Source organism: Reichenbachiella sp. MALMAid0571, from assembly GCF_040151475.1.
Classification (GTDB): domain Bacteria; phylum Bacteroidota; class Bacteroidia; order Cytophagales; family Cyclobacteriaceae; genus CAXBNB01.
Genome location: NZ_JBDKWG010000111.1, coordinates 57,672 through 106,221, shown reverse-complemented (window position 1 = coordinate 106,221; position 48,550 = coordinate 57,672). Strand labels below are relative to the sequence as shown.

Annotated in this window: 39 protein-coding genes (1 of these 39 running past the window's edge); 27 read left to right on the top strand and 12 right to left on the bottom strand. The window is 37.9% G+C overall.

Features of this window, described 5'->3' with window-relative positions:
• The 16 genes from AAOP42_RS06620 to AAOP42_RS06545 all read left to right on the top strand — a co-directional run.
• Nucleotides 1-232 (top strand): FG-GAP-like repeat-containing protein (locus tag AAOP42_RS06620; RefSeq protein ID WP_349527689.1); only part of this gene is annotated, 232 nt, incomplete at its 5' end.
• Between the two features lie 26 nt (nucleotides 233-258).
• Entirely contained in the window at nucleotides 259-828 is a 570-nt protein-coding gene (locus AAOP42_RS06615; RefSeq protein ID WP_349527688.1) for a gluconate 2-dehydrogenase subunit 3 family protein, read from the top strand.
• A 10-nt stretch (nucleotides 829-838) separates the two neighbouring features.
• Nucleotides 839-2,530 carry a GMC oxidoreductase gene (locus AAOP42_RS06610; protein ID WP_349527687.1) on the top strand — a complete coding sequence of 564 codons (1,692 nt, stop codon included), beginning with the start codon at nucleotides 839-841 and terminating at the stop codon, nucleotides 2,528-2,530.
• Nucleotides 2,531-2,585: 55 nt separating this feature from the next.
• Complete coding sequence (locus tag AAOP42_RS06605) at nucleotides 2,586-4,064, top strand: sulfatase family protein (protein ID WP_349527686.1); 1,479 nt, start codon at nucleotides 2,586-2,588, stop codon at nucleotides 4,062-4,064.
• Nucleotides 4,065-4,171: 107 nt separating this feature from the next.
• Nucleotides 4,172-5,368, top strand: a complete 1,197-nt coding sequence (locus AAOP42_RS06600) for a M14 family zinc carboxypeptidase (RefSeq protein WP_349527685.1) — start codon at nucleotides 4,172-4,174, stop codon at nucleotides 5,366-5,368.
• The gene (locus AAOP42_RS06595) at nucleotides 5,355-6,833 is read left to right on the top strand and encodes a sulfatase family protein (protein WP_349527684.1); all 1,479 of its coding nucleotides are present in this window, start codon (nucleotides 5,355-5,357) and stop codon (nucleotides 6,831-6,833) included. Before AAOP42_RS06600 ends, AAOP42_RS06595 begins: the two co-directional genes overlap by 14 nt.
• A gap of 37 nt (nucleotides 6,834-6,870) precedes the next feature.
• Entirely contained in the window at nucleotides 6,871-9,381 is a 2,511-nt protein-coding gene (locus AAOP42_RS06590; protein ID WP_349527683.1) for a DUF4962 domain-containing protein, read from the top strand.
• Nucleotides 9,382-9,390: 9 nt separating this feature from the next.
• A complete protein-coding gene (locus AAOP42_RS06585) occupies nucleotides 9,391-10,551 on the top strand; it encodes a sialidase (protein WP_349527682.1) in 1,161 nt (386 codons plus the stop codon).
• A 313-nt stretch (nucleotides 10,552-10,864) separates the two neighbouring features.
• Nucleotides 10,865-11,932 carry a substrate-binding domain-containing protein gene (locus AAOP42_RS06580; protein WP_349527681.1) on the top strand — a complete coding sequence of 356 codons (1,068 nt, stop codon included), beginning with the start codon at nucleotides 10,865-10,867 and terminating at the stop codon, nucleotides 11,930-11,932.
• A gap of 36 nt (nucleotides 11,933-11,968) precedes the next feature.
• Entirely contained in the window at nucleotides 11,969-13,321 is a 1,353-nt protein-coding gene (locus AAOP42_RS06575) for a Gfo/Idh/MocA family oxidoreductase (RefSeq protein WP_349527680.1), read from the top strand.
• A 16-nt stretch (nucleotides 13,322-13,337) separates the two neighbouring features.
• A complete protein-coding gene (locus AAOP42_RS06570) occupies nucleotides 13,338-14,324 on the top strand; it encodes a Gfo/Idh/MocA family protein (protein ID WP_349527679.1) in 987 nt (328 codons plus the stop codon).
• Complete coding sequence (locus AAOP42_RS06565) at nucleotides 14,303-15,139, top strand: 3-keto-disaccharide hydrolase (RefSeq protein ID WP_349527678.1); 837 nt, start codon at nucleotides 14,303-14,305, stop codon at nucleotides 15,137-15,139. Before AAOP42_RS06570 ends, AAOP42_RS06565 begins: the two co-directional genes overlap by 22 nt.
• A 33-nt stretch (nucleotides 15,140-15,172) precedes the next feature.
• Nucleotides 15,173-16,390, top strand: coding sequence for an N-acetylglucosamine-6-phosphate deacetylase (locus AAOP42_RS06560; RefSeq protein ID WP_349527677.1), 1,218 nt, complete (start codon nucleotides 15,173-15,175; stop codon nucleotides 16,388-16,390).
• A 13-nt stretch (nucleotides 16,391-16,403) separates the two neighbouring features.
• Entirely contained in the window at nucleotides 16,404-17,642 is a 1,239-nt protein-coding gene (locus AAOP42_RS06555) for an Nramp family divalent metal transporter (RefSeq protein ID WP_349527676.1), read from the top strand.
• Between the two features lie 12 nt (nucleotides 17,643-17,654).
• Nucleotides 17,655-18,419, top strand: a complete 765-nt coding sequence (locus AAOP42_RS06550) for a glucosamine-6-phosphate deaminase (RefSeq protein WP_349527675.1) — start codon at nucleotides 17,655-17,657, stop codon at nucleotides 18,417-18,419.
• 27 nt (nucleotides 18,420-18,446) lie between these two features.
• Nucleotides 18,447-19,853: a Gfo/Idh/MocA family protein gene (locus AAOP42_RS06545; RefSeq protein ID WP_349527674.1), complete on the top strand. Its 1,407-nt coding sequence runs from the start codon at nucleotides 18,447-18,449 to the stop codon at nucleotides 19,851-19,853.
• 108 nt (nucleotides 19,854-19,961) lie between these two features.
• Here the strand turns inward: AAOP42_RS06545 and AAOP42_RS06540 are convergent, their stop codons facing one another.
• The 5 genes from AAOP42_RS06540 to AAOP42_RS06520 form a co-directional block, all read right to left on the bottom strand.
• Complete coding sequence (locus tag AAOP42_RS06540) at nucleotides 19,962-20,648, bottom strand: hypothetical protein (RefSeq protein ID WP_349527673.1); 687 nt, start codon at nucleotides 20,646-20,648, stop codon at nucleotides 19,962-19,964.
• Nucleotides 20,648-21,793, bottom strand: a complete 1,146-nt coding sequence (locus tag AAOP42_RS06535; protein ID WP_349527672.1) for an AAA family ATPase — start codon at nucleotides 21,791-21,793, stop codon at nucleotides 20,648-20,650. The genes AAOP42_RS06540 and AAOP42_RS06535 overlap by 1 nt, the downstream gene beginning before the upstream one ends.
• A gap of 23 nt (nucleotides 21,794-21,816) precedes the next feature.
• Nucleotides 21,817-22,134, bottom strand: coding sequence for a nucleotidyltransferase domain-containing protein (locus AAOP42_RS06530; protein ID WP_349527671.1), 318 nt, complete (start codon nucleotides 22,132-22,134; stop codon nucleotides 21,817-21,819).
• Complete coding sequence (locus AAOP42_RS06525) at nucleotides 22,135-22,536, bottom strand: nucleotidyltransferase substrate binding protein (RefSeq protein WP_349527670.1); 402 nt, start codon at nucleotides 22,534-22,536, stop codon at nucleotides 22,135-22,137.
• A gap of 161 nt (nucleotides 22,537-22,697) precedes the next feature.
• Nucleotides 22,698-26,033 carry a ThuA domain-containing protein gene (locus tag AAOP42_RS06520; RefSeq protein ID WP_349527669.1) on the bottom strand — a complete coding sequence of 1,112 codons (3,336 nt, stop codon included), beginning with the start codon at nucleotides 26,031-26,033 and terminating at the stop codon, nucleotides 22,698-22,700.
• A gap of 293 nt (nucleotides 26,034-26,326) precedes the next feature.
• Between AAOP42_RS06520 and AAOP42_RS06515 the strand changes: the two genes are divergently transcribed.
• Nucleotides 26,327-27,325: a Gfo/Idh/MocA family protein gene (locus tag AAOP42_RS06515; protein WP_349527668.1), complete on the top strand. Its 999-nt coding sequence runs from the start codon at nucleotides 26,327-26,329 to the stop codon at nucleotides 27,323-27,325.
• A gap of 117 nt (nucleotides 27,326-27,442) precedes the next feature.
• Here the strand turns inward: AAOP42_RS06515 and AAOP42_RS06510 are convergent, their stop codons facing one another.
• Complete coding sequence (locus AAOP42_RS06510; protein ID WP_349527667.1) at nucleotides 27,443-28,336, bottom strand: ATP-grasp fold amidoligase family protein; 894 nt, start codon at nucleotides 28,334-28,336, stop codon at nucleotides 27,443-27,445.
• Nucleotides 28,337-28,533: 197 nt separating this feature from the next.
• Here AAOP42_RS06510 and AAOP42_RS06505 point away from each other — a divergent pair, with 197 nt between their 5' ends.
• The gene (locus tag AAOP42_RS06505) at nucleotides 28,534-30,327 is read left to right on the top strand and encodes an acyl-CoA dehydrogenase family protein (protein ID WP_349527666.1); all 1,794 of its coding nucleotides are present in this window, start codon (nucleotides 28,534-28,536) and stop codon (nucleotides 30,325-30,327) included.
• 15 nt (nucleotides 30,328-30,342) lie between these two features.
• On the opposite strand, the gene AAOP42_RS06500 is transcribed toward AAOP42_RS06505, so the two are convergent.
• Both AAOP42_RS06500 and moaC read right to left on the bottom strand, forming a co-directional pair.
• Nucleotides 30,343-31,482 carry an NTP transferase domain-containing protein gene (locus AAOP42_RS06500; protein ID WP_349527664.1) on the bottom strand — a complete coding sequence of 380 codons (1,140 nt, stop codon included), beginning with the start codon at nucleotides 31,480-31,482 and terminating at the stop codon, nucleotides 30,343-30,345.
• 28 nt (nucleotides 31,483-31,510) lie between these two features.
• Nucleotides 31,511-32,002: a cyclic pyranopterin monophosphate synthase MoaC gene (moaC, locus tag AAOP42_RS06495; RefSeq protein ID WP_349527663.1), complete on the bottom strand. Its 492-nt coding sequence runs from the start codon at nucleotides 32,000-32,002 to the stop codon at nucleotides 31,511-31,513.
• Nucleotides 32,003-32,082: 80 nt separating this feature from the next.
• Between moaC and AAOP42_RS06490 the strand changes: the two genes are divergently transcribed.
• Entirely contained in the window at nucleotides 32,083-33,297 is a 1,215-nt protein-coding gene (locus AAOP42_RS06490; protein WP_349527662.1) for a molybdopterin molybdotransferase MoeA, read from the top strand.
• 473 nt (nucleotides 33,298-33,770) lie between these two features.
• On the opposite strand, the gene AAOP42_RS06485 is transcribed toward AAOP42_RS06490, so the two are convergent.
• Nucleotides 33,771-35,291, bottom strand: a complete 1,521-nt coding sequence (locus AAOP42_RS06485; protein ID WP_349527661.1) for an FMN-binding glutamate synthase family protein — start codon at nucleotides 35,289-35,291, stop codon at nucleotides 33,771-33,773.
• A gap of 174 nt (nucleotides 35,292-35,465) precedes the next feature.
• On the opposite strand from AAOP42_RS06485, the gene AAOP42_RS06480 reads away from it, so the two are divergent.
• The 4 genes from AAOP42_RS06480 to AAOP42_RS06465 all read left to right on the top strand — a co-directional run bounded on the left by AAOP42_RS06480 (nucleotide 35,466) and on the right by AAOP42_RS06465 (nucleotide 39,087).
• Nucleotides 35,466-36,020 carry an RNA polymerase sigma factor gene (locus tag AAOP42_RS06480; protein ID WP_349527660.1) on the top strand — a complete coding sequence of 185 codons (555 nt, stop codon included), beginning with the start codon at nucleotides 35,466-35,468 and terminating at the stop codon, nucleotides 36,018-36,020.
• A complete protein-coding gene (locus AAOP42_RS06475) occupies nucleotides 36,010-36,540 on the top strand; it encodes a hypothetical protein (RefSeq protein WP_349527659.1) in 531 nt (176 codons plus the stop codon). The genes AAOP42_RS06480 and AAOP42_RS06475 overlap by 11 nt, the downstream gene beginning before the upstream one ends.
• On the top strand, nucleotides 36,521-37,582 hold the full coding sequence (locus AAOP42_RS06470; RefSeq protein WP_349527658.1) for a DUF4097 family beta strand repeat-containing protein: 1,062 nt from the start codon (nucleotides 36,521-36,523) through the stop codon (nucleotides 37,580-37,582). The genes AAOP42_RS06475 and AAOP42_RS06470 overlap by 20 nt, the downstream gene beginning before the upstream one ends.
• Before the next feature lie 113 nt (nucleotides 37,583-37,695).
• Nucleotides 37,696-39,087: a sodium-dependent transporter gene (locus AAOP42_RS06465; protein ID WP_349527657.1), complete on the top strand. Its 1,392-nt coding sequence runs from the start codon at nucleotides 37,696-37,698 to the stop codon at nucleotides 39,085-39,087.
• Nucleotides 39,088-39,094: 7 nt separating this feature from the next.
• Here the strand turns inward: AAOP42_RS06465 and AAOP42_RS06460 are convergent, their stop codons facing one another.
• Together AAOP42_RS06460 and AAOP42_RS06455 are read right to left on the bottom strand one after the other, a co-directional pair.
• Nucleotides 39,095-39,868 (bottom strand): hypothetical protein, encoded by a 774-nt coding sequence (locus AAOP42_RS06460; protein WP_349527656.1) that lies wholly within the window; start codon nucleotides 39,866-39,868, stop codon nucleotides 39,095-39,097.
• Nucleotides 39,869-39,947: 79 nt separating this feature from the next.
• Nucleotides 39,948-41,186: an ABC transporter permease gene (locus tag AAOP42_RS06455; protein WP_349527655.1), complete on the bottom strand. Its 1,239-nt coding sequence runs from the start codon at nucleotides 41,184-41,186 to the stop codon at nucleotides 39,948-39,950.
• A 175-nt stretch (nucleotides 41,187-41,361) separates the two neighbouring features.
• Between AAOP42_RS06455 and AAOP42_RS06450 the strand changes: the two genes are divergently transcribed.
• Nucleotides 41,362-42,618 carry an asparagine synthetase B gene (locus AAOP42_RS06450; RefSeq protein ID WP_349527654.1) on the top strand — a complete coding sequence of 419 codons (1,257 nt, stop codon included), beginning with the start codon at nucleotides 41,362-41,364 and terminating at the stop codon, nucleotides 42,616-42,618.
• A gap of 7 nt (nucleotides 42,619-42,625) precedes the next feature.
• On the opposite strand, the gene AAOP42_RS06445 is transcribed toward AAOP42_RS06450, so the two are convergent.
• Nucleotides 42,626-44,044, bottom strand: coding sequence for a TonB-dependent receptor (locus tag AAOP42_RS06445; RefSeq protein WP_349527653.1), 1,419 nt, complete (start codon nucleotides 44,042-44,044; stop codon nucleotides 42,626-42,628).
• 402 nt (nucleotides 44,045-44,446) lie between these two features.
• Between AAOP42_RS06445 and AAOP42_RS06440 the strand changes: the two genes are divergently transcribed.
• The 3 genes from AAOP42_RS06440 to AAOP42_RS06430 form a co-directional block, all read left to right on the top strand.
• A complete protein-coding gene (locus tag AAOP42_RS06440; protein ID WP_349527652.1) occupies nucleotides 44,447-44,983 on the top strand; it encodes an RNA polymerase sigma factor in 537 nt (178 codons plus the stop codon).
• Between the two features lie 91 nt (nucleotides 44,984-45,074).
• Complete coding sequence (locus AAOP42_RS06435; protein ID WP_349527651.1) at nucleotides 45,075-46,043, top strand: FecR family protein; 969 nt, start codon at nucleotides 45,075-45,077, stop codon at nucleotides 46,041-46,043.
• Nucleotides 46,044-46,224: 181 nt separating this feature from the next.
• Nucleotides 46,225-48,550 carry the 5' portion of a SusC/RagA family TonB-linked outer membrane protein gene (locus tag AAOP42_RS06430; RefSeq protein WP_349527650.1) on the top strand. It continues 1,016 nt past the right edge of the window, so only the first 2,326 of its 3,342 coding nucleotides appear in the window; the start codon lies at nucleotides 46,225-46,227; its stop codon lies off the right edge, out of view.

Sequence of the window (48,550 nt, the reverse complement as noted above, 5' to 3'; positions counted from 1 at the left end):
GGAAGGAGCCTTTCCCCGCTGGTATATTTGGGAAAATGTAAGTTTTGGCTCAGAAGTTAAATTTATAGAAAAGGTCATCTACGATGGCAAGTTGGGTGGTCATGATGCACTTGTAGGGGATGTGGACGGAGATGGAGATTTAGATATCTATTCCAAAGTATGGAACCTCTGGCCAGATAATGCCAACGAAGGAAGAGAACATGGCGATTTTTTTGAAAACAAAACTAATTAATAGATCGAATAAATAGCGTTAGTGTAATGAATAGAAGAGCAGCACTAGAAAAAACGACGTGGATGTTGACATCCGCCATTTTTGCACCAAGTATATTGAGTGCTTTACAATCTTGTAAGCAAAAGACACAAGGAGTAAAAGATTTACTGGTGCTGTCAGCAGATCAAAACAACCTTGTTGTAGCCATTGCAGATACTATTATACCAAGAACAGAAACTGTGAGTGCATCGGATGTTCAGGTGAATGAATTTATTGATCTTTTGCTACAAGACGTTTTTGATGAACAAGTGAAGCAAGCATTTTTGAATGGGTTGTCAGAATTTGATAACGAGAGTAAAAATGTTACAGGGAAATCATTTGTGCAACTTAGTGGGAAAGATCGTCATAATTACCTTAAAAAAGTCGATGAAGGAATAATGGGTAAAGTGTATCAGGATAAAGTACCCTTTTATTACACATTCAAACAATTGACACTTAAAACTTATTTCTCATCGGAGAAGGGTGTCAAACAAAATTTGGAATATGTGCCCATACCTGGGTCTTATCAAGCTGATATTGACTTAAGAGAAGGAAGTAAAAGGATGGTGGGCAATTAATGATTATCAAATGAAAGATAATAATACATACGATGCAATAGTAGTAGGTTCTGGAATTACGGGAGGATGGGCGGCAAAAGAACTTACAGAGAAGGGATTGAAAACGCTTGTGCTTGAACGTGGGCGTGATGTAAAGCATGTGGAAGGTTATCCTACTACATTCAAAGCTCCATGGGATTATAAACACCGTCTGTATATTACTCAGGAAGAAAAGGAACAGTATTATGTTCAACAAAAGGTATATAATTTTAGCCCTGCCAATAAACATTTTTTTGTCAATGACAAAGAGCATCCTTATTTACATTCAAAAGAAAAGCCTTATAGGTGGTTCAGAGGATATCAAACAGGTGGACGTTCATTGATCTGGGGACGGGGAGCCTATAGGTTCAGTGATCTGGAGTTTGAAGCCAATCTCAAAGATGGAATTGGAGTGGATTGGCCTATCCGATATAAGGATTTGGCGCCATGGTATGATTATGTTGAAAAATTCATAGGTGTATGTGGTTCAATAGAGAATATATTTCAATTTCCAGATGGACATTTTCTTCCCCCATTTGAACTGAATCATGCCGAAAAAGTAATTAAACAGAGATTGGAATCTCATTATCCCGATCGCAAGCTAGTACCTAACAGGGCAGCTCACCTTACTCAAGTAGCACCAGGGCAGTTCAAGGGAAGGTCTCAATGTCAAACCCGAAATGTATGTAATACGGGATGTCCTTTCGGGGCTTACTTTAGCAGCAATAGTTCTACACTTCCAGCAGCATACGATACAGGTCACTTAACACTGAAGTCTTATGCTATTGTTGAATCTGTGATTTATGATGAGCAGAAAGACAAAGCCACCGGTGTAAGGGTAATTGATGCAAATACTAATGAAACAACAGAATACTTTGCAAGAGTAATTTTCCTTTGTGCTTCAACATTGGCTTCAACAGGTCTTTTATTAAACTCTAAAACTCCCAGATTTTCAGATGGGCTTGGTAATTCAAGTGGGGTTTTGGGACATTATTTAATGGATCATCACCAAGATATTTCTTCTAAAGGTACTTTGGAAGGGTATGAAGACAAAATATATAAAGGATTTAGGCCAACTTCGGTAGCAATACCTCGATTTAGAAATGTAAATGGGCAGGAAATGGATTTTTTGAGGGGGTATGGAGTATGGGGTTCTGCCTCTCGCAAAGGAATAGATACATCTAAAATTGGAATAGGAAATGACTTTAAAGAATCTTTAACTGTACCTGGTCCATGGAAGGTGAAATTAACTGCCTACGGAGAATGTCTTCCAAACTATAACAATAAAGTTGAATTAGATATTAAGCGTACTGATAAGTGGGGGATACCATTATTAAAAATTGATGCTGAATTTGGAGAGAACGAAATAGAAATGAGAAAAGACATGAAAGAGCAGTTAGGAGAAATGTTAGAAGTAATCGGTCTCAAAGATATAAAGGTTTATGAAGATACACCTTTGCAAGGAAGTTCCATACATGAAATGGGGACTGCAAGGATGGGACTAGACTCTAAAACATCAGTGCTTAACAGGTATAACCAATGCCATGATATTCCAAATCTTTTTGTGACAGACGGTGCATGTATGACGTCTTCAGGCAATATGAGCCCATCATTAACTTACATGGCTTTGACAGCAAGGGCATGTGATTATGCCGTGAAACAAATGAGAAAAGGAGTAATATGACAGTTTCCTATTTCAAAGAAAACAATATTTTTTATCATTATAAGAGTATATAATCATGAAAATTAGAATTTTAGATATTTGTTTGGTTCTATTGTTTTTTGCAATAAGGCCAGGAATTGCTCAAAAAAAAGATAAAAACCTAAGGCGCAATGTAATTTTCATCCTTAGTGACGATCATCGGTACGATTATATGGGATTTACAGGTAAAATACCGTGGTTAGAAACACCTAATATGGATAAAATGGCGGAAGAAGGTGCTTATTTTAAAAATGCTTTTGTTACAACTTCGCTTTGCTCACCTAGTCGAGCAACAATATTAACAGGCATGTACTCACATATACACAATGTAGTTGACAACCATGCACCTGTACCTGAAAATCTCACTTATTTTCCGGAATATTTACAGGATAATGGATACCAGACAGCATTTCTTGGAAAATGGCATATGGGTTCAAATTCTGACAGTCCCCGTCCTGGTTTTGACCATTGGGAAAGTTTTAAGGGGCAGGGAGATTATTATAATCCTACATTAAATATCAATGGACAGAGAGTAGAATATAATGATTCCACCTATATAACTGATTTGTTGACAGAGCATGCTATTGACTGGCTTGCAGAACGGGATAAGAAAAAACCATTTTTTTTGTACCTCTCTCATAAAGCCGTACATGGCTCGTTTCACCCTGCTAAACGTCATATAGGAAGGTATGCCGGAAAGAAGTTTTCTTTTCCAGACACCTATTCTCAAACAAAAACAGAAGAATGGAGGTCACTTGATTGGCCTGATTGGGTCAAAGAGCAACGTGTAAGTTGGCATGGAGTTGATTACTTTTTGCATGACAAATTATCAGATGGTATTGAACCAGTAGTTCAAGCATATTGTGAGACTTTACTTGGAGTAGATGAGAGTATCGGATCAGTTCTCAATTACTTAGAAGAAGAAGGAATTGATGACTCTACTTTAGTTATTTATATGGGCGATAACGGTTGGTCATTTGGAGAACATGGCTTGATGGACAAACGCCATTTCTATGAAGAATCAGGAAAAGTGCCACTTTTGGTTAGATGTCCTGAGGTTTTCGAAGGTGGGAGAGTTGTAGATAAATTGGTGCAAAATATTGATATCGCTCCTACAATTCTGGAAGTGGCTGGAATCTCAAAGCCAGAGCACATGAATGGGCTATCGTTTATCCCATTACTTAAAGGGAATATGGAAGGATGGCGTGATAAGATTTTTTATGAATACTTCTGGGAATATGATTATCCAATGACACCAACGATGTTTGGACTCAGGACAGATACAACAAAATATATCATGTATTATGGCATCTGGGATCAAAATGAATTTTTTAGTATAAAAGATGATCCCAATGAAATGTATAATCTAATTACTAAAGAAGAATTGCAGCCCCTGATAAAACAACACTTAATAGAACTATATGATTGGTTGGAAGAAACAGGGGGAATGAAGATACCACTTAAAGAGACGATAAAGCACAAAGGAACAGACTATAAACACTATGGTCAATATTAGATTATATATCTGACAACAATATTACATACAATGAACAAAAAAAGGTGTACAGATATACTTGTAAAAAAACAAGATGATAAAGCCAATAATTAATTTATATAGTCAAAATGAAAAAGGTATTTTTAGTCCTTAGCTTGATTGGGAATTTTGCTTTCGGACAAGAAATTAAAATTGAATCAGATTTCCCAGGAGGCAATATTATTATATCAAAAATAACTCAGGATACCGCTTATATTAAACCAGACCTATCCTTAAATGAACGGGAATGGTTTCATTGGTATTTCAAAACACTAAATATTTCAGGTAAGCGAGTCACCTTCAAATTTGAACAAAATAATGTGTTTACCAAATATGGACCTGCTTATAGCATTAATAATGACAGGACTTGGAAATGGTATGGTGAAAGCAGAATAACAAATAATAGCTTTACTTATAGTTTTAACGAAGAAGATACAATAGCCTATTTCAGTGTTTCTATTCCTTATACCGAGAAAAATTTCAATGAGTTTTTGAGTAATGTTAAGAATCCTGATCTGATCGAAAAAAGTACACTTTGTTTGACTGATGAAGGTAGAAAAGTAGAAAAAATTCTTATTTCTCCTTCAGGAGATGAGCCAAAACAGCGGGTAGTTATTACTGCTCGTCATCACGCCTGTGAATCTAGTGCCAGCTTTGTTTTAGAGGGTATAATTGAGAGTGTTCTCAATGAGAAGAATCTTGAATACCTACGTGAAAATGTGGAGTTCCTTATTCTTCCTTTCATGGACAAGGATGGAGTTGAAAATGGAGAACAGGGAAAATACCGTGCTCCTCGTGATCATAACCGGGACTATGATTCTGTCTCATTGTATCAAACCACTGCTACTATTCGAAATCAAATTCCTGAGTGGGGAGATGGTAAAATAGTTATGACATTGGATATACATAGCCCCTGGGTGCTGGGTGGGGATAATGAGACCATTTACATGGTTGGAGTAGAGTATTCACAATTCGAAAAGGAACAAATGAAATTTTCTCATCTCCTGGAAAAGAATGCATGGGAAGATTTAAAATATTATCATAAAAATTTTATGCCATTTGGTGTATCATGGAATACAAATAAAAACTATTCGCAAGGTCTTTCATTTATGGAATGGGGATTGACTCTTAATGGGGTTTTAATGTCCACCACCCTTGAAATACCATTCGCTAATGTATCAGGAGCAACTTTTTCCGCTGATGGTGGCAGGGGATTTGGTAAAACTGTGGCTTATTCTATCAAGGAATACCTTCAATCTATTTCAGCTAAAAATGAATTTGATTAAAACTTGTATTCTTTACGGCTTTCTTCTTTGTATTTTCAGTGGATGTGAAAATCACATAAATACTAAAAATCAACAGCCAAATATTCTTTTAATTATAGTCGATCAACTATCTGCAGAGGTGATGGGCAACTCTGGTTGCTCATGGGTAAAAACGCCAGCTATGGATCAATTGGCTACTGACGGAGTGAAGTTTATCAATGCATATACTTCATTTCCTTTATGTAGTCCAACGAGAGCATCCTTCCTCACAGGGCAATATCCCTTCAAAAGTTATGACCAGGTGACCAGATACAAATCCTTGGGTACTATTCTGAAAGATAAGGGGTATCAGACTGAATATATTGGTAAATGGCATGTTGGGAATACCCGTATAGTTAAAAATAAAGAAGTTTTGGAATGGAGTGGGTTTGATAATTATCAGAATGGTGATGATGGATTGCTGGAAAATCAAACTATTGAGTTTTTAAAAAGGAATCATGAATATCCATTTTTTTTAATAGCATCTTTCATGAACCCACATGATTGTTGTGAACTAGCCCGAAAAATAGGAGGATGGGAAACAAGAAATACCTTCGAAAAAGGTAAGTGTACACCTGATTTTGTTGTTCCAGATAATAAAAATATACCTTATCCGAGCTCACTAGTTGATCCTAATATACTCCCTGAAGTAATGGAGAATCAAAAACCATTGCCAGGAAAAAATTACGTATCCATTCGTCCTACAGGTAGCTGGTCGTCCGAAGATTGGAAGACCTATAGATATGGTTATTCCCAACTGGTTCAGTGCGTAGATAATAGAATTGGTAATATTCTAAAAACTTTGAAAGACCAACAGTTAGATGATAATACTGTAGTAATTTTCACTTCGGATCACGGAGATGGAATAGGTGAGCATGGGTGGAACCAAAAACTGGCTTTTTATGATGAGATCATCCGTGTTCCTTTCATCATAAAAGCCCCAGGTGGGGTTAAAGGGAAGTTATGCGATGGATTAGTCAATGTAGGGATTGATTTGTTGCCTACGGTATTGGATTATGCCGGAATTGAGGATGAATCATATCCGGGAGAAAGTTTGAAAGCTCCAACAACTGATTTGGATAAAACTACAGCGAGGAAATATTTGGTTAGCGAACTAGACCTCAGTTTACAAGGGCTGGGTACAGATGAAGTTCCTGAAGGTGCGGACTTAGATAGATTGTTAAAGTATGAATCAGCAAAGGCAAGAATGATTACGGATGGAAGATATAAGTATATAGCTTACAATATGGGTAAGAATCCTGAAATACTATTTGACCTTCAAGCTGACCCTAACGAAACTAAAAACTTAATCCACCAAAACAATAATAGAGCTGAACTCAACAGGTTGAAGTTAAAACTAAAGGAATACCTATTAAAGGTTGGAGATGATTTTCATGAAATAGAATCAACCAGAAGGAATAAGGCATATATCCCAAATTTGCATTAAACAAAATGAACCTTTTTAACACTAAGAACTAATATCAATGAAAACTTCACTATCTATCTTATCAACCTGTTTGGTGTTTACGATTCTGTGCAGTTGCTCGGAAGATCAGAGCCTTACTTACCTTTCTTTAGAGGTAACCGAAACAGAACCTGAAGGTCAGTTTTTATGGTACTATCCTGAAGATGAAATGCAACTTCAGGTGAACCCTCCGGGATTCACATGGACAAAACATCAAAAAGCGACAAGTTATGACTTTGTACTATTTGAAGGAAAAGGAAATAAAACCATACAAACTAAATATGAAGGACTGACAAATACAGTTACTGCCTTGCCTGATGTACTCAATTCGGGTTTGTACAGCTGGCTTGTAGTGTATAAAGATTCGATTGGCAATGCCGTGGGGCGTTCCAAACTAAGAACATTTAACCTGAAAAAAGGCCTTCCAACTTTACCAATGCCTGACATGGCAGACCTTTCCAAACAAGTAGAAGGAATCCATCCAAGACTTTTTCTCACACCCCAAGTCCTTACTGATCTGAAAGAAACCGTTATGAATGATAAAGCTCCGTTATGGGAGTTGTGTCGTTCTCTTGCCGACTCATCTATGTCCCTTTCTTTGCCTCCGGAACCGGCCCCCTATAAGGATAGTGTATTTGAAGTGTCTGAATGGCGTAGAATATATAGGCCAGCTAAAATAGGAACGGCTAATATGGTGAGAATGGGATTGATATGGAGCATCACCAAGGAGCAAAAGTACCTCGAAGGTGCAAAGCAATGGTTGATGCATTTTGCCAGTTGGAACCCTGATGGAATTACTTCCTTCAGAGTACCCCAGGCAAGTGGTTTTGTTGGAAATACAGAGGCAAGCATGCCAATGCTGGAACGAATGGCTATGGTCTATGATTGGATAGGAGAAGAGTTGAGCAAAGATGAAAAAGAGGTAGTGCTATCAAGTATTCGTGCCAGAGGCAATCAAATGTTGAAACGATACGAGGAACATAATTTCCTGTCAGAACCCTGGGATAACCATACTGTAAGGTCACTTGCTTTTACGGGGTTAGCAGGACTTGCGACTTTGGGTGATTTACCGGATGCCGAAAAATGGCTGGAATATGTAATAAAGTGCTACATAACGTCTTTTCCAACATGGGGAGGAGATGATGGAGGATGGTCACAAGGGCTTGCCTACTCTAGCACTTACAACCTGTACCAAACAAATTTTGTTGAAGCACTGAGCCTGTGCACCAATGTCAATTTATACAACAAGCCCTTTTTCAGAAACAATGGCTATTTTGGAGTTTATTGCCACCCACCCTACGCCAAACGAGGTGGGTTTGGGGACGGAGGAGAAGACTCACACAGCCCCAAAGACATATTGTTGACAAGGAGGTATGCAGAAGCCTACGAAGACCCTGTATTGTTGTGGTATGCCGAGAATATCAACTCCAATAAAAATAAAAAAGACCAAAACGCACCAGTTTTCTCAAAAGCACATTTGTGGCAAGGATATTATATGGAAGATGTAGTAAGCTTGCTTACGCCAAATTCCGGAGATCTTAAGCCAACAAACCCCTCGATATTGCCACCATCCAGGCTTTTTAAAGATATTGGTTGGGTAGCTATGCACTCAGACATGGGAAATGCCGATAACGATGTGTGGATGCTTTTTAAATCCAGTCCCTATGGTTCTTTCAGTCACAGCCATGCTGATCAAAATAGCTTTCAACTCAATGCTTATGGTGAATCCCTTTTTATTGATTCAGGGTATTATCCGTGGTATGGCAGCCCGCATCATTTTTTATGGAGCCGTCAAACAAAAGCACACAATGCCATATTAGTCAATGGCAAAGGACAACATGTCCAGTCCATGGAGGCAGGTGGTACTATCGAGAAATACGAATATGCAGATGGGCTTACCATTGTAACCGGAGAGTGCGCCAAGGGATATAATCTACCTATCAGCGATAAGGTAATCGGTTTGTGGAAAGAAAATATGGACGGGCCTTTGCCAGATTCCAACACAAAAACCCATCTGATGCGTAGGACAGTTGTGTTCAATCATACCAAGGAAAAACCGTGGATTGTTATACAGGATTATATCAAGACAGGATCCCCAGCTACGTTTGACTATTTGCTACACTCCCTGGAAAAGATGAAAATGGATACCATCAACCAACGGTTGTTAGTCCAAAAAGGCAATGCGGCTTTGGATGTGTACCTAATATCATCGGAAGCCTTGGATTTTAATCAAACTGATAAGTTCACAGTAGATCCGGGTGAAAGTGATACCGGGAAACCTAAACAATGGCATTTTTCAGGAACCAATATAGGTGAAAGGGAGGAAATACATTTTTTGACCCTGATTGTTCCCAGGCGGGCCAACGAAGCACCCCGTCAGGTAAAGCGACTTGATTATGATACAGCTCGAGGTTTTCAGATAGGGGACAAAAAAGTATTGGCATGGTTTGGTGAAGGAGAGAAGGGAGGTATTACCAGAGCTGATGGAAAAGAAGAAAGCACCAAATTAATTATTGAACATGTTGATTAAATTTAATGTATGAAAATTTATACTCTTGCCGGATTTTTGCTCATATTTATACTTTTTTTATTTTGTGCTAAAAGGAGAGAGAACACCAATTATCCAAACCAAAATAGAATTGAAGAATGGGGAAAAATTGCTCCTTTTTTTTCTCCACCAGAAAAATTCAGTAATGATTATTCCGATAATCGTTCTCCATTATTATTTTATAATGGAGACTCTGTAGGAACGGTTGAAGACTGGCAAAAAAGGCGTAAAGAGATTCTAACCCGTTGGAATGGCATGATGGGTAATTGGCCGGAAGTGCTTACGGAACAAACATTTGAATTTTTAGACACCATTCATCGAGATAACTTTATCCAGCATCGGGTAAAATTCTATTGGACGCCAGACGAAAAAACGGAAGGCTATTTATTGATTCCTGATAAAAAGGGAGTTAGTCCAGCTGTTATGACGCTATTTTATGAGCCGGAAACTGCTATCGGAATCGGAGGAAAGCCATATCGGGATTTCGCATATCAACTTGCCAAACGAGGTTTTGTTACATTGTCTGTTGGTACAACTGAAGCTACAAAGCAAAAGAACTATTCTTTATTTTATCCTAGTATTGATAGTGTGGCTGTTCAACCACTATCAATGTTAGCATATGCTGCTGCTAATGCATGGAATGCATTATCTAAAGTTAAAAATGTTGATTCAACACGAATTGGTATTGTGGGGCATTCGTTTGGTGGAAAATGGGCAATGTTCTCTTCCTGCTTGTATGAAAAATTTGCGTGTGCTGTTTGGTCCGACCCTGGGATTGTGTTCGATGAATCCCGTCCATCAGTAAATTACTGGGAACCTTGGTATCTAGGTTATCATCCCAAGCCCTGGAGAGAGAGGGGTATGATCACCGAAAGTAATCCTGCAAATGGGTTATACCCGGAATTGGTGAAAATGGAGTATGACTTAACCGATTTGCATGCGTTAATGGCACCAAGACCATTTTTGGTTTCAGGAGGTTCTGAAGATCCACCTGAACGATGGAGAGCATTGAATCACAGTATTGATGTCAATAAATTGCTTGGATTCGATAATCGAGTAGGTATGACAAACCGTCCTTTGCATGGACCAACTGAAGAATCCAATGAGCAGATTTATCAGTTTTTTTCTTACTTTTTAAAACTTGATTTATGAAAAGGTTATACGTTTTAGTATAGCCTGAATTCTGTCTTTTAATTAGGAGGTTTTTTTTAATTTATTTTTCACAAAAAGAACGTTAAGTAATTATTTATATAATAATACTTAATATATCTGATTTAAAGTTGTTTAAATATTTTTTGTCTTATGTAATTACCATTTTGTGTACCCACACATAATAATTTAATTTGTGACGATAACCTGTCTTTTACTTATCAATTATATTCTTTTTTGATTGTTTTAACAGATATATATTATACATTTGTGTGCCCACACATTTTAATGTGCTTTAAAATTTGGGGTTGTGAAGATGAGTAATAGAAAAAAAACTACCATACAAGACATTGCCAATTATGCCAACGTTTCAGTTGGTACGATAGACAGGGTAATACACAACAGGGGTAAGGTTTCTCCTCTGAAAAAGAAGAAAATAGAGGAGGCAATAAAGCTTCTGGATTTCAATCCAAACCTACTCGCAAGGACTTTGGCTTTGGGAAAACAGTTTAGGGTTTGTAGTCTTTTTCCTGAAGCTAAAAATAGTGGGAATTACTGGAACCTTCCAAAAAAAGGGATCGAACAAGTAGCCAATACTTATCGGGACTTTGGGATTGTTTTGGATTCTCATGAATACAGCTTGTTCGATGAGTCCAGCTTTGTGGCGCATGCTCAGGTGATTGCTGATAAGAATCCTGACGGAGTAATCTTGGCTCCCCTTTTCGAAAAAGAAAGTAAGGTCTTTGTTGAAATATTGGAGGAGAAAAATATCCCATATATTTTCATTGATGCTAAAATTCCAGACAAGAAACCTCTAAGTTATATAGGGCCGGATTCTAAACGTAGCGGATTTATTGCTGGTAAGTTGTTGCACTCACTTCTCCGAGAGAAAGACGATATCCTTATTGTGAATATGGCCAAGGGAGTAAAGAACAGTGCTCATATTGGAATTGTAGAAGAAGGGTTTCGTGATTTTTTTGAGTCACAGGATGATAACGTTGATTGGAATATAAATTCCCTTACAATTCCTTCAACAGAAGAAGTAGATGTCATAAAGGAGTTAACGAAGTATTACATTAAAAATACTGTAGTGAAAGGAGTGTTTGTAACCAATTCAAGAGCGCACCTCATTTCTGAATTTCATAAAACACATGAGTTGGATATCAAGCTGGTAGGCTTTGATTTGGTTGAAAAGAACATAACAGAAATGAAAAGTGGAGGGATCGATTTTCTCATTTCACAGAGCCCTGTTTTTCAGGGTACAAGGGCTGTTCAAAGCTTGTTTGATTACTTTGTTTATAAAAAACCACCTGCTGAGATCCAGTTTGTGCCTCTGGATATTATTATCAAAGAAAATATTGATTTCTATCTCAATTCACAATAGTCAACTATAAATTATCAGAAAATAAAAACGTATAAAATGAAGGTCAATACGAAAACCAGAAGAGATTTTATAAAAAAAACAGCAGCCGGATCTGCTCTGCTGGTAGCAGGGGGTATATTACCCCGGTTTTCTCCAAAGAGTTATGCCCGTATTTTGGGAGCAAATGACAAATTGAAAGTATCCATGATGGGAGTGAATAGTCGTGGTAAAGCTTTGGCACAGAACTTCGCTCAGCAACATAATTGCGATGTGATTCATGTGTGCGATGTTGACAGCCGTGCAATTGTAAACTGCCTGGAAGCTATCAAGGATAGACAAACTATAACGGCTGAAAGTTTTGTTGACTTTCGGAAGTCTTTAGAGAGTAAAGATGTAGATGCCATGGTGATAGCTGCACCGGATCATTGGCACGCTCCGGCTTCATTGCTGGCACTAGAGGCTGGTAAACATGTATATGTAGAGAAACCCTGTAGTCATAATCCTAAAGAAGGAGAAATCTTGGTTGAAGCCGCTAAAAAATATGGTAAGGTAGTTCAAATGGGAAACCAGAGGCGTTCCTGGCCAAACGTAGTTGAAGGAATTAATGCCCTGAAGAGTGGTGAAATAGGTAGAGTGTATTTTGGTAAAGGGTGGTATTCTAACAACAGGCAATCCATAGGTATAGGGAAAAACACAGCAGCTCCCGATTGGTTGAATTGGGACTTGTGGCAGGGGCCTGCACCCAGAAAAGATTTCAAAGACAACCTGATTCATTACAACTGGCATTGGCACTGGCATTGGGGGACGGGTGAGGCATTGAACAACGGTACACACATGATAGACCTATTGAGGTGGGGCATGGAGGTGGACTACCCATCAAAGGTCAGTTCCAATGGTGGCCGTTTCCGCTATCAGGACGATTGGGAAACACCCGATACACAAGTCATCAATCTGGATTTTGATAAAGGAGTGTCTATGTCGTGGGAAGGAAGAAGTTGTAATGGAAAACCTATTGAAGGCAGTGCAGTAGGTGTGGTTTTTTATGGGGAAAACGGAAGTATGCTGATTCCGGGAGGTAACAGTTACACCATTTTTGACCTGAAAGGAAAAGTGGTGAAAGAAGTGAAAGATGATATAAAAATCGACCCGAGAAATGCTACCAATCCTGCCGAGCAGTTGGACGCATTGCATATCCAAAACATGCTTGATGGCATTTACAATGGCAAATCTCTCAATTCAGATGTGGATTCTGGTCACAAGAGTACTTTACTGGTACAACTAGGAAATATCTCCCAAAGGGTAGGCAGGTCATTGAATATAGATTCGAAAAACGGACACATCCTTCAGGATAAAGATGCCCAGAAATACTGGAGCCGTGCCTATGAAAAAGGTTGGGAAATGAAATTATAAATGTCAAATGAAAAGCATGAATTCCAGAAGAAAATTTATAGAAAAAGTCTCAAAGGGTGCGGCACTGTCAACTATTGCGTTGGCAGCTCCTTCCAGTTTGTTTTCTAATACCATGAATATGAAAAAGGATAAACCTAAAATTATTGGAATCATTGGAGCGGAAAATTCGCATACTGTTGGTTTCGGACGCATGTTTAATGTGGATAAAAAATTTCCAGGCTTTGAGGTAAAGTATGTTTGGGGTGAAACTGAAGAATTTGCTAAAAAGGCCATGGAAAAGGGAAGCATACCTAATATGGTGAAAGACCCAAAAGAGATGATGGGAAAAATAGATGCGCTCATTGTGGATCATAGGCGAGGAGATCAGCATTTGGAAGCAGCAAAACCATTTGTTGAGGCTGGTATCCCAACGTTCATAGACAAGCCATTTTGTTTTAGTAGTAAGGAAGCAAAGGAGTTTTTGGCTATGGCCAGAAAAGTGGGAACACCTGTTACTTCCTTTAGTTCCATCGCTCACAGTTATGATACTTTTGATGTCAGGGAACAGTTGAATGGAATAGATGGCATCAGTCAGGTAGTATGCTATGGCAGAGTGGATATCAATTCTGAATACGGTGGAGTGTATTTCTATGGGCCACACCTGGTAGAACCACTAGTGTATTTATTTGATGAAAAAGTGATTTCGGCAAGAATCAATAAAAACGTGAAGGAAAATAAAAACAGCAGTGCAAGCCTGGTCTATGAAAATGGAATGCTTGTGACACTCATTTTCACCTATAAAAAATACGGCTGGCAAACCTTCGTAGAAACTGATGAAGGAGTGGTAGAAATGAAATCAAGAGTAGAGAAAAAAGATCCAGGTAAAAACTATGTTGACATGGTAGAGATGTTTAAGACAGGTGTAGAACCCAGAAGCCATGAAAGCATTATTGCCGGAATTGCGATTTTGGAAGCACTTTACAACTCAGCAATCAGCGATAAATGGGAGAACGTATTTTATTGATTATGATGAATGATTTCAAAAATATGAATGGGATTTTCCTTTCAGCAATACTTGCAATACTGCTGTTGACTGCTTGCAACACTGCTGAAAAGAAAGAGGTCAACGAGCAAGAACAAGTAAAGGACAATATGCTGTCTGAATCCGAAAAGAAGGCAGGTTGGAAGCTGCTATTCGATGGTAAAACATTTGACGGATGGCGTGGACTCGGCAGAGAAACTGTGCCAAAGGAACATTGGAAAATAGAAGAAGGTACTATCAGAAAGTTGAACAGCGGATTGGTGCCTTCTTTGCCGGATGGTCAACCCATAGAAGGAGGAGACCTTATGACCATTCAGACATTTGACAATTACGAATTGTATTTTGAATGGAAATTGACCCAAGCTGGAAACACAGGGCTCAAGTACAATGTGTCGGAAGAAATGTCAATGGCCAGTGGTTCACAATATTCAGCTCTGGGGTTCGAATACCAGTTGTTGGATGATAAGGACACTACTTATGTCGGTAAGATCAAACCGACTCAATTTACGGGTTGTTTGTATGATATGATTGCTCCCGAAGGGGCGGTCGTCAGGCCACTTGGTGAATACAACTCCAGTAGAATTTTGGTAGATGGCAATCATGTGGAACATTGGTTGAACGGTAAGAAGGTCGTCGAATATGAATTTGGCTCAGAACGTCTGGATTCTCTGTTTAAGTTGAGTAAATACAAGGATACTCCTGATTTTCACAAAAAAAGAAAAGGTCATATCGTATTGCAAAATCACAAAGACGATGCATGGTTTAGAAATATTAAAATTCGTGAGATCAACTCATAAGAATACTTTTTAGAACAAATACACTAATTCCTTATGAAATATACACTGACGGCAGTTATCATTTTAACACTATTTATCGGGTTTGATATGAGCCAATCAAAAAAGTCGGACACAGTAGAAGGCATACTTTATTCAGACGGTAGTGCTGTTTCCTTGGATATGGACAATGGCAATATTGTGGAGATAAAACGCATTGAATCTGTGGGAAATACCAAACAAATATTTGTAGCTCCCGGTTTGATTGATGTACAAATCAACGGTTATATGGGTGTGGATTTTTCCGGCCCTGGATTGACTGTAGAAGGAGTAAGAAAAGCAACAAAGGCTTTGTGGAAAGCGGGAGTTACTACTTACTTTCCTACAGTCATCACCAGCGATATCGCTTTGACCAAGAAAAACTTTACGGTGTTGGCAGAGGCAATGAAAGATCCTGAAATCGGTAAGTCCATCCCTGGCTTTCATCTGGAAGGGCCGTACATTTCTCCAGTAAAAGGATTCAGAGGTGCTCATTTGGAAAAATTCATCAAAACTCCTGATTGGAAGGAGTTTCAGGAAATTCAGAAAGCTGCCAACAATGGCATCAAGCTCATCACTCTGGCACCTGAGTTGGAAGGAGCCATTCCTTTTATTCGAAATTGTGTGAACAGCGGAGTAGTGGTAGCACTTGGTCATCACAATGGCTCAGCGATTGATGTGCAAAATGCAGTGGATGCAGGAGCTAAAATGGCTACCCATCTGGGAAATGGCTGTGCCAATGAGATCAACCGACACCACAATCCTATCTGGCCTCAGCTATCCAACGATCAGATTACACCGAGCATTATTGCCGACGGGTTTCATCTGACGAGAGAAGAGGTGAGGAGTTTTTACAAAGCCAAAGGAGCAGAAAAAACCATTTTGGTGTCTGATGCTTTGGACTTGGCTGGTCTTCCTCCGGGAGAGTATGTGAGGGGAGAACGTACCTTGTTGTTGACTCCCAATGTAGTGAAGCTACCCAAGGAGAATGTATTAGCAGGGGCAGCATCTCCCATCAGCAAATGTGTAGGAGTGGTGATGGATTTTACCCAGTGCAGCCTTTCTGATGCTATCCGAATGGCCAGTACCAATCCAGCGGAAATGATGTCGTTGACCCAACTTGGGACGGTAGAGTATGGCAAACGTGCGGATTTGGTAGTTTTCACCATGGAAGACGGATCAATGGTGATTCAGAAAACTTATGTAGCGGGGCAGTTGGTTTATACACAGAACTAAAACAAAAGATATTTTGGAAAATACATTTACCAAAAAGGTACTTATTGCTATAAGTGCAGTAGGCCCAGGGCTATTCCTGATCGGATACAACATAGGTACCGGTAGTGTAACCACAATGGCAAAAACCGGAGCGGAGCATGGAATGGGATTGTTCTGGGCATTGATGTTGTCTTGCATTTTTACTTTTGTGTTGATGCTGGCCTATGGCAAAGTAACCCTGGTCTCAGGACATACAGCACTTTTCAATTTCAAAAATTGGTTCAAAGGAGGATGGGTATTGTCTCTATACATCATTATCGCTTTGATTATTGGTGAACTGTTGGCACTAATGGGAGTGATGGGCATTGTGGCTGATCTAATTCAGGAAGGAATCAAACTGGCTTTTAACGGACTTCAGGTAAACACCTTTTGGATCATTCTCTTTTTCATCATCATATTATATGCACTGCTTTGGTATGGTCGCTATCAGGTTTTTGAAAAAGTGTTGACCGCTCTGGTGGTACTTATGGGGTTGTCATTTGTGGTGGTATTTGTGATGGTCAAGCCTAGCATGTCTTCCCTTATGGAAGGAATGATACCAAGCATTCCAAATACTCCCGGAGCATTGGGGTTGATTGCAGCCATCACAGGTACTACTTGCTCTGCCGCAGTATTTATCATGCGAAGTACTGTTGTGGCAGAAAAAGGCTGGACAGTAAAGGATCTTAAAACAGAAAAAAGAGACTCTTTTGTTTCCGCTTTTATGATGCTTTTTCTAAGTGGTGTGATCATGGCGGTAGCTGCCGGTACGCTCCATGTAATGGGGTTGAAGCTTGAAAATACTGTCGATATGATTCATTTGTTTGAACCAATAGGAGGAAAGGCAGCAGCTTTTATCCTGATCATCGGTATCGCAGGAGCGGGCTTGTCCACCATTTTTCCAATAGTATTGATAGCACCATGGTTGGTGGCGGACTACAGAGGAACACCACGAAATATTCATTCGGCTAATTCCAGAATACTCATTTTTGTCGCATTGATTTTTGCTTTTGGAACGGTGTTTTTAGAAGAACGCCCTCCGGCATTGATGGTGTTTTCACAAGCCTTTCAGGCCTGTATATTGCCGGCTGTGGCCATCCCTGTTTTTATATTAATCAACAACAAGAGCCTGATGAAAGAACATAAAGCAGGCACTATTTTAAACATAAGCATTATTGCAGTGATCTTGTTTTCACTGGTGACTACATGGTTTGCAATAGCTGATTTTTTTTAACCAAAAACACGAATGAAAAAAAACTTTAAAGTTGACAATTTGCAGGTATCTATTTTTGAAGAAACCAAAGAGATGGGAGATGCCGCTGCAAATTTCGTTGCGGAAAAGCTCAACGCTGCAATACAATCCAATGGAAAAGCTAATCTGATTCTGGCCACTGGTGCTTCGCAGTTTCCTTTTTTAGAAGCATTGAAAAACAAAGAAATTGATTGGAAAAAAATCACTGTATTTCACCTGGACGAGTACAAAGGGATATCAGATTCCCATCCTGCCAGTTTTAGAAAATATTTGAAAGAAAGAATTCTGGATGACGTTGCTCCCAAGCAAATTTTTTACCTGAATGGAGATGCGGAAGATGTAGATCAGGAAGTGAATCGATATGCTGAAGAGTTGAAAAAATACCCCATAGATATAGCCTGTATTGGTATAGGAGAAAACGGACACATTGCGTTCAACGATCCTCCGGTGGCTGATTTTAATGACCCTAAGTTGGTGAAAGTAGTGGAATTGGATACAGCCTGTCGCAATCAGCAGTTGGGTGAAGGATGGTTTCCGACTTTTGACGATGTGCCAAAAGAAGCACTTACGCTTACCATCACAGCTATTATGAATTGCAAGGCTATCAGTTGTGTAGTTCCTGATGCCAGAAAAGCAGAGGCGGTGTACAATTCATTGTACAGTGAAATAAGCACTGAATGTCCGGGAACTATTTTAAGGAATCATCCGGAAACTGTTTTGTTTTTGGATGAAGGATCGGCTTCTAAAATCGACAAATAAGAAGCATTACCTAATATCAAAACATCAATGGAAAAGAAAAATATTGACCGCAGGCATTTTCTAAAAGCTTCGGCATTGACAGGTGTATTTTTAGGATTGACTCCAGGTTCTTTGAAATCCAATGACAGGGAATGGGTGAAAGAAGAACTGGAGAGAATGTCTGCACCAAAGAAAGCATTAGGCAAGTCAGTAATGGGATTGACTGTTGATCCTATAGACCAATTGAAGGTGGCATTCATTGGTGTTGGAAACAGGGGGAGTAGCCATGTGGAAAGAATGCAGGCATTGTATCCCAAGGCAAAAGTTACTGCTATATGTGATATAAGGGAAGAGCGGGCCAAAGAATCTGCCGATTTCCTCAAAAAGAATGGACAAAAAGTAGCGGTCTATACGGGCAAGGAAGAGGCTTGGAAAGAGATGGTCAAGCGAGATGATATTGACTTGGTATTGATAGCCACTCCGTGGAAAGACCATACGCCGATGGCAGTATATTCCATGCAACAAGGCAAGCATGTGGCAGTCGAGGTGCCTCTGGCCTATACTCTGGAAGACTGCTGGAAACTGATCAATACAGCGGAGGAAACCCAGAGGAATTGCATGATGCTGGAAAACGTGTGTTATGGAGACGAGGAACTCTGGATACTGAATATGGTGAATGAAGGTGTATTTGGCACACTGACTTATGCTGAGGCTGCCTACATTCACAATTTGAAAGCAGGACTATTCAATGACAAGTACTACCAAAAGTGGCGTATGACACATCACTTGGCTACAGACGGCAATTTGTATCCTACGCATGGCCTGGGGCCTGTGGCACAATACATGGGAATAGGAAGGGGAGACCGTTTCGATCATCTGGTGTCCATGAGTTCATTGCAGGTGGGGCTTACTGAGCTATCAAAAACTGTGGATTCCGATAACGAGTACTACAACCGTACAGACTTTGCTCATGGCGACATGAACAACTCCCTGATCAAAACCAATAATGGAAGATCGATCTTATTGCAACACGATGTGGTTACTCCCAGACCTTACAGCAGAATCAATGCTCTGGCAGGAACTAAAGGGTACCATGAAGGCTACCCAAGCCGGTTGGCTTTGAAAGAAATAGATGATGGGCATGAATGGGTTTCTGAATCGAAATACAATGAAATGCGTGAGCGGTTCAAGCATCCGATATGGGAAAAGCTCAAAGAAGAAATAGCCAAAAACAATGGTCATGGAGGAATGGATTTTGTGATGACCTACCGCCTTGTGGATGCCTTCAACAAGGGTATAGCATTGGATATGGATGTGTATGATGGAGTAGATTGGTCTGTGATAACTCCCCTGAGTGCAACTTCCGTACAACTCGGAAGTATAGCTGTAAAATTCCCTGACTTCACCAGAAACAACTGGAAAAACAAGAGAGAACTGGGGATGCTAAAGAAGTAAGCGAGTTGGTTTGCAAAGAAAATGAAGGTGCAGTTTCACTGATAGAGGAGTTGTTTTATTCGTGGCTGAATAAAACTATTGCACTTTGCAGGTAGAGTTTTTTGGCTATCAAGCTTGCATTTCTGTTTTTACTTTAGAGCAGAAATCCAAGAAAATTCTAAAAGAACTTAAGTGAGATGTTTCCTGTTCTCTTTCAATTATGTTATTCAAATAGTCTAATTCAACAACTCCGTTTGGTTTGTTTTTGGAATATCGTATATTTCTTTCTCTAAGAAATTCCTTACAATATTCAGCATGAAATTGAGAATGAGTATTAAAACTAGGAAATTTTTCCATTATTTCAGGGTCATCTTCTTTTACGTTATAAAACTTTACGTATTGTAATAATTCAGAACTTTGGGGATTGGATTTATATATTTTTCTATTACCCAAAAACCAAGTCTCAATGCATTTGTTTTGAGGAATTATTACAAGTTCAGAATTGATTAGTTTTATGTTGTTGCTATCTACAAAATTATTAACTTCTATTATTCTTTCATCCACAGTGGATTCATCTACGTCTAGGACAATAACTAGATAGTCGTAATTTCCATGTTCATTTACTTCCTCAATCGAGTTTTTTAAATGGTTATGGAGTAAAGCTGGAAATCCATTTCCATTAAATAGATAATAGTTATCATTTTCTGATTCAAATGCCCACTCAACTCTTGATAAATTTGGCAATAGATGGTTTAACCAAGCAGCATAAACTTTTTTTTCGGTTCTTCTACCTTCAACGATAAAATAGATGTTCATTATTCTAATCCAGTTTGATATTGATCCAATTGAATCAGTTGCATAAAAGCATCGTGTTTAGATTTACCAATCTTGTATTCATCCGGATTGTGGGTATTAACAACTCCTTTTGTGCGTGTTACCAATTTCCAGTTTGAATAACCTATGTTATTTATAATATAGGGATGATGACTAGTTAATATAAATTGAATTTGTCTTTGAGAAGATAAAATGTCATTTGTTAATTCATTTATACAATTAATCCCCAAGCTGTTTTCAAATTCATCAATTAAAAACACACTACCCTCGCTGCATAAATATATTTCACTAATATGCATTAAACTAATAAACATTCCAGACGAAATATTTCCTTGCTTTATCCACTTGTCAACACCAAATTCTTTTATTTGTATAAATGGATACTCTTTGAAAAAAAAAGGTATATTATCTTCGTCTTCATAATCCATAGGTTCTACTTTGACATCTTCAACTTGAGGGAAAATGTCAATATATCGCTCCTTAATCGTAGCAAAGGTTTTTGGCGTGTTTTTGTAAGCCAAAAATAGCTTTATCCTAATGTCCTCTTTACTTTCTTGAATTGATTTGAGTGACTTATTTGTTTTTAAAAGTTTTTGAGTGTCAGAAAATTTTATACGGTAAGCTTCTCCTGTAGAGTCAGTTTGATCACTATATATTATTTTCCCGAATCCCTCAAAAGCAGGTTTAATCAAATCCTCCTCTTTTAGTAGGTGTATAATACTTTGTTGGTTAGGTAGTTTTACTGTTTTTGCATTGTTAAATATTATTGAGTCTTTATTTCTTATAACAATTATGTTGCCGTCAATCTTTAAATTTTCGGATACTATTGAGGGTTTATTTCTTTTTAAATCATCATCATCGTCATCAGAAAAATCGATATCTCCTTTATTTTCAAATTCTCCGTCCCATTCAAATTTTTGCCCGCTTAGGGTTTCAAATACTATGTTCCATTTTATACCACTAATTGATTTTCCATCAGCAATTGATTTTAATCTCATAATAGATTTCAATATCTGAGTCTTTCCTACACCAGATGCACCTACTAACAGGGTTAAGTTATCAAAATTTGCACTCTTTAAACTCCATTTAAGAGCATTATCTTGATAAGTAAGATTTAATATTTTCATTTTTTTTATGCTTTCGGTCAAATTTAATGAATTTTAACTTTAGTCTGATAAAGTAACTTTCCAACACGATCGATATGAGCTGCCAAATCTTTATTGTTAAGGTCGGTATAGCTCAATACATCGAAGTGGTAAGGCATGGTGGTGTCTTCGTTGAGAATGCCAGCTATGGTCAAAGCAATATTGAAATCCGCTTCCTGTCCTTTAATGGCTATGTCAACATCACTTCCATTCCTATGGTTTCCTTTGGCACGGCTGCCAAAGATCAGTGCTTGCTCTACTTCTTGAAAACCATCCAAAATAGAAACAATTTCTGCTATGTCTTTGTCTTTTAGGCCAAACATCTACATTTCAGGTTTTAGTCTTTGGTACAGTTGCTTCAGCAAAGGATAGTAATTTCTTATAATCAAATCTACTACTTTGTCTGCAAGTGCTTCATCGTAAGTATGCGAAGTTAGGTTACGGTTTTTTAGGGCTTCAAGCCAACTGTGTCCATCTGTAATTATACCTGTTTCAAATGCTTTCTTTATGCTGTCTCTAGGAAAGTGTACATCCGAAAGTCCCTGTTCTGCCAAATAATCCTTGAGTACATTCCACGACAGTTCAAAACTGATTTCAAAAAATTGAATCAATCCTGCCTTTTGAGTGAAATCGAGGTTTGGTATTTGTATCGTTTGCTCCAAAAAGTGTAACGACTTCTCGAAATTTGAGAATCGTTGCTTCCACCTAATATCTTGTTCACTCATATGGCTTAACCGATTATAAATCACTTACAAACGAGATGTATCATCATAATCCTGAGATGGAAAAGTAAATCAGGATAATTATACTACCCTAAATTAAACGATTTTTAACTGAACTGAAACTTTTGATTTCAGTATCAATAGATATTTGAGATTCCTATTTCCTAATAATTCAAATAGATGTTGTTTGCATTGGCGATAAATTGCTCTTTGTTTGAGTCGTTCACAAATACGAAATACAGGTCACTTTTTTCCTTACTTGCTTTCACAGGAATGGAATATGTTTTATGGCTTTCCTTTTTCAAGTCATAATAGCCAACTTTCATTTCCCCTATTACATCACCGTCTTTACTGCCTTTTTTCACGAGTACCTTTCCTTTGTAATCATAATTGCGGCTATAATAGACTGACAAATCAACAGATTTAAGCCCTGTGAGTTGTACTTCTTTAAATCCAAAGTATCTGCCATTGGTGATATTGCCCAGTAGCCGCTGGCCTCCTGCATCCCAGGTAGAAACATCAGGGCCTTTTATGTCTGCATCTTCCGCTTCCCGATAGAGCGACTTAAATATTTTCTGATCCTGTGCCGTGATAGAAGTGATGTTGCCATTTCCTTTGTCGGTATAGGTTGCAGTCAGGATATACACGCCATAGTTGTCTCCTTTTTTATGTTGATCAAACGTTAAATTGCCCTCTAAAGGTAGAGACGGTGAATCGTCTTTTTTCAGAGAAAGAATATAGCTTACCATTTCTTCCACATCTTCTTTTTTGAGCGTGGGATGTGCTGCCATTGGTGCATCTCCCCATACGCCGGAACCGCCTGCCATTACTTTGGCAGTTAAGTAGTCCTTATCCTTTTCTGTGTATTTTTTCGCCACATCCATCAAACTTGGCCCACTTATTTTTTCATTGATAGCGTGGCAAGCCTTGCAGTCAGAGCCCTCCATCAGGGTTTTTCCTTTGGAAGAGAGTGTAGGTTGGTGTCCTTTTGTCTCTACTATAAAGTCTTTGCCTTCTGGTAAGTAGGTTAGCGTCACTTTTACATCTTTGGAATTGATATCACCAGATTCTGAACTGCCATCTTCTTTATCTTCTACTACTACTTTATATTTTAACTTGATATTTTTAGAGAAAGTCAGGTTGTCAGACTCTATGTTTATTTTAACAGAAGGAGGGGCATTGCCTGCTATTATTTCATGGGAAGTACTGGAACTTTCCCCTTTGTTGTCTTTTACCGTAAGTTTTACCTTGTAAACACCAGGTTTGTTGAAAGTAAACGAAGCATTTTCTTCAGTAGATTGTACTTGTTGGCTGTCAAACATCCATTCGTATGTGATGGGGTCTTTTTCCAGATCTTCTGAACTTTTTGCCGAAAAACTTATTGTTAACGGTACAGCACCTACTATTTTGTCTGATTCTATTCTTGCGATCGGTGCACGATTGCCCCTGATGTATTTTATTTTATTCAACCTTGCATCCAAATTTTTTGCCACCCATTTTTCGCCATATTCTAAAATGTACAATTCACCATTTTTGCCATACACCATGTCTATCGGATTGTTGAATCTTGAATTAGGCATAAAGGGTTCTGCTTTCTTGAAGTTGTGATTCTCATCGAAAGTGATCACATAGATCCAGTCTCTGATCCAATCGTAGAAAAGCAGTTTTCCATTGAAATAATCTGGAAATCCTTTTTCGTTTACTTTATACATATCTGAGTAAAAAACCGGGCCAGCCATTGGATTTTTTCCACCAGTTCCTACCCATGGAAATTCTTCTGATTTGTCATAAGAATACCAGATAAATGACTTTTGAGCAGGAGGCAGGTTTTCCAGACCAGTATTATTGGGAGAAGTATTTTTTAGATTATTTGGATCGAAAGGATACAATGACTCTTCTTTTTCAAAGTCATATTTGAAATAAGGCTTATTGTCGCCTCTGGTGTATGGCCATCCCCAGTTGCCGGCATGTCTGGCCTGATTCAATTCATCCAGACCTTTTGACCCACGTTTTGGGTTGTTTTTTCCTGCATCCGGCCCCACATCTCCCCAATATAGAAAGCCCGTTTTTTGATCAATGGAAATCCTGAACGGATTCCTTAGACCCATGGTGTAGATTTCAGGACGTGTTTTTTCTGTTCCCACTGGAAAAAGGTTTCCTTCGGGAATAGAATATGTGCCATCTGCTTCAGGTTTGATCCTTATTATTTTTCCACGCAAGTCGTTGGTGTTTGCTGCTGATTTTTGTGCATCCCAAAGTGCTCTACCTTTTTGTTCATCACTTGGAGAGTAGCCTGATGATGCAAAAGGATTGGTGTCATCTCCGGTAGAAAGGTAGAGTAATCCATCAGGGCCAAATTCAATCGAACCTCCTGAATGGCAGCAATCCCTGATGTTTGGTATAGTTAGCAATACCTTTTCTGTTTCCAGGTTTATTTTATCTGTAAATTCAAATCTGGATAATTGCTGAATTGATTCACCTCCCAAAGGACTGTAATAAATGTAAATCCATTTGTTGGTTTCAAAATTAGGATCCAATGCCATTCCGAGCAATCCGTTTTCACCTGTCGTTTCAACATTTATCTTATTTACGGTAGTAAGTTCTCCGGTCGAAAGATCATATACCATTACTGTTCCTATTCTTTCTATGAACAAAATTTTGTGGTTTGGAAGGTATTCCAGTTCCATAGGCTCTTCCAGATTTTGTATTAATACCGTTCTCACAAATCGGTTTTCTTGTGGCAGACGGTCTGATGTGGCTTTGGAATAATCTTTCGCATTTTTTCCTATAGCATATTGAATGCCACCCACTAAGTGTTGTAGGAACAACGGCTCTTCAAATGTTTCATTGGTGTGTCCAAATTCTGTGTAAAATGCCCGGCCTCCATCATAGTTGTGGTACCACGCCATAGGATGGACGTTACCATTGTCTCCTCCTTCGTAAGAAGATTCGTCTATTTCGATTAATACATTAATGTCCTTATTGATTTTTTTGAAATTGTACCACTCGTCTGATCGAACCCACTCGTCAGGTAGCATAGAGGTGGAGGGATGGTTTTTGTCTATTATTTTCAATGTTGCCTCCTGAACGCTGGGGTGTCCTTTAAAGTATGCGCCAACCAGTTTGTTGTACCACGGCCATTCGTACTCCATATCGGAAGCGGCATGCACTCCAACGAATCCACCTCCTGATTGAATGAATCGTTCGAAATCTGCTTGTTGGTAGTAGTCCAATACATCTCCGGTCGAGTTTAGAAAAACAACTGCCGCATAGTTTACTAATGAGTCTTCTGAGAAGTAATCAGCATTTTCAGTAACTGTTACTTTAAAACCATTTTCGATCCCCAGTTTTTCAATCGCTTTTTGTCCGGCTTCTATAGAACCATGCCTGAATCCTGACGTTTTAGAAAAAACAAGCACGTTGACCTCCTTTTTGGATGAGCAGGAAAACAGGGTGAAAATAGAAAATACAAATAGAACAATGTAGTTTTTGAGGTTCATATCGAGAGTATGTAATTAGATTTTGTTAGTGTTTTTATAGCACTATCCTTTCATCAGGATCGCATCTAACAAAGATTGAAATAGAATTATATCTTTTGGTGAAAAATGATACTTCAATAGTTCGTCACTTAATTTTTAGAATACTTCAATTTGAGTTGTTGATGGAATTGTTGAAATGAATTTGTTAATTTAAGTTTCTATTTTAAAGACTAAAAAAACAAAGTAGTGATGAAGTAAGTCAAGAAATTCTTCGTTGACTATAGCTTTCTGAAATATTATTTTAATTTCATATTATGACAAAGAGGCAAATAAAATGGGGTGTGATCAGTACGGCTAAGATAGGTTGGCAAAAGGTGATTCCTGCAATGCAAAAATCAGAATTGGGTAAAATAGTAGCTATTGGTTCTGCTAATACAGAAAGGGCTCAGGAAATTGCATCGGAAAATGATATAGACAAGGTGCATTCGTCTTATGAAGACCTGATCAATGATCCTGATATTGATGCGGTGTATAATCCACTACCCAATCACATGCATGTAGAATGGACTATAAAAGCACTACAAGCCGGAAAACATGTATTGTGTGAAAAACCCGTTGGTTTGAATGCTGGTGAAACAAGAATGCTTCTGGATGAAGCTGTGAAGCACCCCAAACTGAAATTGATGGAGGCTTTTATGTATAGGTTTCATCCTCAGTGGTTGAAAGTAAAAGAGCTTTTAGGTAAGAATGCGATAGGAGAAGTGAAAACTGTTAATACTTTTTTCTCCTACTACAATGTTGATACAAGCAATATCCGAAACCGTGTAGAAGTGGGAGGTGGAGCAATGATGGATATTGGGTGTTATTGCATTTCTCTACCAAAGTTTGTGTTTGGTAAAGAGCCTTTAAGAGTCACAGGTATCATGGAGCGTGATCCGGAATTTGGTACAGACCGAATGGCTTCAGCGATTCTGGCTTTTGGTGAAGGAAAGACTTCTACATTTACTTGTGCCACGCAGTTGATTCCCTACCAGCGATGCAATATATATGGAACGGAAGGTGTCATAGAAGTGGAAATACCTGTAAATGCACCGCCGGACAAACCATGTAAAGTTTGGTTGCGCACCAAAGAGCACGAAGAGTTATTCATACTTGCTGCGGCAGATCAATACACGCTGGAAGCGGATGCTTTTGCCAAATGTATTTTGGATGATACCGATATGCACGGCTATATGAATGATGCATTAGGAAATATGAAAATAATTGATGCCATAGTGTTGAGTTCGAGAGAAGGCAAGTGGGTAAGTCTTTGATTGGTAAAACTTATTTATTGAGTACTTTAATTTAACTTGTTAAGTAAGTCAATTACTTGTTATTTAGATATCGATTCTTAACATGTTGTTTTCTCTAATTTTTGGGTTGGAGTGTTTTTAAATGCTACTCTTGCCTTTCCTGGTGGGCAGGTGTAGCATTTCACCAAATATACGATCCCATTTTTCAGGTTTAAAAGGTTTCCATCCTGCACATGGATAAAAAGTGAGTTCACCTACGTAAATTTTATTCTGAACGATATAAAAATCTGTTCTGACGTATATAAAATTTTCAGAAAGTTTTGCAGCCAGTTCTAATATGTCACCCATCTTTTCTGGTTTTTTAACTGGTGTAGCCGGAGGGTCTGTCCACTCGCAATCCAGATAATTCCACTCCAAATCGTACATACCACTTTTCATATCTCCAAAACGCCCGGAATCTATAGTTATGAAACCAGGTTTTCCGTTGAAACAATGAACCCTGATATCGTCGGGGAATTTCTTTTTACTATCAATCAAAAAATGCTCAACAATTATTCGTTTTTCTATGTTTTTGTATGACCATTGCCTGTGGGGAAAGAAAAAATTTATTTTTAATTTTCTTTTCAGCTTTTCCCTTATGGACTTCCAGTCTGCCTGATTTTTATCTTCAATTACTATAATTCCACCACTGTCGTGATTCGTTTTAATAATTACCGGATAGTCAGGAAGAGTTTCCGAATTGATTTTTTCAGGGTCTTTTGTTTCAAAAACCAAAGGAACCAAGTGATCTGCACCTACTTTTTTTATTATATAATTGCGAGCCAGATATTTGTCAGTACAAATAGTGTGGAGAGGTGTTCGGTCATTCAATTTCAACCATTGAATTTTTTCGTTTAAGGTTTTGGGATTGTTGAGGTTGACTTTGTAACCTAAGAATCTTTTAGAATGTCGCTTTATAAAGGCTTCATCAGATAGAAATAGCTGGCAATATAGGAGGTAAGTTTTTTTTAAACTTTTAACTAACCAATTCAAATCTTAGGTTTTTGGAATTATAAAGATATAAAGACACGTTTTTAGTATCTGCAAATATGAGTTATTAAAAATAAAATGCATTGATGAGTAGTTTGAATTCTTGATCAAAAATTGACATTTACAGTATTTCAATCTTATTGTTTTGTATTTGGTTGAATAGCCACTAATTTTAGTACCTATTCAAAACAGAATTACAAATGGCTAATAAATATATCAGTATTGAGCACATAAAGTTTTTATTGTACAACGTGCATAATGTACAGGAGCTTTTTGAAAAGGACTATTTCTTCGAATATTCACAAGAATCGGTCGATATGATGATTGATTCAGCTAAGGATTTTGCGGATAAGGAGCTCTTTCCATTTTTCACAGAAATGGATAGACAGGGGGTGAAGTATGAAAATGGAAAGGTGCAGGTACATCCACAAGTGTATAAAGTTTTGAGCGAACTTGGAGCTTCCGGATGGATCAATGCGTCTCAGGCTTTCGAATCCGGGGGTATGCAGTTGCCCGGTATGGTTGGGAATATGGTAGAGACTATTTACATAGCGGCAAATAGTTCTGGGATCGGATATACCATGCTCACCGCAGGGGCGGCTCGTTTGATTACCACATTTGGTAATGATAGCCTTAAGGAAAAGTATGCGACTAAAATGTGCGCAGGAAAATGGCAGGGGACTATGGCACTTACCGAGCCTCAGGCTGGTAGTTCTTTGTCTGATATCACAACCAAAGCAACGAGAAATTCTGACGGTACTTTCAATATATCAGGGCAAAAGATTTTTATTTCAGGTGGCGATTATGAAGGGGTAGAAAATGTAGTCCACCTGATGCTTGCGAAAATTGAAGGAGCTCCAATTGGAGCACGAGGGATTTCTCTTTTTGTTGTTCCTAAAAGGAGACTGACCGATGCGGGTTTGGAACCCAATGATGTTACCACGGCAGGTGTTTTCCATAAAATGGGACAGAATGGCTATGTGACGACACACTTGATGATGGGTGAAAAAGATGATTGTGTCGGGTACTTGGTTGGTGAAGAAAATCAGGGACTGAAATACATGTTTCAAATGATGAATAGCGCAAGGATAGAGGTTGGAGCAACAGGTGTGGCAATAGCTTCAGCAGCTTATTATGCTTCATTGGAGTACGCTCAGGAGCGGTCACAGGGTAGAAACCCCGCATCAAAAGATCCTGTAGATGAGCCAATATCTATTCTGAACCATGCAGATGTTCGACGTATGCTGTTTGCACAAAAAGCTATGGTAGAAGGTTCTATGAGTCTTTTGGTTGAATGTTCGAAGTGTGAAGATTTGGTGAAAACAACTGATGGTGAGGAACGGGAGAACTGGTATTTATTATTAGAATTGTTGACACCAATAGTCAAGACATTTCCTACAGAAAAAGGCATAGAATCTGTGAGCAACGGGTTACAATGTCTGGGGGGATATGGATATTGTGTGGATTTTCCTTTGGAACAATTATACCGAGATATTAGGATTACGACATTGTATGAGGGTACTACTGGCATCCAGTCTATGGATCTTTTGGGTAGAAAAATTATGTTGAATGAAGGAAAGGCTGCAAAGCTTTTGTTCGTTGAAATAAACAAGACGATTGATCAGGCCATTAAATATGACAGGTTAAAAGCACATACAAAATCATTTCATGATTTGTTTGGTCAATATCAGGAAGTGATACTAAAGCTGGTAAGCAAGGCGCAAGATGGTAAAGTCGAAGAGTTTCTTTCAGACGCCAATTTGTTTATGGAATTAAGCGGCATTGTAGTTATGGGCTGGCAATGGCTCAAACTTGGAGTGGCTTCTATGGAATGTATTAATGAAGGTTCTCAATCATTGGATTTTTATGAAAGTAAACTTCAAACGCTCAGGTATTATTTCGCTTATGAAATACCTAAATCCATCGGACTTATTACCAGACTGTTGGATGATGAAATCATTACAATCAAAGGAGAAAAGGAATATTTGATATAGTATGAGTTCTTAAAGCTAAAACTTTAAGCTCATTGATATCTTATCAAATTCTTCGGGTGTATTGGCATTTTTGAGCACTTGTTCATTTTCCAGTCTCACCAATTCTATATCCGAATTGATAAGCACTTTTCTTGGGCAGGAATACCCTAAACTTAGGAAATACAGCATTCTTGAATAGGCTCTTGGTTCCCAAATAGTAATCAAAGGTTCAGGGAAATCAGTTTCAGAATTGTAAAAGGCTGTTGCCAGTTTTGAAGGATTTCTTTTAGAAATTAAATATTTTAAAGTATTTTCATTCAGAAATGGTTGATCACAGGCAGTCACTAGCCAGGCAGCATTTGGATCTTTTTGAAAAGCAGATAATATTGCCCCATAGGGACCCAATCCTGAATAAACATCTTCAATTGTTTTTACATCTTCTGAAAGTTCTTCCGATTGATCAGGACGGATGGATAAGTAACTTTCGCTTGTTAACCCGGATAACAGATCATTCATATATAACCGTTGTTCTTTTCCATGATAATCTATTTTTCCTTTGTCTCGGTTCATTCGAGTGCTTTTTCCTCCTGCGAGCACAAGTCCTTTTAACGGGGCAAAGTTGGTAGTAAGTTGATTGGCAATAAACTGAGTAATGCTACCAGTTTCATCTATACTCAAAACGGGTAGGTTTTCTACTATTCCTTTTAAATAATCCGGAATAGTAGTCTCATCATCAATCAAAAGTACCAAGGCCACATTGGTCAGTTTTTCCAGCTTCTTTTCCAGTGGTTTCTTTGGGTCTATTACAATAATTTGCTTTTTGGCTTTAAAATGATTCCCATTCACCAACACTAAATCTTGAGATGAAAAGTGTTGTCGGTAATCGTATTCATTTAAAGATTGGGATGTGTCAAATCTATGAAAGTTTATTTTGTCGATATATTCTAAAGACGCACCGTATTCCAGAGCACAGTTCGAGTTATGAGCATTTTCATTGGCACTTTTATGATCTGCATCAACATATCCTATTTTGTAATCAGTCGAAAGGTTAGAGATGATATCAAAAGCAAGTTTTTTAATATTGCCACAAGGTGTTCCTAAAATGGAATACTCATTTTTGTGAAAGTTACCGATATCCAATCTTGTAATTTTCGCATGTTTGATATGATTCTTCATTTATTAGAAATATAAAATAAATGTATAATTAATTGGTTCTGTTGAAGTCATTTTTACCGCCCGATTTTGCCATAAGTTTCGTTTCTTTTATGACTATATTATGAGAAATGGCCTTGCACATATCATAAATTGTAAGAGCTGCTACAGAAGCACCTGTTAATGCTTCCATTTCCACTCCGGTTTTAGATATCACAGAACATGTACAGTCTATAATTACGTCATTACCATTAGTATTGATTTCAAAATCACAACTTTCCAGCCCGATAGGGTGGCAAAGAGGAATTAGCTCTCCGGTCTTTTTAGCAGCCATTGTTCCGGCTATGATTGCTGTTTGAAATACAGGCCCTTTTTTTGTCATTATTTCACCTTCATTGAGAAGTTTTGTTATTTCTGTGGTGAGTTGTACGATAGATTTGGCTCTAGCAATACGTTTGGTTGTTTTTTTCTCAGAAACATCTACCATCGCCGGATTGTTTTTGGTGTTGATGTGAGTCAATGTATTTTGATCGGGATTGTCCATGCTAAAGCCTATGTGAAATGTGTCCTAAAAGTTGAAACAGTTTAAATTGCTTGTAAAATATAAAATTAGAAAAAAATGCTATGATAAGTGCTAAAGAAGCCATTGATATTGTTTTGTCTAATACCACCAATTGGGGAAACGAGGAAGTGTCCATTGAATTTTGCATAGGTAGAGTACTGCAGGAAGACATAGTTGCTGACAGGGATTTTCCACCATTTGACAGGGTGACCATGGATGGTATTGCAATAAAGTTTGAAGATTTTGAATCCGGTATCAGAGAGTTCGAAATTACAGATATGCAGACTGCCGGAGAGGGACAAAAAGTGCTTATAGGTAAAGGGATTGGTCATGAGATAATGACAGGGGCAATATTGTCAGCCAATGCTAATGTAGTTGTGAGGTATGAGGATCTTAATATTAGCCTGAAAGGCGAAAAAAAATATGCAGAAGTTAACTTTCAGGGCTTAACTCCTTGGAAAAATGTACATAGACAAGGAACCGACCGTAAAAGCGGAGATTGTTTGATAGAGAGGGGAAGAATGCTTTCGGCTTCTGATGTGGCAGTTTTAGCGACAGTAGGTAAAGAGAAAGTGCTTGTTTCGAGATTGCCAAAAGTTGCCATAATATCTACAGGAGATGAGTTGGTAGAAGTAAATCGAATGCCTGAGGGTCATCAAATCAGGATGTCAAATTCCGTTATGATTCAAGCAAAACTCAACGAAATGAAGATTGAAAACAAACGGTTTCATTTATTGGACGACTATGATGATTTGCTGTCAAAAGTTGGAGAAATACTCAATAATTTTGATGTCTTGTTAATAAGTGGAGGAGTTTCTAAAGGCAAGGCTGATTACATCCCTGAAGTGCTCAATCAGCTTGGAGTAGAAAAACTATTCCATAGAGTTGCACAACGTCCGGGGAAACCATTTTGGTTTGGAAAAAAGGAAGAGAACAGATTTGTATTTGCACTTCCAGGCAATCCTATTTCAACATTTATGTGTTTTACAGTTTATTTTCTTCCATGGCTGCAAAAATCTATACAAGTTAGTAGTCAGAAGCAATTGTATGCTGTTTTGGATGAGGATTTTAATTTTGAGCCAGAGCTTACTTATTTTTTGCAGGTAAATTGTCAAGTCAGTGAAAGTGGAGTTTTGATTGCGTCACCCAGAGAAGGAGGAGGATCCGGAGACTTGTCTAATCTGGTAAAATCAAATGGTTTTTTGGAGTTGTTGCCAGATCGGAATTTATACAGAAAAGGTGAACGGTTTAAGGTTTGTATGTTTCAGAATTTTTAGCATAAATTTCTTCGCTTTTGTCAATCTTAAATGGATTGAAAGAAATAGTGTTTTCCTTACAGCCTAAAAAGCTCATAAAGAAAATATACATCGAAAGGCATATCCAGAACTTCAAATGTTTATTTATTTTCATATTCCAATATTAAATATAACTAAACTAAGCAAATATACAACAGTATCAATTAACACTTATTGTGCCAGAAGAATATTTTTTTAATAAATAGACTGAATAATACCAAGAAGGTTTAATTGGCTAAGAGGTATTTTGCGAAAAGTTAAAAATGAGTTTCAATAAGATGCTATGTTTTTGAAGGTTCGGAAAAACATTCTTCACATATTGAGAAAATGAAAATTTATTTTAATGAATGTTAAGAGAAGATAGAAATAAAAAAAGCACACGGGTAAATCTAAACTTAGATTTACCCGTGTGCCAATTGTAATAGATTTACTTCAGTGACTACAAACTATTGGCATTATACATACTCACCAAATTGAACTTGAGGGTATATTTCGGCGTAAGTTTTAATTTCAGTTTGACTTATTCTTCTGTAAACGTGATGTCTTTTGATTTTTGAAAGGTCATTTACTCCTGTTGCACCCATAAATTCAACAAAACTATTCACTGTTTCTGCATGAAAATTAGCTACCCTTTTCTCTTTGTCAGCTACCACCAGGCCCTTAATCAAGTGTTGTTGCTGAGTAGCTATTCCTGTTGGACAATTGTTGTTATTACATTCCAGAGCTTGAATACACCCTAGAGAAAGCATCATTCCTCTTGCACTGTAGCAAGAGTCCGCTCCTAAAGCGAATGCTCTAAACATATCAAACCCAGTCAGGATTTTACCTGACGCAAATATTTTGATTTCTTTTTTCAGGTTATACCCTCTTAATTGATCAGCAACAAAGGCCAATCCCTCTCTTAATGGCATACCAATAGAATTGGAAAATTCGAGTGGAGCAGCTCCGGTACCCCCTTCGCCACCATCTATAGTGATAAAGTCGGGTTTAATTCCTGATGTTTGCATTGCTATACACACATCAGTAAACTCCAGTTTGTTACCGACACATAATTTAAAACCAATTGGTTTACCTCCTGACAGTCTTCGGAGTTTTTTGATAAATTCCAACATTTCAGGAGGGTTAGAAAACTCTTTGTGAGCAGGTGGTGACATCACTGTAGTATGGGGTTCCAGATGTCTGATTCCAGCTATTTCTTTCGTGTTTTTTATTGCGGGTAGTATTCCTCCATGCCCGGGTTTTGCTCCTTGCGAAATTTTAATTTCAATCATTTTAACATTTTCCTGAGTAGCTTTTTCAGCGAACAGGTCATCATTGAACGAGCCATCAGAATTTCTACAGCCAAAATACCCGGTACCTATTTGCCATATCAAATCTCCTCCCGGTTCTATATGGTAAGGACTTATGGAACCTTCACCGGTATTATGGGCAAATCCACCAATTTTTGCTCCGCCATTTAATGCCAAAATAGCTCTGTTACTCAAAGCTCCGAAGCTCATGGCCGATACGTTAAGAATACTACTATTGTATGGTTTTGTACAATCAGACCCTCCTACCATCACTCTTGGGTGATTGTTTAGCTGATGATGTTCCAGCGGATTCATAGAATGATTGGCCCATTCATATCCTTCCTGATATACATCTACCTTTGTTCCAAAAGGGTTGGTTGAGAGTGCTTTTTTGGCTCTTTGATATACTATTGAGCGATACATCCTACTGATAGGGGAAGCTTCAGTTTCTGATTCGATGAAGTACTGATATATTTTCGGTCTTAAATCTTCGAGAAGGTATCTGCCCCAACCTACGACAGGGTAGTTTCTTTTGAGTGTATGTTTGGTCTGAGAAATATCACTGATTCCGAGTAAAATAATCGGAATAACTACGACCAGACTCCAAAGTATGGGAATCCAGAAAGTTGCAATGATGATTACTGCCGCAAGTGTGGTAATACTTAATATTACAAATAGTTTTCGCATGGGATTATAGTTAATTGTTAATTACGTTTGAAGATAAAAAAAAAATTATTCTCAGTGTGTAAATAGGGGATTTATTAAATGAGTAGCACTAAAATAATGTTTATTAACTTTATTTTAACTGAGATGCAACCCTAGCGGTGAAAGGATGTCTTTGGTTTAGAATTCTGATAAAACTTGGAAGCAACAAATACCGACTTACATTTTCATTGGGTGGAAAAAGCCAGAAGCAACGACCGGACTGCTCAGTATGAACTGTATAAGCTATATTCCAAAGCGATGTTAAACGTGAGTTGTAGGATTGTTAACAATGTAGAAGAGGCTGAAGATATACTGCAGGAATCTTTTGTGTCGGCATTCAAAAACCTTGACAGTTATAGAGGGGATTCTACTTTTGGATCATGGTTAAAGCGGATTGTAATTAACAATTCTCTCAATTTGTTGAGAAAGAATAAGTTTGATTTTAGTGATGTTGATGAGTATGGAGAAATAGAAGAGAATGAAGAGCATAACACACTATCTGACCTGGATGTGAATCAAATAAAATTGACTATTTCTGAGTTGCCGGATGGTTTTAGAACAGTGCTGTCCTTGTATCTACTGGAAGGGTACGACCACAGAGAAATAGCGGATATATTGGAGATATCAGAATCTACATCTAAATCTCAATACAACAGAGCAAAAAAGAAACTTCGAATAATGTTGAAAGAAAAATACGGCTATGAAAGATAGATTAGAAGAGTTTATAAAGGAAAACAGGGAAGGATTTGATGCGGAAATTCCCAGGAGTGACTTGTGGAGCAGCATAGAATCAAAGCTGGAAAAAAAAGAAAATCATTTCGATTTTAGTTGGCTGTGGAAAGTAGCTGCTTTGGTCTTTTTAGCCAGCACAATAGCCCTTTTGTTCAAAGGCAATTTAGTAGATGAAGAACCATCTGAAAATGAATTGTCTTCAAATGGTTACAATTCGGAACTTGTTGAAGTAGAGAACTACTATACACAGTTGATTTCTGATAAGAAACAGGAAATACTCTCTTATGACATTAATAACCCGGAACTACTCAATGATATCAATGGTCTGGATTCAATGTATTCTGAGCTTAAAAGCAACTTAAAAGTCAATCAGGAGGATGACAGGTTAATCAGTGCAATGATTATGAATTTGCAATTGAGGGTAGATATCCTCAACAAGCAGTTAAATATTTTGAAAAACATTAAAGAAATTGAGCGTAATGAGAAAATCAACATATAAATTATTACTTCTTGTAACTATTTTCATTCTTAGTAATCAAAGCATTGCAAAAGAAAGGGATGATGTGGAAAGGCGTAAGAAAATAGAAAAATCCTATACAGTTGGTACACAGCACATTCTCGATATTACCAACAAATTTGGAAGGGTACATGTTAACACCTGGAATAAAAGCCAGATCGATGTTAAAATTGAAGTGATAGCAAGAGGGAAGAATGAGGAAAGGGCTCAGAATATTTTAGATCAAATAGATATCAGTATCAGTGATAGTGGAAATCTTATAAAGTTTATAACTGAACTTAAGGGAAATATGAATAATAAAAATTCTGAAACCTTTGAAATCAATTATTTGGTCAATATGCCCATGTCAAATAGTTTGAAATTGAAAAACAGCTTTGGAGAGACTTATTTGGCCGATTTTTCCGGGAATTTAGATTTAGATGTTTCCTATGGAGAACTCAAAGCCGATAAATTAACTGGACAGTCAGAGGTTAAAATTTCATTCGGTGATGGAGAAATTGATCTGATGAAAAGCGGTGAACTCACTATCAAATATTCCGATGTGGAAGTAGAGGAGCTCGGTAATGTAAAATTTGAGCAGGGATATTCTGATGTATCAATTGAAAGGGCTAATTCCCTTGACCTTATCTGTAAATACGGTGATGTCAGTATTGGCGAATTGGTGAATGTTGTAGGGAGTGTAGATTTTTCAGAATTTACGGTTGATAAGTTGTACAATTCAATGGAACTGGAAACTTCATATTCGGGAGGATTTAAGGTAACTGAGGTGTCCAAGGATTTCAAGAAAATTCATCTAAAAGGAAAATTTGGTTCGTTTAAAATTGGATTTGAAAAAGGAACAAATGCTACTGTTGATGCCAGTTTGAAGTTTTGCGAGCTTAATTACTCAGGTATCGATTTAGACTTTAGCTATAAAGTAAAAGAAGATTTCAAAAGCGAATACAAAGGAAAAATGGGTAATGGCACTGGAGGTGAAATATCTGTGACCTCCAGTTATGGTGATGTGAAATTCTATCAATTTTAAATTGCCGTAGTACATAGTGTCCCTTTATCATCGGGTTTTCATATTTATCAATTGAATATTGCCAATTGCTTTCTACTCCTATATATTTATGCCTCAAAACCTAAACTCATATTATGGCATCAAGGGGCGCATTTAGCAACAAACTAGGATTTATACTTGCAGCAGCAGGATCAGCAGTTGGACTGGGAAACATCTGGAAGTTTCCTTTTGAGGTAGAAGCCGGAGGAGGTGCTGCTTTTGTAATGTTATACCTTGTTTTTTGTTTTGTACTTTGCTTTCCGGTAATGGTGACAGAAATAGCAATAGGCCGGAAAACAGAAAAGAACGCCGTAGGTGCTTTTACAGATTTGGGTTTTAAGAAATGGAAGGTTGTAGGGATGCTTGGTATTCTGGCAGGAGTAGTAATTCTGTCTTTCTACAATGTTGTGGCCGGTTGGGCTTTCGGCTATTTTATAGAGATGATTCAGGGCAATTTTGATATAGGGTCAAATTTTGGAGGATTTGTTTCTGATATAGGAAAAGTCGGGCTTTACGGTATTATTTTTATGCTGGTGACAGCTTATATAGTGTCCAGAGGGGTTTCAGGTGGAATAGAAAGAGCAGCTAAAATATTGATGCCGACACTTATCATTATGATACTTGGTTTGGTTCTGTATTCTTTCACATTGCCAAATGCAATGACAGGAGTTAAATATTATCTTGTACCAGATTTTTCTGAGTTGAACCTTAGGGTTATAGGAGGGGCATTGCGACAAGCATTTTTCTCTTTGTCTTTAGGGATGGGTGCTTTGATTACCTATGGTAGCTATTTATCTAAAAAAGAAAATATAGTCTCTTCAGCAGCCTATATTACTATGTTTGATGTAGGGATTGCTTTTATAGCTGGTTTGATGATGTTTCCATTGGTGTCTTATAATTCCGGAGGAGATATGTCAAATATACAAGGTGGGGCAGGACTTATATTCGTCACTCTTCCTCAGGTTTTTCAATCATTGGGGCCAGTGTTGGGGATCGTAGTGGGTTCATTTTTCTTTTTGTTACTTTCGTTTGCTGCGCTTACTTCTACGGTTTCTCTACTAGAGGTACCGGTTTCTTATGCGGTGGATGAGTATGGCATCAAGAGAAATAGAGCAGTGATAGTTACATCTATAATCATATTCGTTGCTGGTATTCCTTCAATGCTAGGTAATGGATATAGTGCTTTTTTCTCCAACTTTATTACTTATATAGGAGCTGAGTCTCCTACTGATTTTATGACGTTTTTTGGACACTTGGCCGATATATTATTGCTCCTTGGTGGATGTCTAATTGTGTTTTTTGCTGCACACATCTGGAAAACCAAAAACCTTAATGCTGAATTGTCAGAAGGTTATCCGGCATATGAAGGTTCTTTTGTTCAGAAGTTTCTGGATTTCACCATTAGCTATTTTTGCCCTGTTGTTCTTGGAGTATTGTTCGTACTGGTGGTGCTAAGCAATTTCTTTGGAATTTCCCTTATCAACTAGTTGATCGCTACTTCTTGATGAAATTATCTGAGTAGCCTTCCAGATAAATCATGTAATCACCTTTTTTCAATCGCCTCAGTGGAATTACTTTGCCCGAACCACTGAGAATTACATTGCCTTCAAGATCCATGATTTCATAGTCTGAATGTCTGGATAGTGTAATGATGTCCGTGACGGACTTGGGTGTAAAGGTGATAGGTTCATTGTAATGAAAAATTTCTAATTCTTTAGAATATAAAAACCTTCCGTTTGGTAGTGAATATTTGATTCGATATTTATTTCCTCCAACATCATATTCTGGAAAGTAGATATAGTCAGCTCCTTCAAAGTCACCTTTAGCCTTGATTGTGGACACTTCATCCCAATAAGAATCCGCTAATTTTTCTATTGTGTATAGTCCTTCTCTTTTGTCTCCTTTCGTGTGCCACATTATTAGTGAATCTGAAATGAAAAGCGAGTCATATTTGAATGAACTGTGGAAAAGAATGGCTTCCGGATTTACGAATCTGGGTTTGCAGGCTTCATCGTGGTAAACTCTTATCACAACCGGAGTGAAAAGATCCCATTCTTTAAAATCCAGCTTTAAGGCAGACAGCTTCAGGTCTATATTGATTTCGCGATGATTGACTTTAACAGAGTTGATGCAAAACTTACCCAATTCTTTGTTGTAGGGGTTTTTTATATACAGGCTATGTCCTTGATAAACCCCGGTAATAAGTGTTTCCTGAGCTTTAAGGCCAAGCGGATTAAAAAGGATAAAGATGAGTAAAAATTTTTTCACGTACAGGGTGGTGTTTAGTCGTTTGTCAAAAAACCTTCACATAGCATAAATAAAACTTAAATATCGCAAATTATTGTGATCATTCAAATCTAAGAGATTCGATAGGGTCTAGTTTGGAAGCTTTATGCGCAGGGAGATATCCTGACAGTAAACCAACTACCACACCAATACCGAAACCACATACGATCCAAAGCCAGGGAATAACAAAGGTGCCTGGGTTTAGAAATGTTGAAATCACATTGCCAATGACTATTCCCAGTAATATTCCGGTGACTCCTCCCAGTTGTGTAATAACGAGTGCTTCAAGGAGAAATTGTTGCCTTATATTTCGTGGAGTTGCACCGAGTGCCTTTCTCACTCCAATTTCGCGTGTCCTTTCCGTTACCGATACCAGCATTATATTCATTAACCCAATAGATGCTCCGATTAATGTAATAAAGCCAATGGTAAACCCACCAAGTCTTAAGTATCCGGTAATTTCTTCGAGTTTTTCAGCAAGAGATTGTCTTTTTCTTATGTCAAAAGAGTTGTCACTACCCGGCAAATCTTTTCTGATTGCCTTCATAAGCCCGGTAGCCTCTCCTATAGTGACATCAATTTTAGTAGGATCTTTTACTGCTACACCAATATTATAACTCAATGATCTGCCCTGAGCAATTTTTCTCCCCGTTTCCATCGGAACAATGATGGCTCTGTCTGCACTAGAGTTTCCCCCTGAGTTTCCCTGTTTCTCCAGTACCCCTATTACCTTGAATTTATTTCCTAAAAGGGAAATGGTGGTATTCAATGGATTTTCATTGCTTATGTATAGTGCATCAACTATTTCAGTTCCTATTAGGGCTACATTTGCACCGTTTTGTTGTTCAAAACCTGAAAAGTTTCGTCCCTGGTCCAGATTGTAACCTTCTACAGCCAGATAGTTGATATCTCCGCACTTTATGGGAATATTGGGATTGGTTATTTTGGAATTTCGTTTTACTTCAGCATTCCAGGTTACGGTTGAATTCACCGAGCATATACCATCAGCATCATATTCAGAAATGAATTTTTTTGCCTGAATATATACTATAGGAGGATATTTTTTTTCAGAAACTCCTTGTTTTGTACTTCGATCAACTCTTTTATCTGAAATATAAAAAGTATTAGAACCTAGCTGAGAAAAACTACTGTCTATAGAAGATTGGATTCCATCTATAGCTGTAAGAATGCTCACCAGAGATGTAATTCCAATGGCTATAATCATAGCAGTAAGTGTTGTACGGAGCTTATTGCTAACAATCGACTTAACCCCTTCTTTTATATTTTCGACATAGTTCATGAAGCATTCAAAGTTAATAGCCAATATTACGTAACCTGAAGGATAAAAGATGATCATTGATCCATTAAAATATATTATTCACGAATTTTGTTGCTTACATATCAATTTTACTATTATTCCGTTTAATTTCGAACTACTTAAAAAAAGGAGTAGAGGACAAAAGCCAAGAGGAAAAATGAAAAAGTTGTTGGTGATAATTTTCGTATGTATTTCGTTAAGCCTGAATGCTTCCAGTATTTTGATTCCTATGGACAATTCACAGTCCGACCATCTCAAGGCTTATGGGATATCTTATTGGGTGTTACAAAATGACATAGAAGTTGACTGGCTGCTAAACTACCGTGGAGGTAGTTTTATGTTCAAATACTATCAGAATTTTGAGAATGAGCTCATAATAAGAGGAGTCAGTTATCAGGTGATATCTGATGCGGAAGCCAATCAGATACTGACGGAGATATCAAGCCCTTCATCCAATATGGATGCAATGAAGCTGGAGAAAGTTCCAAAAATTGCTGTTTATTCTCCTAAAAGCAAGCAACCGTGGGATGATGCTGTGACTTTGGTTTTGACTTATGCCGAAATCCCTTATGATGTAATCTTTGATGATGAGTTGATGTATGATGAGTTGCCAAAGTACGATTGGCTTCATTTGCATCATGAGGACTTTACCGGACAATATGGACGTTTTTATCGATCATTTCAGCATTACCCATGGTATCAGCAGCAGCAGCAGGAGTATGAAGCTTCTGCCCGTAAGCATGGCTTTAGTAAGGTTTCTCACCTTAAATTGAATATAGTAAAGAAAATACAGGCGTATGTAGCCAGTGGAGGTTTTTTGTTTGCCATGTGTTCAGCCACCGATACTTACGATATTGCTTTGGCAGCCGAAGGAGTGGATATCTGCGAACCTATGTTTGATGGAGATAGAATGGATCCTCAGGCTCAGTCCAAGCTCGATTTTACCAGGACTTTTGCATTCGAAAACTTTAAGTTGGAGCTCAATCCATACATCTACGAGTTTTCAGATATTGATACAGCTCCAACGCAGAGAGGATTGACAGAACAAAACGATTATTTCTCATTGTTTGAATTCTCGGCAAAATGGGATCCGATTCCTACGATGCTTACCCAAAATCATGAACATATCATTAAAGGATTTATGGGCCAAACTACTTCTTTTAAGAATAAACTGGTAAAACCCGATGTTGTGATAATGGGAGAAACCAAGTCCATTGACGAAGCAAAATATATACATGGAGTATTTGGGAAGGGATTCTGGACATTCTATGGAGGGCATGATCCGGAGGACTACCAGCATTTTGTAAGTGAGGAACCTACCGATCTTAATTTACACCCCAATTCACCCGGATATAGATTAATCCTGAATAATATTTTATTTCCTGCTGCTAAAAAGAAAAAACAAAAAACCTGACTAATTATTATTCAGACACTTTGCAGGGGTAGTCAAACATGCATTGCTTTTTTATGGTGTCTGCCACTTTATGTGGTACAAATTTTTCCCAACCAGTATTGCCTTTCCTTATTAGAGCAAGTACATCGTCTGAAATTATTTTGAGGTTTTCCACCCTGGCATTCGGAATATCTTGTATGCAACCATTGCTATATAAATGCTCATAAAGGTGCTTGAGGTTTTCTGCAGGAGTAAAACTAGCACAGGTGTTTAGCCCTTCTCCATCTTCTTCTTTCAGGCTTGGATATACCAGCAGTTTTACATTCCCCAAAAACAGTTTTCCAAATGCCTCCAGTATTCCTCCCTTTAAATTTTTGTAATACGTTTCTTGAAATAACAATGCAAGATTGTTGATGCCTAGTATAAATGCGACCTGAGAGTTTTTGGTAAACTGATTGAGGTATGTTGAGAGTTTATAGTGCTCTGGGTAATTTGAAATTAATACCGTTTGCCCCAATGAGCAAAGTAAATCTACCCGATCAAGGAAATCAGCTTCGTCAATTTCTCCCTGAGAAGAAAGGTCGTTCAGAGTGAGTTCTGCTAATACCACAACATCTTTTTTCTCCGCCTGCGTATATTTTTTGAAATGTTTTAGACTTGTTAAGAACATATCCACTGTAACATAGGTTACTGGTCTAAACCTGCCTCTAAGCACCAAAATATTCTTTTTGTACAATGCTTCTGACGGTTGTTGAACTTTTCCGTTTTGATCAAACATAGTGGCCTGTGTCAGTCCCTGTTTTACCAGAAGAAGGCTCATAAGCCTGTTGTCCACATGATGAAAATCCGGCCCTTTCAACCTGAACATGTCTATCTCTATGCGGTCTTTACTGAAATTGTCAATAAGAGAATTAATCAGTTCCTCAGGATCGGAATAGTGATAACAACCATAAATGAGATTGACACCTACTTTGCCAAGCACCTCCTGTTGCCAAAGGGCATCATTGTCTTTTAACACCACATGAAGAATACAATCGTTGGGAGCAGTGTTAGGATGCAATTGAAATCTCAAACCGATCCATCCATGCCCGTTGTTAGTCTTTTTATAGTTGAGTGCCTCCACGGTGTTGGCATAGGCAAAGAAATTCGTTCTTTTTCCGCGAATGTGAAGCCTTTCGGATAGTAAGTGATATTCCTTGTCCAGCATTTTGTACAACTTATCCTGGCATACGTACCTTTCACTTTCACCATATATGGCATCAGAAAATGTCATGTCATAAGCCGACATAGTTTTTGCAATGCTTCCGGAAGCTGCACCTGCTTTGAAAAAATTCATGGCCACTTCCTGTCCTGCACCTATTTCAGCAAGGGTTCCGTAGATTTTCTCATTTAGATTAATGGTTAATGCTTTTTCCTTGGTGGTGAGTATCTTAAATGATGAATCCATAACTTATCAAATTTCTATACAAACGTATCACATAGTGATTTGATTTGAAAGAGTGTTGCAGCATTTAAATTATATGTACAGATAACGGACTGAAATATGGTCGATGAAAAATGCTATTTATGAATAATGAAATGAAAATGGCTTAATACAGTCAGTATAGCTACTAAATCAGATACAAAAATATTTTTTTACAGAGGTGTCACTTTTAGCATTATTTGCTTTTCTATAATCTCCAAAACTCCTATTCTTTCTGAAAGTCTTAGGATAGCCTTTATTGAAATTTATTCATTTTAGTTCGAATATTCATTTTATATTTAAAATATTGAATATGTTGCAAAGAGGTTTGGTTATTTGTATCCAAAATTATGAAAGCCGCAATAGTTTGAGTAATCTAATTATGAAGTGAACAATTCAGATCAGAGACTTATACGGAGTTTAAAAAAAGGAAAAAAGAGAGTCTTAAAATTATTGTATGATGCTCATTCAATACGTATATTCAATTTAGCCTACCGCATTACTTCAAATAGAGAAGATGCCGAAGAAGTTGTACAGGATACTTTTGTCAAACTATGGAAGTTCAGGTCGGGAATAGATACTGAAAAGAATATTTTGGGGTATATAATTGTAATAGCCAGAAACTTAGCGATAGATGTACTAAAAAGCAGGTCTAAGAGGATTGAAACTGAAAATAATGAGGGTCTTATATTACAAAAGCTAAGTGAAAACAATAATTTTTATTTTGAAGAAGCAGCCAGGCAATTTGATGCAGCCATTGCTCAATTGCCTCCAAAAAGAAGGGAAGTGTTTATTCTGAAAATACACACCAATTTGACCAATAAGGAAATAGCCTCAAAATTAAACATCTCCGAAACTATGGTTGAAAAACAAATGAGGTTGGCATCCAGCATACTAAGAGAAATCATGAACTCTGACGAATAGGTAATTTTTCATCTTTTTTTGTTCAGGGTTAGGTAAGCGGTAGTTTTTTTGGTATGTAAAAATAGAAGTGGATGTATACTTCTGTTTTGATATGAAAAAGAACAAAAGAACTTTAATTGAAAAGTACCTGGCTGGCCGATGTACGGCATTGGAAAGTAGAGAAGTTGAAAGGCTGCTGGAAACAAATGATGAGGAAGCCATTTCCTATTTAGATCAATCAGCTGCCCTTTTGGACAGTACAGAAACAATCGTAAATACAGATTTGGAGAAAATCTGGGAAAATGTTGATGCCACTATTGAAGAAGTACCTGTAAAATCAATTTTCAATTTACTTACACCTTTAAAAATTGCAGCAGCCATTTTCATAATGGTTGTGTCTTCATTTGTATTGTTCTCATTTTTTGATCAGGAGGCAAAAAATGAAGAAGCAGTTTCTACTGTAGTGAAACACACTAAACGTGGAGAAAACCTTACAGTGAGATTGCCTGATGGCACCATGGTGAGGTTAAACTCTTCATCAACGATTACTTATTCTCAGAGTCTCATTTTGGCAGACCAACGGGTAGTTGAACTACAGGGAGAAGCATTTTTTGAAGTAAAAAGAGACGAATACAGGCCGTTTATTGTGAAGACGAGAGGGGTTAATACTACAGTACTGGGTACGTCTTTTAATGTAAATGCTAAGAAAGATGATCTGGTGAAAGTAGCAGTGGTAACGGGTAAAGTGTCTGTTGAGCAAGGTCAGGAGAAGGTGGTGCTAACACCGGGTGACATGGCAATAGTAGATGAGAAGGTAGGAAAAGCAACATTTGATTTTGATGAGGAGATTGGCTGGAAAAATGGTGTGCTTGTACTCAAAGCCAATGATTTTATGGAGGTGCTGGATGATATTGAGCAATGGTACGGAGTAGATATAGAGGTGCAGGGTAAAATAGGAGAGCACGGTATAAATGTGAAGTATTCTAACGAGTCTTTAGAAGAAGTACTTGAAGGGTTGAGTTTTGCTGCCCACTTCAATTATGTAATCAACGACAAAAAAGTAAAATTAATTGTAAAATAAATAAACCAAAACACTATGAAAAGAAAAACTACAATAGACACTGGGTAAGCAATCAGAACCCGTACCAAAAAACAAACCCTGGAAAAATTGATTGGCCTTAATTTCCCCAGGGTAATGTCAAATTATTATTAACTTAAATACAAAAGTAATGTATTCTAACTATACAAAAAAGTTACTGATTATGTCTAGAAACTCCTTCTTAGTCATATTCTTTGTGTGTTTGTGTGGTACTTTGATTTTTGCCAATGATGGTAAAAGTCAGAGTTCCAGCCTAAACGACATTTCGGTGGTCATGGAAAAAAACATGACTTCTTTGAAGGGAGTGTTTGAATCAATTGAAAGGCAAACCGGTTTCGAGTTTAGCTATTTCAAGTCCACCATTAAGAATGACAGACTAAATTTAACCCTGTCTAACAAGGAAAACCTTGGCATTCTTCTCAATAAGATTTCTGAAACTTCAAAGCTAAGTTTCAAGCGTGTCAATAATAAAATCTATGTCTCGAAATATGGGAAAAAGAACAAAGTTGAGAGTGATCAGGTGAAGGTACTGGATGTTGATATATCAGGTAAGGTTACAGACGAGAATGGAGAAGGGCTTCCCGGTGCTTCAATCGTGGTAAAGGGGACAGCACTGGGTACAACCACGGATCTGGATGGAAACTATAAACTTTCGCTTTCTGAGGGAGAGATAGTGGTAATATCTTTCGTAGGATATATGACTCAGGAAATTGAAATTGGTTCAAGAAGTGAAATAAACGTCCAAATGTATCCAGATTCCAGACAACTTGAAGAGCTTGTTGTTGTGGGATATGGTTTGCAAAAGAAAGCTAATCTTACAGGAGCAGTTACTAATGTAGGAGGTTCTGAACTTATGAAACGCCCAACGCCCAATGTTGAAAACCTCTTACAAGGAAAGGTAGCAGGACTTCAAGTCACACAAGGAGGAGGTACTCCTGGTGACGATGGGGCTCAGCTCCGTATTCGTGGACTCGGAACATTCAGCAATGTTGGTAGCAGCCCTCTAGTTTTAATTGATGGTATTCTAGGGAATATGTCTGATTTGGATCCTAACAATGTAGAATCAGTCTCTGTCTTGAAAGATGCAGCATCAGCTGCTATATATGGAGCAAGGGCTGCAAACGGGGTAATCCTTATCACCACGAAAAAAGGTAAAAACCAACCTGTGTCAGTTGAGTATCACGTCAACTTTCAAGCCCAAAAAGCTACATCTTTACCTGATCTTGTGACCAATTCTGCCGATTATATGGAATTATGGAATGAGGCAAATACAAGAGCTGGTCTTACGCCATATTTTCCTCAAGCAGACATAGATGCGTATAGGAATAATCCGAATGATCCCATAAACTACCCCAATTATGACTGGGCAGATCACTTATACAGTACAGCAATTGCTCAAAATCATAATATAAGTGTCAGTGGTGGAAATGAGAATACATCTTATAATTTATCTGTTGGTTATTTAGATCAACCAGGGATATTGCCTCTTTTTGATTTTAAACGATACAACTTTCTTTTGTCTCTTGAAACAAAAGTAAATGATTGGATTACTATAGGAGCCAATATCCAAGGTGTTAAAAAAGATAAGGTTAGAGATATTCAGAGTGGATTTAATGAGGCCTATTTTGTCATGCATACTTTTGCACCGGGTCCCAATTATACTCCGACTATGACCTTGCCAGACGGCTCTACCGGATATGTGGCTAGGTATAGCAATAATATTGCCGAATGGACAGTACGAAACCCGTACGCTATGTTGGCTGCAGGATCACGAATTTCACAAAGTAACAGCACAAGGTCACAAATTTATTCCAATGTTAATATAACAAAGGATCTGACATGGAGTACCAAGGCAGCTGCTAATATCGACCAAGAATTTATCAAGAATCATGAGCATGCTGTAGATAACTATTACTTTAATGATGGCTCCTATGCACATAACAATGGCGTGTGGCATTTAGGCGTAATTGATGATATGAGTACTTACCTTTTGACCACTTTGTATTCAACAATGAATTACAATAAAGTTTTTAACTCAGATCATACCATTAGTGTATTGGGTGGGTATAATCAGGAGTCTGCTCAAAACAGGTCTTTGGGGGGATCCAGGATAACCTTTCCAACTGATAACCTTGTTGAACTCAATGCAGGTGCTGCTGATGGACAAAGTACAAGAGGTACAGCTTCCGAATGGGCAATTCAGTCCTTTTTTGGTAGGTTGTCTTATGATTACAAAGCGAAATATTTGTTTGAAGCCAATGTTCGATATGACGGTACATCCAGAATTGCACCGGATACACGTTGGGGATTGTTCCCATCATTATCTGCCGGATGGAGAATTTCTGAAGAATCATTTTTGGAAAATGTGAGTTGGTTAGACAATTTGAAATTCAGAGGTTCCTGGGGGAAATTGGGCAATCAAAATGTAGGAACATACCCTTATCAAAATGTTTTGTCAAATAGCTCATATCCCTTTGGATCCAATTTAG

Excerpts from the sequence above, each read along its gene's own strand:
- AAOP42_RS06605 (WP_349527686.1), top strand. The coding sequence starts at position 2,586 with ATGAAAATTAGAATTTTAGATATTTGTTTGGTTCTATTGTTTTTTGCA.
- AAOP42_RS06450 (WP_349527654.1), top strand. The coding sequence starts at position 41,362 with ATGAAAAAGTTGTTGGTGATAATTTTCGTATGTATTTCGTTAAGCCTG.
- AAOP42_RS06590 (WP_349527683.1), top strand. The coding sequence starts at position 6,871 with ATGAAAACTTCACTATCTATCTTATCAACCTGTTTGGTGTTTACGATT.
- AAOP42_RS06465 (WP_349527657.1), top strand. The coding sequence starts at position 37,696 with ATGGCATCAAGGGGCGCATTTAGCAACAAACTAGGATTTATACTTGCA.
- AAOP42_RS06570 (WP_349527679.1), top strand. The coding sequence starts at position 13,338 with ATGAATTCCAGAAGAAAATTTATAGAAAAAGTCTCAAAGGGTGCGGCA.
- AAOP42_RS06565 (WP_349527678.1), top strand. The coding sequence starts at position 14,303 with ATGGGAGAACGTATTTTATTGATTATGATGAATGATTTCAAAAATATG.
- AAOP42_RS06615 (WP_349527688.1), top strand. The coding sequence starts at position 259 with ATGAATAGAAGAGCAGCACTAGAAAAAACGACGTGGATGTTGACATCC.
- AAOP42_RS06470 (WP_349527658.1), top strand. The coding sequence starts at position 36,521 with ATGAGAAAATCAACATATAAATTATTACTTCTTGTAACTATTTTCATT.
- AAOP42_RS06585 (WP_349527682.1), top strand. The coding sequence starts at position 9,391 with ATGAAAATTTATACTCTTGCCGGATTTTTGCTCATATTTATACTTTTT.
- AAOP42_RS06600 (WP_349527685.1), top strand. The coding sequence starts at position 4,172 with ATGAAAAAGGTATTTTTAGTCCTTAGCTTGATTGGGAATTTTGCTTTC.
- AAOP42_RS06535 (WP_349527672.1), bottom strand. The coding sequence starts at position 21,793 with ATGAAAATATTAAATCTTACTTATCAAGATAATGCTCTTAAATGGAGT.
- AAOP42_RS06435 (WP_349527651.1), top strand. The coding sequence starts at position 45,075 with ATGAAAAAGAACAAAAGAACTTTAATTGAAAAGTACCTGGCTGGCCGA.
- AAOP42_RS06445 (WP_349527653.1), bottom strand. The coding sequence starts at position 44,044 with ATGGATTCATCATTTAAGATACTCACCACCAAGGAAAAAGCATTAACC.
- AAOP42_RS06455 (WP_349527655.1), bottom strand. The coding sequence starts at position 41,186 with ATGAACTATGTCGAAAATATAAAAGAAGGGGTTAAGTCGATTGTTAGC.
- AAOP42_RS06545 (WP_349527674.1), top strand. The coding sequence starts at position 18,447 with ATGGAAAAGAAAAATATTGACCGCAGGCATTTTCTAAAAGCTTCGGCA.
- moaC (WP_349527663.1), bottom strand. The coding sequence starts at position 32,002 with ATGGACAATCCCGATCAAAATACATTGACTCACATCAACACCAAAAAC.
- AAOP42_RS06580 (WP_349527681.1), top strand. The coding sequence starts at position 10,865 with ATGAGTAATAGAAAAAAAACTACCATACAAGACATTGCCAATTATGCC.
- AAOP42_RS06485 (WP_349527661.1), bottom strand. The coding sequence starts at position 35,291 with ATGCGAAAACTATTTGTAATATTAAGTATTACCACACTTGCGGCAGTA.
- AAOP42_RS06595 (WP_349527684.1), top strand. The coding sequence starts at position 5,355 with ATGAATTTGATTAAAACTTGTATTCTTTACGGCTTTCTTCTTTGTATT.
- AAOP42_RS06530 (WP_349527671.1), bottom strand. The coding sequence starts at position 22,134 with ATGTTTGGCCTAAAAGACAAAGACATAGCAGAAATTGTTTCTATTTTG.
- AAOP42_RS06475 (WP_349527659.1), top strand. The coding sequence starts at position 36,010 with ATGAAAGATAGATTAGAAGAGTTTATAAAGGAAAACAGGGAAGGATTT.
- AAOP42_RS06560 (WP_349527677.1), top strand. The coding sequence starts at position 15,173 with ATGAAATATACACTGACGGCAGTTATCATTTTAACACTATTTATCGGG.
- AAOP42_RS06505 (WP_349527666.1), top strand. The coding sequence starts at position 28,534 with ATGGCTAATAAATATATCAGTATTGAGCACATAAAGTTTTTATTGTAC.
- AAOP42_RS06520 (WP_349527669.1), bottom strand. The coding sequence starts at position 26,033 with ATGAACCTCAAAAACTACATTGTTCTATTTGTATTTTCTATTTTCACC.
- AAOP42_RS06575 (WP_349527680.1), top strand. The coding sequence starts at position 11,969 with ATGAAGGTCAATACGAAAACCAGAAGAGATTTTATAAAAAAAACAGCA.
- AAOP42_RS06610 (WP_349527687.1), top strand. The coding sequence starts at position 839 with ATGAAAGATAATAATACATACGATGCAATAGTAGTAGGTTCTGGAATT.
- AAOP42_RS06490 (WP_349527662.1), top strand. The coding sequence starts at position 32,083 with ATGATAAGTGCTAAAGAAGCCATTGATATTGTTTTGTCTAATACCACC.
- AAOP42_RS06540 (WP_349527673.1), bottom strand. The coding sequence starts at position 20,648 with ATGAACATCTATTTTATCGTTGAAGGTAGAAGAACCGAAAAAAAAGTT.
- AAOP42_RS06550 (WP_349527675.1), top strand. The coding sequence starts at position 17,655 with ATGAAAAAAAACTTTAAAGTTGACAATTTGCAGGTATCTATTTTTGAA.
- AAOP42_RS06515 (WP_349527668.1), top strand. The coding sequence starts at position 26,327 with ATGACAAAGAGGCAAATAAAATGGGGTGTGATCAGTACGGCTAAGATA.
- AAOP42_RS06525 (WP_349527670.1), bottom strand. The coding sequence starts at position 22,536 with ATGAGTGAACAAGATATTAGGTGGAAGCAACGATTCTCAAATTTCGAG.
- AAOP42_RS06500 (WP_349527664.1), bottom strand. The coding sequence starts at position 31,482 with ATGAAGAATCATATCAAACATGCGAAAATTACAAGATTGGATATCGGT.